The organism is Citrobacter sp. wls711 (assembly GCF_005281055.1).
Taxonomy (GTDB): domain Bacteria; phylum Pseudomonadota; class Gammaproteobacteria; order Enterobacterales; family Enterobacteriaceae; genus Citrobacter; species Citrobacter gillenii.
Genome location: NZ_SZXC01000072.1, coordinates 1 through 57671 on the forward strand (window position 1 = coordinate 1; position 57671 = coordinate 57671).

51 protein-coding genes and 4 pseudogenes (1 of these 55 running past the window's edge) are annotated in these 57671 nt (G+C 54.4%); 31 read left to right on the forward strand and 24 right to left on the reverse strand.

Translation table 11 applies throughout. The annotated features are described in order from the left end of the window. Positions 1–47: 47 nt before the first annotated feature. Positions 48–737 (reverse strand): uracil-DNA glycosylase, encoded by a 690-nt coding sequence (ung, locus tag FDW98_RS20390; protein WP_096756117.1) that lies wholly within the window; start codon positions 735–737, stop codon positions 48–50. A gap of 317 nt (positions 738–1054) precedes the next feature. Between ung and grcA the strand changes: the two genes are divergently transcribed. Beyond that, the gene (gene grcA / locus FDW98_RS20395; protein ID WP_096756118.1) at positions 1055–1438 is read left to right on the forward strand and encodes an autonomous glycyl radical cofactor GrcA; all 384 of its coding nucleotides are present in this window, start codon (positions 1055–1057) and stop codon (positions 1436–1438) included. Between the two features lie 123 nt (positions 1439–1561). Here grcA and srmB read toward each other — a convergent pair whose 3' ends face one another. After that, positions 1562–2890, reverse strand: a complete 1329-nt coding sequence (srmB, locus tag FDW98_RS20400) for an ATP-dependent RNA helicase SrmB (RefSeq protein WP_096756119.1) — start codon at positions 2888–2890, stop codon at positions 1562–1564. Between the two features lie 130 nt (positions 2891–3020). On the opposite strand from srmB, the gene trmN reads away from it, so the two are divergent. Next, a complete protein-coding gene (trmN, locus tag FDW98_RS20405) occupies positions 3021–3758 on the forward strand; it encodes a tRNA(1)(Val) (adenine(37)-N(6))-methyltransferase TrmN (RefSeq protein ID WP_096756120.1) in 738 nt (245 codons plus the stop codon). Here the strand turns inward: trmN and nadB are convergent. Then, positions 3743–5365 (reverse strand): L-aspartate oxidase, encoded by a 1623-nt coding sequence (gene nadB, locus FDW98_RS20410; protein WP_096756121.1) that lies wholly within the window; start codon positions 5363–5365, stop codon positions 3743–3745. The two genes, trmN and nadB, sit on opposite strands and share 16 nt — an antisense overlap. A 263-nt stretch (positions 5366–5628) precedes the next feature. On the opposite strand from nadB, the gene rseD reads away from it, so the two are divergent. The 12 genes and pseudogenes from rseD (at position 5629) to acpS (ending at position 15235) form a co-directional block, all read left to right on the forward strand. After that, the gene (gene rseD / locus FDW98_RS20415; protein WP_137398945.1) at positions 5629–5793 is read left to right on the forward strand and encodes a rpoE leader peptide RseD; all 165 of its coding nucleotides are present in this window, start codon (positions 5629–5631) and stop codon (positions 5791–5793) included. Then, positions 5790–6365 carry an RNA polymerase sigma factor RpoE gene (rpoE, locus tag FDW98_RS20420; protein WP_003037573.1) on the forward strand — a complete coding sequence of 192 codons (576 nt, stop codon included), beginning with the start codon at positions 5790–5792 and terminating at the stop codon, positions 6363–6365. The genes rseD and rpoE overlap by 4 nt, the downstream gene beginning before the upstream one ends. 31 nt (positions 6366–6396) lie before the next feature. Beyond that, on the forward strand, positions 6397–7050 hold the full coding sequence (gene rseA / locus FDW98_RS20425; protein ID WP_096756122.1) for an anti-sigma-E factor RseA: 654 nt from the start codon (positions 6397–6399) through the stop codon (positions 7048–7050). Next, entirely contained in the window at positions 7050–8006 is a 957-nt protein-coding gene (gene rseB / locus FDW98_RS20430; RefSeq protein WP_096756123.1) for a sigma-E factor regulatory protein RseB, read from the forward strand. The genes rseA and rseB overlap by 1 nt, the downstream gene beginning before the upstream one ends. Then, positions 8003–8467 (forward strand): SoxR-reducing system protein RseC, encoded by a 465-nt coding sequence (gene rseC / locus FDW98_RS20435; protein ID WP_096756124.1) that lies wholly within the window; start codon positions 8003–8005, stop codon positions 8465–8467. Before rseB ends, rseC begins: the two co-directional genes overlap by 4 nt. A 265-nt stretch (positions 8468–8732) precedes the next feature. Further along, complete coding sequence (lepA, locus tag FDW98_RS20440) at positions 8733–10532, forward strand: translation elongation factor 4 (protein ID WP_096756125.1); 1800 nt, start codon at positions 8733–8735, stop codon at positions 10530–10532. 15 nt (positions 10533–10547) lie between these two features. Then, a pseudogene (lepB, locus tag FDW98_RS20445) lies at positions 10548–11499 on the forward strand (signal peptidase I). A 270-nt stretch (positions 11500–11769) separates the two neighbouring features. Beyond that, positions 11770–12450, forward strand: coding sequence for a ribonuclease III (rnc, locus tag FDW98_RS20450; protein WP_003037579.1), 681 nt, complete (start codon positions 11770–11772; stop codon positions 12448–12450). Further along, a complete protein-coding gene (era, locus tag FDW98_RS20455; RefSeq protein WP_096756127.1) occupies positions 12447–13352 on the forward strand; it encodes a GTPase Era in 906 nt (301 codons plus the stop codon). The genes rnc and era overlap by 4 nt, the downstream gene beginning before the upstream one ends. A gap of 31 nt (positions 13353–13383) precedes the next feature. Beyond that, positions 13384–14112, forward strand: coding sequence for a DNA repair protein RecO (gene recO / locus FDW98_RS20460; protein WP_096759353.1), 729 nt, complete (start codon positions 13384–13386; stop codon positions 14110–14112). An 11-nt stretch (positions 14113–14123) separates the two neighbouring features. Next, entirely contained in the window at positions 14124–14855 is a 732-nt protein-coding gene (gene pdxJ, locus FDW98_RS20465) for a pyridoxine 5'-phosphate synthase (protein WP_096756128.1), read from the forward strand. Continuing rightward, positions 14855–15235 carry a holo-ACP synthase gene (gene acpS / locus FDW98_RS20470; RefSeq protein ID WP_096756129.1) on the forward strand — a complete coding sequence of 127 codons (381 nt, stop codon included), beginning with the start codon at positions 14855–14857 and terminating at the stop codon, positions 15233–15235. The genes pdxJ and acpS overlap by 1 nt, the downstream gene beginning before the upstream one ends. Here acpS and FDW98_RS20475 read toward each other — a convergent pair. Both FDW98_RS20475 and FDW98_RS20480 read right to left on the reverse strand, forming a co-directional pair. After that, positions 15232–15492, reverse strand: a complete 261-nt coding sequence (locus tag FDW98_RS20475) for a YfhL family 4Fe-4S dicluster ferredoxin (RefSeq protein WP_096756130.1) — start codon at positions 15490–15492, stop codon at positions 15232–15234. The two genes, acpS and FDW98_RS20475, sit on opposite strands and share 4 nt — an antisense overlap. A gap of 55 nt (positions 15493–15547) precedes the next feature. Then, a complete protein-coding gene (locus tag FDW98_RS20480) occupies positions 15548–16396 on the reverse strand; it encodes a MurR/RpiR family transcriptional regulator (protein WP_096756131.1) in 849 nt (282 codons plus the stop codon). Positions 16397–16512: 116 nt separating this feature from the next. Here FDW98_RS20480 and murQ point away from each other — a divergent pair, with 116 nt between their 5' ends. The 4 genes from murQ to tadA are packed head-to-tail and all read left to right on the forward strand — an operon-like array spanning position 16513 to position 19973. Beyond that, the gene (gene murQ / locus FDW98_RS20485) at positions 16513–17406 is read left to right on the forward strand and encodes an N-acetylmuramic acid 6-phosphate etherase (RefSeq protein WP_096756132.1); all 894 of its coding nucleotides are present in this window, start codon (positions 16513–16515) and stop codon (positions 17404–17406) included. 9 nt (positions 17407–17415) lie between these two features. Then, entirely contained in the window at positions 17416–18780 is a 1365-nt protein-coding gene (locus FDW98_RS20490; protein ID WP_096756133.1) for a PTS transporter subunit EIIC, read from the forward strand. Between the two features lie 3 nt (positions 18781–18783). Then, a complete protein-coding gene (gene yfhb / locus FDW98_RS20495) occupies positions 18784–19419 on the forward strand; it encodes a phosphatidylglycerophosphatase C (RefSeq protein WP_096756134.1) in 636 nt (211 codons plus the stop codon). A 17-nt stretch (positions 19420–19436) separates the two neighbouring features. Continuing rightward, entirely contained in the window at positions 19437–19973 is a 537-nt protein-coding gene (gene tadA, locus FDW98_RS20500) for a tRNA adenosine(34) deaminase TadA (RefSeq protein WP_096756135.1), read from the forward strand. Positions 19974–20027: 54 nt separating this feature from the next. On the opposite strand, the gene mltF is transcribed toward tadA, so the two are convergent. Continuing rightward, on the reverse strand, positions 20028–21578 hold the full coding sequence (gene mltF, locus FDW98_RS20505; RefSeq protein WP_096756136.1) for a membrane-bound lytic murein transglycosylase MltF: 1551 nt from the start codon (positions 21576–21578) through the stop codon (positions 20028–20030). 268 nt (positions 21579–21846) lie between these two features. Here mltF and purL point away from each other — a divergent pair, with 268 nt between their 5' ends. The 5 genes from purL to glnB all read left to right on the forward strand — a co-directional run bounded on the left by purL (position 21847) and on the right by glnB (position 30358). Further along, positions 21847–25734 (forward strand): phosphoribosylformylglycinamidine synthase, encoded by a 3888-nt coding sequence (gene purL, locus FDW98_RS20515; protein WP_137398946.1) that lies wholly within the window; start codon positions 21847–21849, stop codon positions 25732–25734. Between the two features lie 686 nt (positions 25735–26420). After that, positions 26421–27851, forward strand: a complete 1431-nt coding sequence (gene qseE / locus FDW98_RS20530) for a two component system sensor histidine kinase QseE/GlrK (RefSeq protein ID WP_137398949.1) — start codon at positions 26421–26423, stop codon at positions 27849–27851. A gap of 22 nt (positions 27852–27873) precedes the next feature. Next, positions 27874–28617 (forward strand): two-component system QseEF-associated lipoprotein QseG, encoded by a 744-nt coding sequence (qseG, locus tag FDW98_RS20535; RefSeq protein ID WP_096759355.1) that lies wholly within the window; start codon positions 27874–27876, stop codon positions 28615–28617. After that, positions 28617–29951: a two-component system response regulator GlrR gene (gene glrR / locus FDW98_RS20540; protein WP_304571763.1), complete on the forward strand. Its 1335-nt coding sequence runs from the start codon at positions 28617–28619 to the stop codon at positions 29949–29951. Before qseG ends, glrR begins: the two co-directional genes overlap by 1 nt. Before the next feature lie 68 nt (positions 29952–30019). Beyond that, a complete protein-coding gene (gene glnB / locus FDW98_RS20545) occupies positions 30020–30358 on the forward strand; it encodes a nitrogen regulatory protein P-II (protein WP_002438074.1) in 339 nt (112 codons plus the stop codon). A 96-nt stretch (positions 30359–30454) separates the two neighbouring features. Here glnB and hmpA read toward each other — a convergent pair whose 3' ends face one another. Then, positions 30455–31645: an NO-inducible flavohemoprotein gene (gene hmpA, locus FDW98_RS20550; protein WP_096756140.1), complete on the reverse strand. Its 1191-nt coding sequence runs from the start codon at positions 31643–31645 to the stop codon at positions 30455–30457. Between the two features lie 326 nt (positions 31646–31971). Between hmpA and glyA the strand changes: the two genes are divergently transcribed. After that, the gene (gene glyA / locus FDW98_RS20555) at positions 31972–33225 is read left to right on the forward strand and encodes a serine hydroxymethyltransferase (protein ID WP_096756142.1); all 1254 of its coding nucleotides are present in this window, start codon (positions 31972–31974) and stop codon (positions 33223–33225) included. Between the two features lie 92 nt (positions 33226–33317). Here glyA and hcaD read toward each other — a convergent pair whose 3' ends face one another. Genes hcaD through hcaE form a run of 5 tightly spaced genes read right to left on the reverse strand, consistent with a single transcriptional unit; the run spans position 33318 to position 37535 of the window. Continuing rightward, on the reverse strand, positions 33318–34520 hold the full coding sequence (gene hcaD / locus FDW98_RS20560; RefSeq protein ID WP_096756143.1) for a phenylpropionate dioxygenase ferredoxin reductase subunit: 1203 nt from the start codon (positions 34518–34520) through the stop codon (positions 33318–33320). A gap of 9 nt (positions 34521–34529) precedes the next feature. Next, a complete protein-coding gene (hcaB, locus tag FDW98_RS20565; RefSeq protein WP_096756144.1) occupies positions 34530–35342 on the reverse strand; it encodes a 3-phenylpropionate-dihydrodiol/cinnamic acid-dihydrodiol dehydrogenase in 813 nt (270 codons plus the stop codon). Next, positions 35342–35659, reverse strand: coding sequence for a 3-phenylpropionate/cinnamic acid dioxygenase ferredoxin subunit (gene hcaC, locus FDW98_RS20570; RefSeq protein ID WP_096756145.1), 318 nt, complete (start codon positions 35657–35659; stop codon positions 35342–35344). The genes hcaB and hcaC overlap by 1 nt, the downstream gene beginning before the upstream one ends. Beyond that, positions 35659–36177 (reverse strand): 3-phenylpropionate/cinnamic acid dioxygenase subunit beta, encoded by a 519-nt coding sequence (gene hcaF, locus FDW98_RS20575; RefSeq protein WP_096756146.1) that lies wholly within the window; start codon positions 36175–36177, stop codon positions 35659–35661. The genes hcaC and hcaF overlap by 1 nt, the downstream gene beginning before the upstream one ends. Next, the gene (gene hcaE, locus FDW98_RS20580) at positions 36174–37535 is read right to left on the reverse strand and encodes a 3-phenylpropionate/cinnamic acid dioxygenase subunit alpha (RefSeq protein ID WP_096756147.1); all 1362 of its coding nucleotides are present in this window, start codon (positions 37533–37535) and stop codon (positions 36174–36176) included. The genes hcaF and hcaE overlap by 4 nt, the downstream gene beginning before the upstream one ends. A 135-nt stretch (positions 37536–37670) precedes the next feature. On the opposite strand from hcaE, the gene hcaR reads away from it, so the two are divergent. After that, positions 37671–38552, forward strand: a complete 882-nt coding sequence (gene hcaR / locus FDW98_RS20585; protein ID WP_096756148.1) for a DNA-binding transcriptional regulator HcaR — start codon at positions 37671–37673, stop codon at positions 38550–38552. A 4-nt stretch (positions 38553–38556) separates the two neighbouring features. Here the strand turns inward: hcaR and FDW98_RS20590 are convergent, their stop codons facing one another. The 4 genes from FDW98_RS20590 to FDW98_RS20605 form a co-directional block, all read right to left on the reverse strand. Then, a complete protein-coding gene (locus FDW98_RS20590; RefSeq protein ID WP_226794610.1) occupies positions 38557–39636 on the reverse strand; it encodes a fimbrial protein in 1080 nt (359 codons plus the stop codon). A gap of 11 nt (positions 39637–39647) precedes the next feature. Continuing rightward, positions 39648–42143 carry a fimbria/pilus outer membrane usher protein gene (locus FDW98_RS20595; RefSeq protein WP_096756150.1) on the reverse strand — a complete coding sequence of 832 codons (2496 nt, stop codon included), beginning with the start codon at positions 42141–42143 and terminating at the stop codon, positions 39648–39650. A gap of 42 nt (positions 42144–42185) precedes the next feature. Beyond that, positions 42186–42875: a molecular chaperone gene (locus tag FDW98_RS20600; protein ID WP_096756151.1), complete on the reverse strand. Its 690-nt coding sequence runs from the start codon at positions 42873–42875 to the stop codon at positions 42186–42188. Positions 42876–42954: 79 nt separating this feature from the next. After that, the gene (locus FDW98_RS20605) at positions 42955–43527 is read right to left on the reverse strand and encodes a fimbrial protein (protein ID WP_096756152.1); all 573 of its coding nucleotides are present in this window, start codon (positions 43525–43527) and stop codon (positions 42955–42957) included. 234 nt (positions 43528–43761) lie between these two features. On the opposite strand from FDW98_RS20605, the pseudogene FDW98_RS20610 reads away from it, so the two are divergent. The 4 genes and pseudogenes from FDW98_RS20610 to FDW98_RS20625 form a co-directional block, all read left to right on the forward strand. After that, positions 43762–44121, forward strand: a pseudogene (locus FDW98_RS20610) (transposase); the annotation flags it as partial. A gap of 4 nt (positions 44122–44125) precedes the next feature. Continuing rightward, positions 44126–44731: pseudogene (locus tag FDW98_RS20615) on the forward strand (tetratricopeptide repeat protein); the annotation flags it as partial. Positions 44732–44786: 55 nt separating this feature from the next. Next, positions 44787–45602, forward strand: a pseudogene (locus tag FDW98_RS20620) (aldose 1-epimerase). A gap of 88 nt (positions 45603–45690) precedes the next feature. Continuing rightward, positions 45691–46839, forward strand: coding sequence for a 3-phenylpropionate MFS transporter (locus FDW98_RS20625; protein WP_096756153.1), 1149 nt, complete (start codon positions 45691–45693; stop codon positions 46837–46839). On the opposite strand, the gene csiE is transcribed toward FDW98_RS20625, so the two are convergent. The 7 genes from csiE to FDW98_RS20660 form a co-directional block, all read right to left on the reverse strand. After that, entirely contained in the window at positions 46834–48111 is a 1278-nt protein-coding gene (gene csiE, locus FDW98_RS20630) for a stationary phase inducible protein CsiE (RefSeq protein ID WP_096756154.1), read from the reverse strand. The genes FDW98_RS20625 and csiE overlap by 6 nt on opposite strands. A 236-nt stretch (positions 48112–48347) precedes the next feature. Then, positions 48348–48953 (reverse strand): SIS domain-containing protein, encoded by a 606-nt coding sequence (locus FDW98_RS20635; protein ID WP_096756155.1) that lies wholly within the window; start codon positions 48951–48953, stop codon positions 48348–48350. Then, entirely contained in the window at positions 48950–50587 is a 1638-nt protein-coding gene (locus FDW98_RS20640; protein WP_096756156.1) for an FGGY-family carbohydrate kinase, read from the reverse strand. The genes FDW98_RS20635 and FDW98_RS20640 overlap by 4 nt, the downstream gene beginning before the upstream one ends. Before the next feature lie 17 nt (positions 50588–50604). After that, the gene (locus FDW98_RS20645; RefSeq protein ID WP_096756157.1) at positions 50605–51558 is read right to left on the reverse strand and encodes an ABC transporter permease; all 954 of its coding nucleotides are present in this window, start codon (positions 51556–51558) and stop codon (positions 50605–50607) included. Between the two features lies 1 nt (position 51559). Next, entirely contained in the window at positions 51560–52549 is a 990-nt protein-coding gene (locus FDW98_RS20650) for an ABC transporter permease (RefSeq protein WP_096756158.1), read from the reverse strand. Next, positions 52542–54050: a sugar ABC transporter ATP-binding protein gene (locus FDW98_RS20655; RefSeq protein ID WP_096756159.1), complete on the reverse strand. Its 1509-nt coding sequence runs from the start codon at positions 54048–54050 to the stop codon at positions 52542–52544. Before FDW98_RS20655 ends, FDW98_RS20650 begins: the two co-directional genes overlap by 8 nt. Positions 54051–54153: 103 nt before the next feature. Beyond that, positions 54154–55137 (reverse strand): autoinducer 2 ABC transporter substrate-binding protein, encoded by a 984-nt coding sequence (locus tag FDW98_RS20660; RefSeq protein WP_096756160.1) that lies wholly within the window; start codon positions 55135–55137, stop codon positions 54154–54156. Positions 55138–55550: 413 nt separating this feature from the next. Between FDW98_RS20660 and FDW98_RS20665 the strand changes: the two genes are divergently transcribed. Together FDW98_RS20665 and FDW98_RS20670 are read left to right on the forward strand one after the other, a co-directional pair. After that, positions 55551–56189 carry a DUF1007 family protein gene (locus FDW98_RS20665; protein ID WP_096756161.1) on the forward strand — a complete coding sequence of 213 codons (639 nt, stop codon included), beginning with the start codon at positions 55551–55553 and terminating at the stop codon, positions 56187–56189. After that, positions 56180–57160: a nickel/cobalt transporter gene (locus FDW98_RS20670; protein ID WP_096756162.1), complete on the forward strand. Its 981-nt coding sequence runs from the start codon at positions 56180–56182 to the stop codon at positions 57158–57160. Before FDW98_RS20665 ends, FDW98_RS20670 begins: the two co-directional genes overlap by 10 nt. 73 nt (positions 57161–57233) lie before the next feature. On the opposite strand, the gene suhB is transcribed toward FDW98_RS20670, so the two are convergent. Next, positions 57234–57671 carry the 3' portion of an inositol-1-monophosphatase gene (gene suhB, locus FDW98_RS20675; protein WP_096756163.1) on the reverse strand. Its footprint extends 366 nt past the window's final position, so 438 of the gene's 804 nt are visible here — the last part of the coding sequence; its start codon lies beyond the right edge, outside the window; its stop codon occupies positions 57234–57236.

Genomic DNA, 57671 nt, shown 5'->3' on the forward strand with positions numbered 1-57671 from the left:
TCAGTTGCTTAACTGACTGGCATTACAGCGAATCGCTGGCATTTTGTTTACTCGCTCTCAGCCGGCAGCACCGGCATCCAGTCGATCGGTTTTTCACCGCGTTTTTCCAGCCACTCATTTGCCAGAACAAAGTGATTGCAGCCAAAGAATCCGCGGTGTGCCGAGAGCGGAGACGGATGCGGCGCTTTCAGAATATGGTGACGCTGCGCGTCAATAATGGCCCCTTTCTTCTGCGCGTGCGCGCCCCAGAGTAAAAACACCACGCCTTCACGGTGCTCGTTAATCAGGCTAATGACTTTATCCGTAAAGGTTTCCCAGCCCAGACTGGCATGCGAATGTGCCTGTCCTGCCCGGACGGTAAGGACGGTGTTCAGTAACAGTACCCCCTGACGTGCCCAGCTTTCCAGATACCCGTGCGTGGGGCGTGTAAAGCCCGGGACCGTCGCTTCGAGTTCTTTATACATATTCAGTAATGACGGTGGAGTGGCTACGCCTGGGCGCACAGAAAACGCGAGGCCATGTGCCTGGCCGGGACCGTGGTAAGGGTCCTGTCCCAGGATGACAACTTTCACATCGCCAAGCTCGGTAAAGCGAAATGCGTTAAACACATCTTTTTGCGGCGGGTAAATCGTCATGCCTGACTGGCGTTCACCGGCGACGGTATGCAAAGTGTTAACAAAATAGGGTTGCTGTTTTTCTTCGGTCAGCACATCGTGCCAGGTTAATTCGGTAGTCATCTCGCTCTCCTGCGAATTTCATTCCCCCTAGCTTAACTGCTTCTCTCTGGGGCGCAAAATTCTCTACGATTCTCAAGGGACTACCCCTTAAAGATAGTTGAAAATTTATGTAAAAATTTTATCTACATGCATAGCGTAAGTTGATGTAAAACAATAAAATCCACCCATCACCACTTTACGTGTGTGGTTTTTGTTGATTTAAATCAAGGAATCAAGGGTGTGCGAGGGGTATATATACACTCAAGCAACAATGGTTTTACCAATTGGCCGCGCGACGGCCAACCGAAATCAAATAATTTTGCCGGGGAGGCATCAACATGATTACAGGTATCCAGATTACTAAAGCTGCAAACGACGACCTGCTGAACTCTTTCTGGCTGCTGGACAGCGAAAAAGGCGAAGCACGCTGCATCGTTGCTAAAGCAGGTTTCTCTGCTGATGAAGTCGTTGCCGTCAGCAAACTGGGCGAAATCGAATACCGCGAAGTACCGGTAGACGTACAGCCAGAAGTTCGCGTAGAAGGTGGCCAGCACCTGAACGTTAACGTTCTGCGTCGTGAAACGCTGGAAGATGCGGTTAAGCATCCGGAAAAATACCCGCAGCTGACTATTCGTGTTTCTGGTTATGCGGTGCGTTTCAACTCACTGACTCCAGAACAGCAGCGCGACGTTATTGCCCGTACCTTTACTGAGAGCCTGTAAGGCTCGCGGGGTTATACCCCGGTAATCAGATAATAAAAAAGCGGAACATGCCAGTGCATGTTCCGCTTTTTTGTCGTTGAAAGAAGGTAAAAAAATGCCGGGTTCATTAACCCGGCATACCGTTTACTCTTTGTCAGACTGCGGCGCGGCAGCTGCGCTCGGCTTGCGACGCTTGCCGATATTTTTGGCATCGCGGTGACGTTTCTTCACGCGCGGCTTCTCTTTATCTTTCTCTTTTTTCTCGGCACGTTTCGCCAGCACTTTCTTGGATGGCTTACCGTTAGACTTCTCACTTGGCGCGCGCGTTGTTGGACGCAGTTCGTCAACCACGCGCGGCTTTAGCTGCTCGTCGACATAGCGACTCGCTTTGCCGAGCAGCAGGTGGTCGTGCGCTTCTACCAGAGAAATGGCGGTACCTTTACGGCCCGCACGACCGGTACGGCCAATACGGTGCAAATAGGCATCGCCACTGCGCGGCATGTCGTAGTTAAACACGTGGCTGACATCAGGAATGTCGATACCGCGTGCCGCAACGTCGGTGGCAACCAGCACATTCACACGACCATCGGTCAGGCGTTTGATCGCTTCGTTGCGCTTGCTTTGTACCATCTCGCCTTCGAGATAGCAGTTGTTGATCCCGGCCTGGCGCAGCCAGCCAGCCAGCTCGTGCACGCGCTCGCGTTTACGCACAAAGACGATAGAACGCGTTGCTTCAGGCTGTTTTAACAGGTGAATCAGCAACGCTGTTTTGTGTTCGATATCATCGGCACGATAGTACCACTGATGGATCTTCTTACGTTCGCGGGTGGATGGATCCGCAGAAACCTCAACCGGATCTTCCAGCAGGCGCTCGGCAAAATCTTTAACCGCATTGCCTTCCAGCGTGGCAGAGAACAGCATGGTCTGCTTACGCCAGCGGGTTTCACCGGCAATATGCTCGATATCCTGCGCGAAGCCCATATCCAGCATACGGTCGGCTTCATCGAGGATCAGCGTTTCAACCGCATGGCAGTCGAAGTTCTCTTCTTTAATGTATTGCAGCAGACGTCCGGTGGTCGCGACCACGATGTCCTGATTTTCGCTGAACACTTCCATATGGTTCATGTAGGCCACGCCGCCGGTGATGGTGGCGACATCCAGATGCGTATTCTTCGCCAGTTCACGGGCGTGATCGGCAACTTGCATTGCCAGTTCACGGGTCGGCGTCAGAATTAAAACGCGTGGTGGACCTGATTTTTTGCGCGGAAAGTCGAGCAGGTGCTGCAACACTGGCAGCAAATATGCCGCCGTTTTACCGGTGCCTGTCGGCGCAGAACCGAGTACATCACGGCCATCGAGCGCAGGTGGAATGGCGGCTGCCTGAATAGCTGTCGGGCGAGTGAAACCTTTTTCCTGGAGGGCATCCAGCAGGCTTTCATCGAGTTCAAGTTCGGAAAAAGTCGTTACAGTCATGTTCTACCTCTGTGTGGGGCGCTGATTATAGACGTTACGGCTGCAATCTTCATCTGTTTGTATGGATATACCTTCTCAGGTATTGTTTTTATCCTATGTTATCGTTTTTTTTCCAGGAAGGTTGTTTTTCATGCCTCAGTCTTCATCAGTACTTCGACGTAATGGGTTTACCTTTAAACAGTTTTTTGTGGCACACGATCGTTGTGCAATGAAAGTTGGGACTGACGGAATTTTATTGGGGGCCTGGGCCCCTGTTGCAGGCGTAAAGCGGATCCTTGATATCGGCACCGGGAGTGGTTTGTTAGCACTGATGCTGGCCCAGCGTACAGATAACAGCGTCCTGATTGATGCGGTGGAGCTGGATGTTGACGCCGCGCAACAGGCAGAGGAAAACATCACGCAATCTCTGTGGGGGGAGCGTATCCGGATCCATACTGAAGATGCTCAACGGTGGATACCTCGCCAGACCGTGCGCTTTGATCTGATTATCAGTAATCCCCCTTATTATGAGCAAGGCGTGGAGTGTGGTACGCCACAGCGCGAGCAGGCACGTTATACCACGACGCTCGATCATGCGGCGCTGATAACGCTGGCGGCGGACAGTATTACAGAAGAGGGCTTTTTTTGCGTGGTACTGCCGGAGCAGATTGGTAACGCTTTTACCCAGCAGGCATTAAACATGGGATGGTATCTGCGTCTGCGTACGGATGTGGCGGAAACCGAAGCCCGGCTGCCGCATCGGGTCCTGCTGGCTTTCTCCCCGCAGGCCGGGGAGTGCTTTAGCGACAGATTAGTGATCCGTGGGCCAGACCAGCGTTACTCAGAAGGTTACACCGCGCTGACCCAGGCATTTTATCTGTTTATGTGATGGCTAAGCGGCGAAAGAATAGAAGGGCCGGATTCAGGCAACTGCTCTGGATAATCCAGCGTGAAGTGCAGGCCCCGGCTCTCTTTACGCATCATTGCGCAGCGCACAATCAGCTCGGCAACCTGCACCAAATTGCGCAGCTCCAGTAAATTGTTCGACACGCGGAAATGGGCGTAATACTCGTCGATTTCCTGTTGCAGCATCGTGATACGCCGCAGGGCTCGCTCCAGACGTTTAGTGGTGCGTACAATGCCAACGTAATCCCACATAAATAGCCGCAGTTCATGCCAGTTATGCTGGATGACAACCAGCTCATCCGGATTTTCCACCCGGCTTTCATCCCAACCCGGAAGTGTGCTTACACTACGTGCGTAGGGCATTCTACGATCAATATCTTCAGCTGCAGACCAGCCGTAGACCAGGCACTCCAGCAGTGAGTTAGACGCCATACGATTTGCACCATGCAGCCCGGTGTAGCTCACTTCGCCGATGGCATACAGACCGTCGACGTCAGTCCGGCCATAATCATCGACCATCACGCCGCCGCAGGTATAGTGCGCGGCAGGCACGATCGGCACTGGCTCTTTTGTCAGGTCGATCCCAAGACCCAGCAGCTTTTCATAAATCATCGGGAAATGCTGGCGGACAAATTCTTCGGGTTTATGGCTAATGTCGAGGAACATACAGTCAGCACCCAGACGCTTCATTTCATGATCGATAGCACGTGCGACGATATCGCGCGGTGCCAGTTCTCCACGCTCATCAAAGTCGGGCATAAAGCGTGAGCCGTCCGGGCGCTTCAGGTGGGCACCTTCGCCACGCAGCGCTTCAGTCAGCAGAAAATTGCGTGCCTGAGGGTGATACAGCGCGGTGGGGTGAAACTGATTAAATTCAAGGTTGGCGACGCGACATCCAGCGCGCCAGGCCATCGCGATTCCATCACCTGAGGAGATATCCGGATTGGTGGTGTACTGATACACCTTCGATGCGCCTCCGGTGGCCAGCACGACCGATTTTGCATGGCAGGTTTCGACGGCTTCCTTATTACGGTTCCAGATCCATGCGCCAACCACCCGGCGCGTGCCCGGTAGGCCGATTTTATCGGAGATGATCAGGTCAACGGCGTTGCTACGCTCCAGAACCTGGATATTGGGATGGTTTTGCGCCTGGCTGACCAGCGTGGTTTCAACTTCTTTGCCGGTGGCATCTGCCGCATGCAGGATGCGTCGGTGGCTATGGCCGCCTTCGCGAGTCAAGTGATAGCTCTCTTCACCGTTGGGCTGAACCTGCGTATCAAACAAGACACCTTGATCAATGAGCCACTGGACACATGTTCGTGCATTGCTGGCGACGAACTCAACCGCATGGCGATCGCACAATCCCGCGCCTGCAATCAGCGTATCCTCGACGTGAGAATCGATACTGTCGGTTTCATCGAAAACGGCGGCAATGCCGCCCTGGGCATAGAATGTAGAGCCTTCACTCACAGGCCCCTTACTCAGGACAATAACCTGGTGTTTCTCAGCCAGGCGCAGAGCCAGTGAGAGTCCGGCAGCTCCGCTGCCAATAATCAGCACATCACAGGATAATTCAGGCGTCGTATTCATGATTTTTGTTTAATTTACTAAACAGTGTTTGGTCACCATAGCACCACAATGCGCGAAACTGCACGTTTTATTTTTGAATGTGTTGCAATGGCTAAACATAAAGAAAATTCATTGCGCGGGGTAAAATATGAAAAATATTTTGTGTAGCAGGCCGTTAGCGTCAGATTAGGAGATGAAATAAAGCGCCCGTTGGGTTACTCTGCAAGCGGTTTAATGGGCATTTCTGTACAGATAGTGCGTTGATCGGGTTATGTAGACTTATAATGAGAGATAAGACCTGTCTACATCATGACAAACAAAAACAAATGCGTAACGGAACTTTACGAAACTTGAGCACTCTAAGTCGTTGCTTGCTCATATTGCAGCTGATGGAGTGGCGTTTCGAAAGCGCGTGGAAATTTGGTTTGGGGAGACTTTACCTCGGATGAGCGAGCAGTTAACGGACCAGGTCCTGGTAGAACGGGTCCAGAAGGGAGATCAGAAAGCCTTTAATTTACTGGTAGTTCGCTATCAGCATAAGGTGGCGAGTCTGGTTTCCCGCTATGTACCGTCGGGCGATGTTCCCGACGTCGTACAAGAAGCATTTATCAAGGCCTATCGTGCGCTGGACTCGTTCCGGGGAGATAGTGCTTTTTATACTTGGCTGTATCGTATCGCAGTCAATACAGCGAAGAATTACCTGGTCGCTCAGGGGCGTCGTCCACCTTCCAGTGATATAGATGCAATTGAAGCAGAAAATTACGAAAGTGGCGGTGCGCTGAAAGAAATTTCGAACCCTGAGAACTTAATGTTGTCAGAAGAACTGAGACAGATAGTTTTCCGAACTATTGAGTCCCTCCCGGAAGATTTACGCATGGCAATAACCTTGCGGGAGCTGGATGGCCTGAGCTATGAAGAGATAGCCGCTATCATGGATTGTCCGGTGGGTACGGTGCGTTCTCGTATCTTCCGAGCGAGGGAAGCTATTGATAATAAAGTTCAACCGCTTATCAGGCGTTGACGGTAGCGGGATACTGGAAAAGGTATTAGGCATGCAGAAAGAAAAACTTTCCGCTTTAATGGATGGCGAAACGCTGGATACTGAGTTACTCAAAGAGCTGACTCACGACCCGGAAATGCAAAAAACCTGGGAGAGTTATCACCTGATTCGTGATTCCATGCGAGGTGATACTGCCGACGTTCTCCATTTCGATATTTCCGACCGCGTAATGGCAGCTATCGCAGATGAGCCAGTACGTCAGACGGCGCCACTGATTCCTGAGGCCCAGCCAGCACCGCATCAGTGGCAGAAAATGCCATTCTTGAAGAAAATGCGTCCGTGGGCTGCTCAGCTCACTCAAATGGGTGTGGCTGCGTGCGTATCGCTTGCAGTTATTGTTGGTGTCCAGCACTATAATGGGCAATCTGAAACGTCCCAGCAGCCCGAAACGCCGGTATTTAATACATTACCGATGATGGGTAAAGCCAGTCCGGTGAGCTTGGGTGTACCTTCTGATGCGACGGCCAGCAGTGGCGGTCAGCAACAGCAGGTGCAGGAGCAGCGTCGTCGTATCAATGCTATGTTGCAGGATTACGAACTGCAGCGCCGACTGCACTCCGAACAGCTTCAGTTTGAGCAGGCACAAACACAGCAAGCAGCTGTACAGGTGCCAGGAATTCAAACTTTAGGAACGCAATCGCAGTAATGAAGCAACTTTGGTTTGCCATGTCACTTGTGGCTGGTAGCCTGTTCTTCTCTGTCAACGCCTCGGCCACACCTGCGTCCGGGGCGTTATTGCAGCAGATGAATCTGGCCAGCCAGTCGCTCACCTATGAGCTGTCATTCGTCAGCATCAATAAACAGGGTGTTGAATCCCTACGTTATCGCCATGCTCGCCTGGATAACCGCCCGCTTGCGCAACTGTTGCAATTGGATGGACCACGCCGGGAAGTCGTACAACGTGGAAATGAAATCAGCTATTTTGAGCCTGGGCTTGAGCCGTTCACGTTGAACGGTGATTACATCGTTGATTCTCTGCCATCCCTGATTTACACCGACTTCAAACGTCTTACACCCTACTATGATTTTATCTCGGTAGGCCGGACCCGTATTGCCGACAGGCTTTGTGAAGTGATCCGCGTCGTGGCGCGTGACGGTACCCGTTACAGCTATATCGTCTGGATGGATACCGAAACCAAGTTGCCGATGCGCGTCGATCTTCTCGACCGGGATGGTGAAACGCTGGAACAGTTCCGCGTGATCGCTTTTACCGTGAATAGCAGTGTCGGCGACAGCATGCAGACGCTGGCAAAAGCCAACCTGCCGCCGTTACTGTCCGTTCCTGTGGGTGAGAAAACCAACTTCAACTGGAGTCCATCGTGGTTGCCACAAGGATTCAGTGAAGTTTCCAGCAGCCGTCGTCCTCTGCCGACGATGGACAATATGCCGATTGAATCACGTCTTTATTCTGATGGTTTGTTCAGCTTCTCTGTGAATGTGAACCGCGCACAGCAAAACAGTGCCGATCAGCTCCTGCGTACCGGACGCCGCACGGTCAGTACCAGTGTGAGAGATAATGCCGAAATCACTATCGTCGGTGAACTTCCGCCGCAAACGGCGAAGCGCATCGCGGATAATATCAAGTTCAGGGCTGCACAATGATCAAAGAGTGGGCAACAGTTGTTTCCTGGCAAAATGGCCTGGCGACGGTCAGCTGTGACGTCAAAGCGTCGTGCAGCAGCTGTGCCTCAAGGGCAGGATGCGGAAGCCGCGTACTGAATAAACTGGGGCCGCAGACAACGCACACTATCGTGGTTCCCAGCGTTGAACCGCTGACTCCCGGCCAGAAAGTTGAATTAGGTATTGCCGAAGGCAGTCTGTTGGGCTCCGCAATGCTGGTTTATATGTCTCCGCTGGCGGGATTATTTGTTTTTGCTGCCTTATTCCAGGTGCTGTTTGGCAGCGATATCGCTGCGTTAAGCGGTGCGATACTGGGCGGTGTGGGTGGATTCCTGATTGCTCGCGGTTATTCGCGCAAACTGGCTGAACGTGAAGCCTGGCAGCCGGTGATTCTCAACGTAGCTCTCCCGCCTGACCTTCTTCGCGTCGAAACACACCAGTGATATACATGCCTGATGGCGCTGCGCTTATCAGGCCTACATGACAGTTACTACGTAGGCCAGATAAGGCACTTACGCCGTACTTCGGTAAAAGTTTCACTGACTTTGCTAAGTTGTTTCCAGTTCCCGCTATCCTTGCTCTATGAACATTTCCTCGCCTCCGCGTTGTAGTGTAGAATGCGGCGTTTCACTTAAACCGACGTTAAGCTCAGAACAGCGACTTCTCAAAGCCTGCCCAGGCAGGCGTAAGGCACAATAATTACACTATATGAAGAACATACGTAACTTTTCAATCATAGCTCACATCGACCACGGTAAATCAACGCTGTCTGACCGTATTATCCAGATCTGCGGTGGCCTGTCTGACCGTGAAATGGAAGCGCAGGTTCTCGACTCGATGGATCTTGAGCGTGAGCGCGGTATTACTATCAAAGCGCAGAGCGTGACGCTCGATTTCAAATCATCTGATGGTGAAACCTACCAGCTTAACTTTATCGACACGCCGGGCCACGTTGACTTCTCGTATGAAGTTTCGCGCTCGCTTGCCGCCTGTGAAGGCGCTCTGCTGGTGGTTGACGCCGGACAGGGTGTTGAAGCGCAAACGCTGGCTAACTGCTATACCGCCCTGGAAATGGATCTCGAGGTGGTGCCGGTACTGAACAAAATTGACCTGCCGGCTGCCGATCCTGAGCGTGTAGCGGAAGAGATCGAAGATATCGTCGGTATCGATGCGACAGATGCGGTTCGCTGCTCGGCGAAAACCGGCGTCGGCGTGACCGACGTTCTGGAACGTCTGGTGCGCGAAATTCCGCCGCCGGAAGGTGACCCGGAAGGCCCGCTGCAGGCGCTGATCATCGACTCCTGGTTCGATAACTATCTGGGTGTGGTCTCGCTGGTACGTATTAAAAACGGCACCATGCGCAAAGGCGACAAAATCAAAGTGATGAGCACCGGGCAGGTGTATAACGCTGACCGTCTGGGGATCTTCACGCCTAAGCAGGTTGACCGTACCGAACTGAAGTGCGGCGAAGTGGGTTGGCTGGTTTGTGCGATTAAAGATATTCTCGGCGCCCCGGTCGGCGATACGCTGACTCAGGCACGTAATCCGGCAGATAAAGCGCTGCCAGGATTTAAAAAGGTGAAACCGCAGGTTTACGCCGGTCTGTTCCCGGTCAGCTCTGACGATTATGAAAACTTCCGTGATGCGTTAGGTAAGCTGAGCCTGAACGATGCCTCCCTGTTCTATGAACCGGAAAGCTCTACCGCGCTGGGCTTCGGCTTCCGCTGTGGCTTCCTTGGTTTGCTGCACATGGAGATCATTCAGGAACGTCTGGAACGTGAATACGATCTGGACCTGATCACCACTGCACCTACCGTTGTTTACGAAGTTGAAACCACGGGTAAAGAGACTATCTATGTCGATAGCCCGTCCAAACTGCCGCCGCTGAACAACATCTATGAGCTGCGCGAGCCGATCGCTGAGTGTCATATGCTGCTGCCTCAGGCATATCTCGGCAACGTTATCACGCTGTGTATCGAGAAGCGTGGCGTACAGACCAACATGGTTTACCACGGTAACCAGGTGGCGCTGACCTATGAAATCCCGATGGCAGAAGTGGTGCTCGACTTCTTCGACCGCCTGAAGTCAACGTCTCGTGGCTATGCGTCACTGGACTATAACTTCAAACGCTTCCAGGCCTCTGACATGGTGCGCGTTGATGTTCTGATCAACAACGAGCGTGTTGATGCGCTGGCGCTCATTACCCACCGTGATAACTCACAGAGCCGCGGCCGTGAGCTGGTGGAAAAGATGAAAGAACTGATCCCACGCCAGCAGTTTGATATCGCGATTCAGGCAGCCATTGGTACGCACATCATTGCGCGTTCAACGGTTAAACAATTGCGTAAAAACGTTCTGGCTAAGTGCTATGGCGGTGATATTAGCCGTAAGAAAAAGCTGCTGCAGAAACAGAAAGAAGGTAAAAAACGCATGAAGCAGATCGGTAACGTCGAGCTGCCTCAGGAAGCGTTCCTCGCCATTCTGCATGTCGGTAAAGACAGCAAATAATCCTAAGGAGTTGGCATGGCGAATATGTTTGCCCTGATTCTGGTGATTGCCACACTGGTGACGGGCATTTTATGGTGCGTAGATAAATTTATCTTTGCGCCAAAACGCCGGGAGCGTCAGGCAGCGGCACAAGCACGCAACGCTGAAAAAAGTCTCCCCGAAGCCGGGCTGGCTGGAAACCGGAGCATCCGTGTTCCCGGTACTGGCGATTGTACTGGTGGTGCGTTCATTTATTTATGAGCCGTTCCAGATCCCATCGGGTTCGATGATGCCGACGCTGTTAATTGGTGATTTTATTCTGGTGGAGAAATTTGCCTACGGAATTAAAGATCCGATTTATCAGAAAACACTGATCGAAACGGGCCATCCGAAACGCGGTGATGTCGTGGTGTTTAAATACCCGGAGGATCCGCGCCTGGACTACATCAAACGCGCTGTCGGTTTACCGGGAGACAAAGTGACGTACGATCCAGTGGCGAAAGAGGTCACGATCCAGCCAGGATGCCGCTCCGGTCAGGCGTGTCAAAACGCATTGCCGGTCACGTACTCTGACGTTCAGCCGAGTGATTTCGTGCAGACGTTTGCACGTCGTAACGGTGGCGAAGCGACCAGTGGTTTCTTCGAACTTCCGCTGAGCGAAACGAAAGATAACGGTATTCGCCTGACCGAACGTAAAGAGACGCTGGGCGAGGTGACGCACCGCATTCTGACCGTGCCAATCGCGCAGGATCAGGTGGGGATGTATTACCGCCAACCGGGTCAGCAACTGGCGACCTGGATTGTTCCACCGGGACACTACTTCATGATGGGTGATAACCGCGACAACAGCGCGGACAGCCGTTACTGGGGATTTGTACCGGAAGCGAATCTGGTGGGTAAAGCGACGGGCATCTGGATGAGTTTCGACAAGCAAGAAGGTGAATGGCCGACCGGTGTTCGTTTAAGCCGTATTGGTGGTATTCATTAATTGCTGATAATCGTTCACGTTGTCGTCATAATGGCGGCAACGTGAATTATTTCTCGGATAAATTCCCGCAGACTAACGACATCCCTTGTCGTTGTGTATAGAATATTCCCCCGTAGTTTTAGGTTGGCACCGTCAGGTTGCCACGGCACACGAAACAGCGTTGATTCGTATACAAGCGCATTCAGGCGACGCCGAAACGGCTAACCGAGTGATGTATATCAGGTCTGTTTCGTGTGCTGGATTGTTGACGCATTCATTTATTGGTATCGCATGAACCCCATCGTAATTAATCGGCTTCAACGGAAGCTGGGCTACACTTTTAATCATCAGGAACTGTTGCAGCAGGCATTAACTCATCGCAGTGCCAGCAGCAAACATAACGAGCGTTTAGAATTTTTAGGCGACTCTATTTTGAGCTTTGTTATTGCCAATGCGTTGTATCATCGTTTTCCGCGTGTGGACGAAGGTGATATGAGTCGCATGCGCGCCACGCTGGTGCGCGGTAATACGCTGGCTGAATTAGCCCGTGAGTTTGATCTCGGCGAATGTTTACGTTTGGGGCCGGGCGAACTGAAAAGCGGCGGCTTCCGTCGTGAATCTATTCTGGCTGATACCGTCGAAGCACTGATCGGCGGCGTCTTCCTCGACAGTGATATTCAGACTGTTGAACAACTGATCCTTAACTGGTATCAAACCCGTCTGGATGAAATTAGTCCGGGCGACAAACAAAAAGATCCGAAAACGCGTTTGCAGGAATACTTGCAGGGTCGCCACCTGCCGCTGCCGTCTTATCTGGTAGTACAGGTCCGTGGCGAAGCGCACGATCAAGAATTTACTATCCACTGCCAGGTTAGCGGCCTGAGTGAACCGGTGGTTGGCACAGGTTCGAGCCGTCGTAAGGCTGAGCAGGCTGCCGCCGAACAGGCGTTGAAAAAACTGGAGCTGGAATGAGCGAAGAAAAAACCTATTGCGGATTTATTGCCATCGTCGGTCGCCCGAACGTTGGTAAATCCACCCTGTTGAATAATCTGCTTGGGCAGAAGATTTCCATTACCTCCCGTAAGGCGCAGACGACCCGTCACCGCATTGTCGGTATTCATACCGAAGGCGCGTATCAGGCTATTTATGTTGATACCCCGGGCCTGCACATGGAAGAAAAGCGTGCCATCAACCGCCTGATGAACAAAGCGGCCAGCAGTTCTATTGGTGACGTTGAATTGATTATTTTCGTCGTAGAGGGCACGCGCTGGACGCCGGACGACGAAATGGTGCTGAACAAACTTCGTGACGGTAAAGCTCCGGTTATCCTGGCGGTCAACAAAGTGGATAACGTCCAGGAAAAAGCCGATCTGCTGCCGCACCTGCAGTTCCTGGCAAGCCAGATGAACTTCCTCGACATCGTACCGATGTCTGCCGAAACCGGCATGAATGTCGATACCGTTGCGGGCATCGTGCGTAAGCATCTGCCGGAAGCGATTCATCACTTCCCGGAAGATTACATCACCGACCGCTCGCAGCGCTTTATGGCCTCTGAAATCATCCGTGAAAAGCTGATGCGTTTCCTCGGTGCTGAACTGCCGTATTCTGTGACCGTTGAGATTGAGCGCTTTATCCCTAACGAACGTGGCGGCTACGATATCAACGGCCTGATCCTTGTCGAACGCGAAGGGCAGAAGAAGATGGTAATTGGCAACAAAGGGGCCAAAATTAAAACCATCGGTATTGAAGCACGTAAAGACATGCAGGAAATGTTCGAAGCGCCTGTGCACCTTGAACTGTGGGTGAAAGTGAAATCTGGCTGGGCCGATGACGAACGCGCGCTGCGCAGTCTCGGTTACGGCGACGACGTCTAAACCCTTCCTCTGAAAGACGACGAGTATTATGATGGATGGATGGCAACGCGCATTTGTCCTGCATAGTCGCCCCTGGAGCGAAACCAGTTTAGTGCTGGACGTTTTCACGGAAGAGTCGGGTCGCGTGCGCCTTGTGGCTAAAGGCGCACGTTCCAAACGTTCCAATCTGAAAGGCGCACTCCAGCCTTTTACCCCATTATTACTTCGCTTTGGTGGACGTGGTGAGGTCAAAACCCTACGTAGCGCTGAAGCCGTATCTCTGGCACTCCCGCTTAGCGGAATCACGCTGTACAGCGGTCTGTATATCAACGAACTCATTTCTCGCGTGCTTGAGTACGAGACCCGCTTTTCTGAACTCTTTTTCGATTACCTGAACTGTATCCAGGCGTTGGCAGGCACATCCGGTTCACCAGAGCCCGCCCTGCGTCGCTTTGAGCTGGCGTTGCTCGGTCATCTGGGCTACGGCGTGGATTTTGCCCACTGTGCGGGCAGCGGTGAGCCGGTGGACGACACCATGACCTATCGCTATCGGGAAGAAAAAGGGTTTATCGCCAGCATCGTTATTGATAACAACACCTTTACCGGACGCCATCTCAAAGCACTTGCATCGCGTGAATTTCCGGATGCCGATACGTTACGTGCCGCGAAACGCTTTACCCGCATGGCGTTAAAGCCGTATCTTGGTGGTAAGCCGTTAAAAAGCCGGGAACTGTTCCGGCAATTTTTGCCAAAACGCGCAGTAAAAACAAATAATGATTAACGAGGATTGTCATGGCCGAATTACTGTTAGGCGTCAACATTGACCACATTGCCACTTTACGTAACGCACGCGGCACCGCATACCCGGACCCGGTTCAGGCGGCATTTATCGTTGAGCAAGCGGGGGCGGATGGGATCACCGTTCATCTGCGTGAAGACCGTCGTCATATTACTGACAGAGACGTGCGAATTCTGCGTCAAACGCTGGATACACGTATGAATCTGGAAATGGCGGTGACGGAAGAGATGCTGGCCATCGCGGTTGAAACCAAGCCGCATTTCTGCTGCCTGGTGCCGGAAAAACGTCAGGAAGTCACCACTGAAGGCGGCTTGGATGTGGCGGGTCAACGCGACAAAATGCGTGATGCCTGCAAGCGTCTGGCGGATGCGGGGATCCTGGTCTCGCTGTTTATCGATGCCGATGAAGAACAAATTAAAGCGGCTGCTGATGTTGGCGCGCCGTATATTGAAATTCACACCGGCTGCTATGCTGATGCGAAAACCGATGCTGAACAGGCCAGCGAACTGGCACGTATCGCCAAAGCTGCGACCTTTGCTGCCAGCCTGGGTCTGAAGGTGAACGCCGGTCACGGCCTGACTTACCATAACGTCAAAGCTATTGCGCGGATCCCGGAAATGCACGAGCTGAACATTGGTCATGCGATCATCGGACGTGCGGTGATGAGCGGTCTGAAAGACGCCGTAGTGGAAATGAAACGTCTAATGCTGGAAGCGCGTGGCTAATGGCGATTCTGGGATTAGGCACGGACATCGTGGAGATTGCGCGCATTGAAGCGGTGATCTCCCGTTCCGGCGATCGGCTGGCCAGACGCGTCCTCAGCGACAACGAATGGACCATTTGGGAAACGCATCAGCAGCCGGTGCGTTTTCTGGCGAAGCGTTTTGCGGCAAAAGAGGCGGCGGCAAAAGCCTTTGGCACCGGCATTCGTAACGGGCTGGCATTTAATCAGTTCGAAGTGTTCAACGATGAACTCGGCAAGCCGCGTTTGCGGTTATGGGGAGAGGCGTTAAAACTGGCGGAGAAGCTCGGTGTTATGCATATGCACGTGACGCTGGCCGATGAACGTCACTATGCCTGCGCCACGGTCATTATTGAGAGTTAAAGCTTGTCTGCGTGATGCATTAACACAAACTTATCCCACAGCTGTTCTTCTGTTTCGATATGTGCCGGATCTTTCAAAATAGTATTGGGGATCGGGCACACCTTTTGACAGGTTGGCGTGTCGTAATGACCTACGCATTCCGTACACTTGTCGCTGTTAATCTCGTAAATGCTGTCACCCATTGAAATGGCCTCATTCGGGCATTCGGGTTCGCACATATCGCAATTGATACACTTTTTAGTGATTAACAGGGCCATCAGGAAACTCTCAAAACATCACAAATCGGGCGGGCATTATACGCGCATTCTTTGCTCAAACCAGTTTTTTTACCAGCGCTTCGCTGTGGCGGATCCGCTCCGGGGCATGTTCGAGATCTTGCTGCACCAGCGCCATAAACAGTAAATCAGTCAACATCATTTGCGCATGCGTTGATGAAATTGCGGCACTGCGCGTGGCCTGTTCTTCGGCAATGGTGTACAGGCAACGGGTGGCTCGCTGCTGCAGGGCATTGGGAGTAAAGCCAGTGATGGCGAGGATTTTTGCCCCGGTGCGTAATGTTTCATCCGCGGCCAGATTGAGTTCACGTCGCTCTCCGCTATACGAAATGGCCAGCAGGAGATCGTTTGAATCCAGCGCCTGTACGGTCGCCAGCAGGGCATGCATATCGCGTTCAACGACCGCATTAAATCCTATCTTCAATAGCTTCCAGGCAAAATTTTGCGCCACCAGGCCCGAGGCGCCAATGCCGGTGAGGATAATGCGTCGGGCTGTGCGCAGCATCGTGACGCTTTCCATCAGTTTGTCTTCGCTATTGACGTCCAGCGTGGCATGCATCGCTGCCACGTTCTCCTTAATTAGCTTCTCACCTACCAGTCGCATAGGATCGTCACCGCGGATCTGATTGTGCACCGGAACCGAATGCGGATTGGGATTGCTGGCCAGCGCTTCGCTGATCGCCAATTTGAGGGCCGGGAAGCCTTTAAAGCCCATTTTCTGCGCGAACTTCACGACGCTGGACTGGCTAACGCCCGCTTCAAAAGCTAGCTGCTGAGAGCTGAGATGACGCACATTATCTGGTTGCGTAAGAAGATAATCCGCAAGCTTTTTATCGCTTTGTGCGAGGTCAGGGTAACGCTGACGAATGCGAATCAAACAGTTCATGCTGTCTCCTGGCGAAAACGTGATGGCGATTACAAAACAACATTTCACTCGCCTGAGTGAATATAATATTCCATTATGACGGATTATTATGAATTAAAAATTCCTAAGGAACAAAAATGAATCTCGGTGCGTTAGTGTCAGAAACCCGCAATCCACAAACGATGGATCTCGATGCGGTATCCACGCTTGAGCTGGTACATCGTTTTAATCAACAGGATACGCTGGTAGCGGAAGCAGTAAAAGCGGCACTGTCTGAAGTTGCGCATGCGGTTGATGCGGCTGCGCAGGCACTTAAAGCAGGCGGGCGGATTATTTACATGGGGGCAGGGACCAGCGGACGTCTCGGCGTGCTGGATGCCTCAGAATGTCCGCCGACTTTTGGTGTACCGCACGGATTAGTGGTCGGGCTGATTGCCGGTGGGCTAGGGGCTTTATTAAAAGCGGTTGAAGGCGCAGAAGATAACTCGCAGCTTGGGGAAGATGACCTGCGGGCGCTGAATCTGACCGCGCAGGATCTGGTTGTCGGTCTGGCGGCATCGGGTCGGACACCGTATGTGATTGGCGGCCTGAAATATGCGCATGCGGTGGGCTGTACGACGGTCGCGATTTCCTGTAATCCGGACTCACCTATTGCCCGTGAAGCGGATATCGCCATCTCCGTGGTGGTTGGTCCGGAGGCGCTGACCGGTTCAACCCGTCTGAAGTCGGGCACCGCGCAGAAACTGGTGCTAAATATGATTTCCACCGGTGCGATGGTGAAGTTTGGCAAGGTGTATCAGAACCTGATGGTGGATATGAAAGCGACCAACGCCAAGCTGGTCGATCGGGCCTGCCGGATGGTGGTGGAAGCCACCGGCATTTCGCGCGAAGACGCTGAAACGTTACTGAAGCAGACCGATTTTGACGTTAAGCCCGCCATTCTGATGGCGCTGACCGGGCTGGACGCGACGGCAGCCAGGGCAAAACTCTCCGCTCACCAGGGTTTTTTACGCGCGGCGTTAGAACACTAAGAGGTACATATGGACAAAACGGCGGCGCTTGCCAGCGATATTCTGCTGGGGGTTGGCGGAGAAAAAAATATTCTGCGCCTGGAAAACTGTATGACCCGCGTCAGGGTAGAAGTCCAGGATGACGACCAACTGGATATTCCCCGGCTGAAGCAGCTGCCCGGCGTCAGCGGCTATGTGAAGCAGGGGGCGCAGCATCAGATTATTGTCGGTCCCGGTAAGGCCGCCAAAGTGGTGGATGCCATGCGTTCTCTGATTGCCGATGACGGCGAACGTCCGCATGCACACGACATTGAACGCACAAAATCTCAGGTGAAAGCGAAGTACAAAGCGCCAATGAGCGATGCGCTGCGTAAACTGGCAAACGTCTTTATTCCGCTGATCCCGGCGTTTATCGCCTCCGGTTTGATTACCGGTATTATCAACATCCTCAAGCGCCCTGATATTGTGGGCGACTTTGCCACCCATTATCCCAATATGCTGGGGCTGTTAGGTATTTTCGGCAGCGCCGTTTTTGCCATCATGAATATTCTGGTGGGGGTGAATACGGCCAAAGTGTTTGGGGGTTCGCTGGCAATGGGCGGCGTAATGGCCGGCATTCTCTCCAGCCCACAGCTAGCGCAAATTACCCTGTTTGGCGAGGCGCTACAGCCCGGGCGTGGCGGGGTGATTGCGGTGCTGCTGGTGGTGGCGTTAATGTGCTGGATAGAGCGCAAATTCCGCGAGGTGTTGCCGGAATCGCTGGAGTTAATCCTTAATCCGTTGCTGACCACCCTGATTACCGGGACGGTTGCGATTGTGGCGCTACAACCGCTCGGTGGCTGGATCTCCGAGTCCATTGCCCACGGCGCCTCCTGGGCGATTGATCGCGGCGGTTTCCTGGTCGGCGCGGTGCTGGCGGGAACGTTTCTGCCGCTGGTGCTCACCGGACTCCATCAGGGGCTGGTGCCGATTCACGTGGAACTGGTGCAGGCGCATGGCTATAACGCGCTATTTCCCATCCTGGCGATGGCCGGGGTCGGTCAGATTGGCGCCGCAATTGCTGTTCTGATGAAAACCCGTAACGCACGACTGAAAAAAGTGATCAAAGGCGCGCTGCCGGTCGGGTTACTGGGCATTGGCGAGCCGTTGATTTTTGGCGTAACTCTGCCGCTGGGTAAACCGTTTATCGGCGCTTGCCTCGGTGGTGCGGTCGGTGGGGCGCTGATCAGCTACTGGAAAGTGGCGACGGTTATCACCTTTGGTATCTCGGGATTACCGCTGGCGCTGACGATTGTTGCCGGAAAAGTGATGTTCTATCTGTTAGGCTATCTGGTAGCGGTTATCGCCGGGTTCTTGTTTACCTGGCTATTGGGGTTCAACGATCCAGAGGACTAAGGTTTGACCAATCACGAGCGTCGCGTTGTTTTTTTTGATTTGGACGGTACGTTACACCAGCAGGATATGTTCGGTAGTTTTCTGCGTTATCTGCTGCGCCGCCAACCGTTGAATGCGCTGCTTGTACTGCCGCTGTTACCGATTATCGCGGTGGCGATGTTGATCAAAGGGCGCGCCGCCCGTTGGCCAATGAGTTTGCTCCTGTGGGGATGCACTTTTGGTCGGCGAGAAGCACGCCTTAAAGCCCACCAAGCTGATTTTGTGCGTTGGTTTCGCCACCACGTGACGGCGTTTCCGCTGGTGCAGCAGCGTCTGACCACCTATCTGTTAAGCTCTGATGCGGATATTTGGCTGATCACCGGTTCCCCGCAGTCGCTGGTCGAGCAGGTTTACTTCGACACCCCGTGGCTGCCTCGGGTGAATCTTATCGCCAGTCAAATGGCGCGCGGTTACGGTGGCTGGGTGCTGCCTTTACGCTGCCTCGGCCATGAGAAAGTCACCCAACTGGAACGCCAGATTGGCGCCCCGCTGGCGCTGTATAGCGGCTACAGCGACAGTAAGCAGGACAATCCGCTGCTCTCGTTCTGCCAGCATCGTTGGCGCGTCACGCCGCGTGGAGAGCTGCAGCAACTCGAATAGAGTAAACGATAGCGTCTGTGTATAATGCGCCCGCTTTGATTACTGGAGTTCTGCCTTTGTCTGATGTTGAATTTAGCCACGAATACTGGATGCGTCATGCGTTAACGCTAGCAAAGCGCGCCTGGGATGAGCGTGAGGTTCCGGTGGGCGCGGTTCTGGTGCATAACAATCGTGTGATTGGCGAAGGCTGGAATCGGCCGATTGGTCATCACGATCCCACCGCTCATGCTGAAATCATGGCGCTGCGTCAGGGCGGGCTGGTCCTGCAAAATTACCGTTTACTGGATGCCACACTGTACGTCACCCTTGAGCCATGCGTAATGTGTGCGGGTGCAATGGTACACAGCCGTATCGGTCGGGTGGTATTTGGTGCGCGTGATGCGAAAACGGGGGCCGCAGGTTCGTTAATGGATGTACTGCATCATCCGGGCATGAATCACCGGGTTGAGGTGACAGAAGGCATATTGCGTGATGAATGCGCCACGCTGCTCAGTGACTTCTTCCGTATGCGTCGTCAGGAAATTAAAGCCCTGAAAAAGTCCGCCACGGAGTGATGCAGCGGTAGGCCGGATAAGGCTTTTAAGCCGCCATCCGGCATGGGTATGCTACTACTTTTCCTCCTTCTTCTGCGGGGAAAACAGCAGTGAAGGGGTGTGCGTCAGATAGTTCGACGAGGTTTGCGAGAGAAACGCTGAGAGCGGAAATTTCTCTTTCCCTAACAACTCTGCGGGCGAAACCGCCGGATAATCCTGCGCCAGTTGCTGCGTTTCGAACGCCTGCTTTTCTTTCTCCTGCAGATATCCCACCAGACTTATCTGATACTTACGGATATTCTCTACGTAGGCATAGGCTTCGTGGCCGCGTGCATAGCCATAGGTCAGTTTTTTGTACCAGGGTTTTTGGCTGAGCAGCGGCAAGCGCTGTTTTACGTCGGCCCAACTGTCCGGGTTACCTTTGGTTTTTACCGTCAGCGCGCGGGCATCCAGCATATGCGCATACCCCATATTATAGGCGGCAAGCGCAAACCAGATCCGTTCGCCCTCGGGGACGGTATCCGGAACTTTACTCATCATATCTTGCAGATAGCGAGCGCCCCCGCTGATGCTTTGCTCGGCGTCGGTTCGGTCCGTTAATCCCAGACTCTGGGCAGTATTTTTGGTCAGCATCATCAGACCACGTACGCCGGTCGGCGAGGTGGCCTGTGCATCCCAGTGCGATTCCTGATAAGAGATGGCCGCCAGCAATCGCCAGTCTATCTCTTGCGCATATTTCTCAAACAGCGGTTTGAGATCCGGCAATACGCTATCGACCGCCCGTAAGAACGTACGGGTATCGACATAGTCAAAATCATTGCCATGCCCGAGATATTTTTCTTCCAGCCGCGCCAGTAACCCGTCTTCATTGATGGTGTTAAAGAAATCCAGCAGGGCGGCGGAAAGTGTATTGTCATCGTCCAGCGGGCTAAACCAGGTCACAGGTTGTTCGTCAGAGACATCCAGTGCGACGGCCAGTTCAGGGTGTACGCGCTGATACAGACTGATCGCTACGGAATCGGCAATGGTGTAGTCCAGCTTGCCGTTGATGACATCATCGAGGAGTTCCGTGGTGCCCTTTTTATCATCGACTTTCCAGCTCAGCTCAGGAAATTTTGTTTCTTTCAGGTGTTGCAGGTCATTCACCACCACGTGCCCGGGGGCGATAGTCAACTGTTTATCTGTCACGCTGGCCAGGGTGCGTGGACGATATTGCCCGACCCGATACACCAGTTGCTGGGAAACCGAGTAGTAGGTGGGGCCTGGCTGGTAATTTTTGACCCGTTCGCTGTTATAGACCAGACCGGCTGCGAGCAGATCGGCCTTGCCGTTGTCGAGGTCGTCAAAAAGCTGGCTGATGTTCTGGCGCACGGTGATTTTTAACTTCACGCCTAAATAGCGGGCAAACTGTTGGGTCAGCTCATAATCCAGCCCGAAGCGTTTCCCGGTAAGGGTGGAATGCGTTAACGGAGAGTCAATAGTACTGACGCGCAGCTCTCCCCGCGATTGAATGGCGGCGATACGATTGTCGGCTTTACCGAACCAGGGAATGGATGGCCACAAGGCCGCTGCCAGCAGCAACGTCAAAATGCCGATAAACAGATAATTAATCTTTAATTTTTTCAATTAGTTAATTCTCTGAACCGTGCGTTGTTTCAGTCTGCTATGGTCGTGATTAGGAAGTGAATTCATCATCAATGAGCGGCATTTTGCTTAAACTTGCGTCAGTTGGCAACTCCTTCAGCAGGGGAGCAGCATTTGAGGATAACTGACGGTTGTGATTTTATTTCGACGCAAACGGTTTCGTCGGCGCGGCAGATTCTTTATAATGACGCCCGTTTCCCCCCTTGCGCACACTTATAAGCGCCTCAGGCGCTTCGAAGACGAGAGACTTATGATGGAAATTCTGCGTGGTTCGCCTGCACTGTCTGCATTCCGTATTAACAAATTGCTGGCGCGTTTTCAGGCGGCCAATCTTCAGGTTCACACTATTTACGCCGAGTATGTCCATTTTGCTGACCTGAATGCCCCGTTAAACGAGGATGAGCATGCGCAACTTGCACGCTTGTTGCAATACGGTCCGAGTCTCAGCAGCCACGTCCCTGAGGGCAAGCTGCTGCTGGTTACGCCTCGCCCGGGAACCATCTCCCCCTGGTCTTCTAAAGCGACTGATATTGCCCATAACTGTGGCTTGCAACAGATTAGCCGTCTGGAACGTGGTGTTGCCTGGTATGTTGAAGCCTCCACGCTGAGCGCAGAACAATGGCAGGAAGTGGCTGCCGCGCTGCACGACCGCATGATGGAAACGGTTTTCTCTGCGCTGGACGATGCACAAGTGTTGTTTGCTCATCACCAGCCGGCGCCGGTTTCCAGCGTTGACCTGCTGGGTGCAGGTCGCCAGGCGCTGATCGACGCGAACCTGCGTTTGGGTCTGGCGCTGGCAGACGATGAAATCGACTATTTACAGGATGCGTTTATCAAACTGGGACGCAACCCGAACGACATCGAGCTGTACATGTTTGCGCAGGCCAACTCTGAGCACTGCCGCCATAAAATTTTTAACGCCGACTGGGTAATCGACGGTAAACCGCAGCCGAAGTCGCTGTTCAAGATGATTAAAAACACCTTCGAAACCACGCCGGATCACGTCTTGTCTGCCTATAAAGACAACGCGGCAGTGATGGAAGGCTCTGAGGTCGGGCGCTACTTCGCCGATCATCAAACCGGTCGTTATGATTTCCATCAGGAGCCTGCGCATATCCTGATGAAGGTCGAAACCCACAACCACCCGACCGCTATCTCTCCATGGCCGGGCGCAGCAACTGGCTCCGGCGGTGAAATCCGCGACGAGGGTGCGACCGGGCGTGGCGCGAAGCCGAAAGCTGGGCTGGTGGGTTTCTCCGTGTCCAACCTGCGTATTCCGGGCTTTGAACAGCCGTGGGAAGAAGATTTCGGCAAGCCGGATCGGATCGTTACCGCACTGGATATCATGACCGACGGCCCGCTGGGCGGCGCGGCGTTTAATAACGAATTCGGTCGCCCGGCGTTGACCGGCTATTTCCGTACCTATGAAGAAAAAGTGAATAGCCACAACGGCGAAGAGCTGCGCGGCTATCACAAACCCATCATGCTGGTCGGTGGGATCGGCAACATTCGCGCCGATCACGTGCAGAAAGGCGAGATCGTCGTCGGTGCGAAACTGATCGTCCTCGGCGGTCCGGCAATGAACATCGGGCTTGGCGGCGGGGCGGCGTCTTCAATGGCCTCCGGCCAGTCCGATGCCGATCTGGATTTTGCTTCCGTACAGCGCGACAACCCAGAAATGGAACGTCGTTGCCAGGAAGTGATCGACCGCTGCTGGCAGATGGGGGATGCGAACCCGATTCTGTTCATCCACGACGTGGGTGCGGGCGGTCTGTCTAATGCGATGCCTGAGCTGGTCAGTGACGGCGGACGCGGCGGTAAGTTTGAGCTGCGCGATATCTTAAGTGATGAGCCAGGCATGAGCCCGCTGGAGATCTGGTGTAACGAATCTCAGGAGCGTTACGTCCTGGCGGTTGCTGCAGATCAGTTGCCCCTGTTTGACGAACTGTGTAAGCGCGAGCGCGCACCGTACGCGGTAATCGGTGAGGCCACCGAAGAGCAACATCTTTCGATGAATGACCGTCATTTCGATAATCAGCCGATCGACCTGCCGCTCGATGTGCTGCTGGGCAAAACACCAAAAATGACCCGCGATGTGCAAACGCTGAAAGCGAAGGGCGATCAGCTTGCGCGTGAGCAGATTACGCTGGCCGATGCGGTCAACCGCGTGCTGCACCTGCCTGCCGTCGCAGAAAAAACGTTCCTCGTAACCATCGGCGACCGTACCGTCACCGGCATGGTAGCGCGCGACCAAATGGTCGGGCCGTGGCAGATCCCGGTGGCGAACTGCGCAGTGACCACCGCCAGCCTGGATAGCTATTATGGTGAAGCGATGTCTCTCGGTGAGCGTGCGCCGGTTGCGCTGCTGGACTTCTCTGCCTCTGCCCGTCTGGCAGTGGGTGAAGCGCTGACCAACATTGCGGCGACGCAGATTGGCGATATCAAGCGTATCAAGCTTTCCGCAAACTGGATGGCGGCAGCCGGCCACCCTGGCGAAGATGCCGGGTTGTACGAAGCGGTCAAAGCGGTAGGGGAAGAGCTATGCCCGGCGCTTGGCCTGACTATCCCGGTGGGTAAAGACTCCATGTCGATGAAAACCCGCTGGCAGGAAGGCAACGAACAGCGCGAAATGACCTCGCCGCTGTCGCTGGTGATCACCGCGTTTGCCCGTGTGGAAGATGTTCGTCACACCATCACCCCTGAACTCTCAACCGAAGACAACGCCCTGCTGCTGATTGACCTCGGTCTGGGTCATAACGCGTTGGGTGCGACTGCCCTGGCGCAGGTCTATCGCCAACTGGGCGACAAACCGGCGGATGTCCGCAACGTTGCGCAGTTGAAAGGCTTTTATGATGCCATGCAGGCGCTGGTTGCTGCACGTAAGCTGTTGGCCTACCACGACCGTTCTGACGGTGGTCTGCTGGTGACGCTGGCGGAAATGGCCTTTACCGGTCACTGCGGTATTCAGGCGGATATCAGCACGCTCGGCGATGACCGCCTGGCGGCACTGTTTAACGAAGAGTTAGGCGCGGTGATTCAGGTTCGCGCTGCGGATCGTGAGGCGGTAGAAGCGCTGCTGGCACAGCATGGCCTCGGCGACTGCGTTCACTATGTTGGCCAGGCTGAAGCCAGCGACCGTTTTGTGATTACAGCCAACGGTCAGACGGTGTTCAGCGAAAGCCGCTCCACGTTGCGTATGTGGTGGGCAGAAACCACCTGGCAGATGCAGCGTCTGCGCGACAACCCGGAATGTGCCGATCAGGAGCATGACGCCAAAGCCAACGATGCCGATCCTGGTCTTAACGTAAAACTGTCGTTTGATATCAACGAAGACGTTGCAGCCCCGTACATCGCCACCGGCGCACGCCCCAAAGTGGCCGTGCTGCGCGAGCAGGGTGTTAACTCTCACGTTGAAATGGCTGCGGCATTCCACCGTGCGGGCTTTGACGCCATTGACGTTCACATGAGCGATCTGCTGGGCGGGCGCATTGGTCTGGGGAATTTCCAGGCGCTGGTAGCCTGTGGCGGCTTCTCTTACGGTGACGTATTAGGTGCCGGTGAAGGTTGGGCGAAATCCATTCTGTTCAACAACCGCGTGCGTGATGAGTTTGAAACTTTCTTCCATCGCCCGCAGACGCTGGCGCTCGGGGTGTGTAACGGCTGTCAGATGATGTCTAATCTGCGTGAACTGATCCCGGGTAGCGACCTGTGGCCACGTTTTGTGCGTAACCACTCCGATCGCTTTGAAGCGCGCTTTAGCCTGGTAGAAGTAACGCAAAGCCCGTCGCTGCTGCTGCAGGGTATGGTGGGTTCCATGATGCCGATTGCCGTTTCTCACGGTGAAGGGCGTGTGGAAGTCCGTGATGATGCGCATTTGGCGGCACTGGAAAGCAAAGGTTTGGTGGCGCTACGTTTCGTCGACAACTTTGGTAAAGTCACCGAAACCTATCCGGCTAACCCGAACGGTTCGCCAAACGGGATCACGGCGGTGACCACCGAAAATGGCCGCGTAACGATCATGATGCCGCATCCGGAACGTGTGTTCCGCACGGTGAGCAACTCCTGGCACCCGGAAAACTGGGGCGAGGACAGCCCGTGGATGCGCATCTTCCGTAACGCGCGTAAACAACTCGGCTAACGCGACCGTGTGATGTTCCAGGCCCCTCCACGTGAGGGGCTTTTTTATGTTGTAGGCTGGATAAGGCGTTTACGCCGCCATCCGGCAATGTGCGCGATACTGCCTGATGGCGCTGCGCTTATCAGGCCTACGGGGAAGAGCGGTTGTAGGCCGGATAAGGCGTTTACGCCGTCATCCGGCAATAAACTCAGTGCTTGCGCCGCAAAAGTAAAGTGTCGGGTAATCCCGACATCGAAGGTAGGGTGGTGTCGTCAAAAAGAGACATTTAATTATTTGATTTATAAGATGTTTGTTTTTGAGTGCTATAGGTGTTGCTGATTGGCGACACATGGCGCAAAAAGCAGCCAATACCATTCATCGAACAAATTAGTATATTTTGTATATTTATCATTGTGTTAATATAATGTTTTGAATATTGGCACGCTTGCTGCATAATACTAAGCAGTGGCTCATTCACCTTCTTATGTCAGCCCCTTCGGGACGCGCTACATAAACTTCGAATGACGCACAACAAGGTGCCTGCCGTCCAACTTCTGATATTTGCCTTGTGCATATCAAACTCCGGGCGAAACGTCGAGTTAGGCACCGCCTTATTCCATAACAAAGCCGGGTCATTCCCGGCTTTGTTGTATCTGGCGTTCCCCTCAGTTAGCATCGTCCTATCCCTTTTCGTTGAGAGTAACGCCTTGAAGCGCTGGTCTGTTTTCCCCCGGTCTTTACGTCAGTTGGTTACGCTGGCATTTTTGCTGATCCTGCTGCCTCTGTTAGTTCTGGCCTGGCAGGCATGGCAAAGTCTGAATGCCCTAAGCGCCCAGGCGGCGCTAACCAACCGCACCACGCTGATTGATGCCAGGCGGAGTGAGGCGATGACTAACGCGGCACTGGAGATGGAACGCAGCTATCGGCAATACTGCGTGCTGGATGACCCGACACTGGCGAAGGTTTATCAGGGGCAGCGTGAACGTTACAGCGATATGCTGGATGCCCATGCGGGTGTGTTGCCTGACATCAAACTCTATCAGGCGCTTCGCCAGGATCTGAACGATCTCGCGCAGTTGCAGTGTCAAAACAGCGGCCCCGACAGTGTGGCGGCTGAACGTCTTGAGGCTTTTGCCAATGCCAATACCGAGATGGTGCAGGCCACGCGAACCGTGGTCTTCTCGCGTGGCCAGCAGCTGCAACAAGAAATTGCTGAACGTGGTCAGTTCTTTGGTTGGCAGGCGCTGGTACTGTTTCTCGTTAGCCTGGCGATGGTGCTGCTGTTCACGCGGATGATCATCGGTCCGGTAAAATCCATTGAACGAATGATCAACCGTCTGGGGGAAGGCCGCTCGCTGGGCGATACCGTATCGTTTACCGGTCCGCGAGAGCTGCGATCGGTGGGTCAGCGTATTATCTGGCTGAGTGAGCGCCTGTCGTGGCTTGAATCTCAGCGGCATCAATTTTTACGCCATCTTTCACATGAACTCAAAACGCCGCTGGCGAGCATGCGTGAGGGAACCGAACTGCTGGCCGATCAGGTCGTTGGCCCGCTGACGCCGGAACAAAAAGAAGTTGTCGGAATTTTGGATGACAGCAGCCGCAATCTACAAAAACTGATTGAGCAACTGCTTGATTACAACCGCAAGCTGGCCGATGACGCGATTCAACTGGAAAGGGTTGAAATCGCACCGCTCGTGGAGAGAGTGGTTTCTGCACATAGTCTGCCCGCGCGCGCCAAAATGATACATACTGATGTGGCGCTGGCAGAAAGCGCCTGTCTGGCAGAGCCGGTGCTGTTAACGAGCGTGCTGGACAATCTTTATTCCAATGCGGTGCACTATGGTGCTGAATCCGGTACCATTTGCATCCGCAGCAGCTTGCATGGTGCGACGGTGTACATTGACGTAATGAATACCGGCGATCCGATTCCGCCAGCAGAAAAGACCATGATCTTCGAGCCTTTTTTCCAGGGAAGCCATCAGCGAAAAGGGGCGGTAAAAGGAAGCGGATTAGGACTCAGTATCGCCAGAGATTGCATCCGCCGTATGCGGGGGGAGCTGTACCTGGTCGACGATTATGCGCAAGGCGTTTGTTTTCGCATCGAACTGCCGCTATCTGTGATGAAAAACCATTAAAATGAATCTAAGTCTGGTGAGTATGCCACACGTTGTTGTCCGAATGCTTAAACGACATTTTTTCCGCCGCGCATTATTGCTGAGCTTGCCGTGCCTGGCGCTGGTGGGGTGTGTGCCGAACGCGGTGGATCATATTATCGGCGATCCTTCACAGGAGAAAATTCCGCCCCATCAGTTGGCGGATTACCTTTCAACCGAGTGCGCAGATATCTGGTCACTGCAGGGGCAGTCTACGGATAGCAATCCGTTGTACTGGCTGCGCGCCATGGACTGCGCTGACCGCCTGATGCCGGTTCAGGCCCGTAGCGAAGCCAGTACCCAGCTCACTGACACCTGGCAGGGCGCGTTTAAGCGCGGGATCCTGCTCGCCAGTGCCAATATCACACCGCCGGAAAGACGAGATGTGGTGACGCGACTTGATGCGCTCAGTCCGCAAATTCCGGCGCAGGTACGGCCGCTGTATCAGGTCTGGTTTAGCGGCCAAACTCTGCAGTTACAGTTGGCCGAAGAGCGCATGCGCTACAGCAAACTTCAACAGTCGTCAGACAGCGATCTTGATACGCTGCGTCAGCAGCAACAGCATTTGCAGACGCAGCTCGATCTCACTACCCGCAAACTGGAAAATCTGACCGATATTGAGCGTCAGCTTTCCACGCGCAAGCCTGCCGGCAGTTACAATCCTGATGCGCTGCATGGGAATGAAAAACTCTCCACACCTGACGATGCCGGGGGCACCGGGTCCTCGAGCGAGGAGGTAACGCCATGATAAGCCGTAAACCCGCACATTTGCTGCTGGTCGATGACGATCCGGGATTGTTGAAATTACTCGGCATGCGTTTAACCAGTGAAGGCTACAGCGTCGTGACGGCGGAAAGCGGGCAGGAAGGGTTACGGGTGCTTAACCGTGAAAAGGTGGATCTGGTCATCAGCGATCTGCGCATGGATGAAATGGACGGCATGCAGTTGTTTACCGAAATCCAGAAAGTCCAGCCGGGTATGCCGGTTATTATCCTGACCGCGCATGGTTCAATTCCGGATGCGGTAGCTGCAACTCAGCAGGGCGTGTTTAGTTTTCTGACCAAACCGGTCGATAAAGACGCGTTATACAACGCCATTGACGGGGCGCTGGAACAATCTGCCCCGGCGACCGATGACGGCTGGCGCGAATCGGTTGTCACCCGCAGCCCGTTGATGCTGCGTCTGTTAGAGCAGGCGCGTATGGTGGCGCAATCGGACGTCAGCGTGCTGATTAACGGCCAAAGCGGTACCGGCAAAGAAATTTTTGCCCAGGCTATCCATAACGCCAGCCCGCGCGGCAGCAAACCTTTTATTGCGATTAACTGCGGCGCGTTGCCGGAACAATTGCTCGAGTCCGAGCTGTTTGGTCATGCGCGTGGCGCGTTTACCGGGGCGGTGAGCAATCGTGAGGGGCTATTTCAGGCCGCCGAGGGCGGGACGCTGTTTCTGGATGAGATAGGCGATATGCCCGCGCCATTGCAGGTGAAATTGCTGCGTGTGTTGCAGGAGCGTAAAGTTCGCCCCCTTGGCAGCAACCGTGATATCGACATTGACGTGCGGATTGTCTCCGCAACGCACCGCGACTTACCCAAAGCGATGGCGCGGGGCGAATTCCGTGAGGATCTCTACTACCGCCTTAACGTGGTGAGCCTGAAGATCCCGCCGCTGGCTGAACGTACGGAAGACATTCCCTTGCTGGCGAACCATCTGCTGCGTCAGTCCGCCGAACGGCACAAACCGTTTGTGCGCGCATTCTCGACTGATGCCATGAAGCGTTTAATGACCGCCAGCTGGCCGGGCAACGTGCGTCAACTGGTCAACGTGATCGAACAATGCGTGGCGCTCACTTCATCGCCAGTGATCAGTGACGCGCTGGTGGAGCAGGCGCTGGAAGGTGAAAATACCGCCTTGCCAACCTTTGTTGAAGCGCGTAACCAGTTTGAACTGAACTACCTGCGTAAGCTGCTGCAAATAACCAAAGGCAACGTGACCCACGCAGCGCGAATGGCGGGGCGCAACCGCACCGAATTCTATAAATTGCTTTCTCGACACGAGCTGGATGCAAACGACTTTAAAGAGTAGCACCGTAAATACGACTGATTTATGATACGGTGAGCAGCCGGTTACGCGATAAAAACGACAGGAAAACCATGAAAAAGATTGATGCGATTATTAAACCCTTCAAGCTCGACGACGTCCGCGAAGCGCTGGCAGAAGTGGGCATTACCGGTATGACCGTAACGGAAGTGAAAGGCTTTGGCCGTCAGAAGGGCCATACCGAGCTGTACCGTGGTGCGGAGTACATGGTGGATTTTCTGCCGAAGGTAAAAATTGAAATTGTGGTTACCGACGACATCGTGGATACCTGTGTCGATACCATTATTCGCACGGCTCAAACGGGTAAAATTGGCGACGGTAAGATTTTTGTCTTTGACGTGGCACGCGTGGTGCGTATCCGTACTGGCGAAGAAGACGACGCAGCAATTTAAGCCGCGCCGTGCTTGTCGGATGGCGGTGTAAACACCTTATCAGGCCTACAAAATCCCGTAGGCCTGATAAGCGCAGCGCCATCAGGCATGACGTAATTACAGGACTTTATGCGGACCGAAGCATTCGTAATGAATATTCTCGTTCTTCACGCCCAGACCGATCAGCTGCTTCGCGGCAAACTGCATAAAGCCGACCGGACCGCACAGATAAAACTGCATCGCCGGGTCGCTGATTGCACCTTCCAGTTTATTCAGATCCATCAGGCCCACGCTGTCATACGCGCCTTTTTCACGGTCTGCTTCATTCGGTTCACGATACCAGGTGTGGGCACTAAAGCGCGGCAGTGTGTTGCCCAGCTCCTTCACTTCATCAGCAAAGGCATGCACATCGCCGTTTTCTGCCGCGTGGAACCAGTTTACCAGCGCCGTGTGTCCAGCTTTCGCCAGTGTATCCAGCATTGCCAGCATCGGGGTCTGACCAACGCCTGCGGAAATCAGCGACACCGGAGTATCGGTGGCGACATCCATAAAGAAATCGCCTGCCGGTGCGGCTAAATGAACGATGTCACCGACTTTCGCATGATTATGCAGCCAGCTTGAAACCTGACCGCCGTCTTCACGCTTAACTGCAATGCGGTAGCCCTTGCCATCTGGTTTGCGGGTCAGAGAGTACTGACGAATTTCCTGATGCGGGAAACCTTCCGGCTTAAGCCAGACGCCCAGATACTGGCCCGGATGGTATTCAGCCACCGCACCGCCGTCGACGGGTTCAAATTCAAAGCTGGTAATTAATGCGCTACGCGGCGTTTTTGCCACAATGCGGAAGGGACGAGTCCCTTCCCAGCCGCCATTTTTGTTGGCGTTCTCACTGTAAATCTGCGCTTCGCGGTTGATGAAGACGTTAGCCAGCACGCCATACGCTTTACCCCACGCGTCCAGCACTTCTTGCCCTGGGCTGAACATCTCGTCCAGCGTTGCCAGCAGGTGACCGCCCACGATGTTGTACTGCTCAGGCTGAATCTGGAAGCTGGTATGCTTCTGGGCAATTTTTTCGACCGCAGGCAACAGTGCCGCCAGGTTGTCGATATTGCTGGCGTAAGCGGCGATAGCGTTAAACAACGCTTCACGCTGATCGCCATTACGCTGGTTACTCATGTTGAAAATTTCTTTGAGTTCCGGGTTATGCGTAAACATGCGATCGTAGAAATGGGCGGTCAGTTTCGGGCCGGTTTCGACCAGCAGGGGAATAGTGGCTTTCACTGTAGCGATGGTTTGTGCGTCAAGCATACGGTCTTCCTTTATCTGAGGCTTTAATGATGTATGTCAAATACATCTTATAAAAAATACCCCTGCATTGTAAATGGTTCTTTGTAACTTTGCGTTGTAAAGGTTACAACTTGAAAAATCTGCATCACAAACCTGAAAAGAAATCCGTTGAAATTTGCCATGTCATTATTCTCCAAAGCCTTGTGTGCTGTGAAGGTAATCGTTTGCGTAAAATCCTTTGTCAAGACCTGTTATCGAAGATTGATTCGGTTATACTGTTGACCGTCGTCCAACAGGACTGCCTTTTTAGGCCGAAATTCTATTGTTAGCTGAGTCAGGAGATGCGGATGTTAAAGCGTGAAATGAACATTGCCGATTATGATGCCGAACTGTGGCAGGCTATGGAGCAGGAAAAAGTACGTCAGGAAGAGCACATCGAACTGATCGCCTCCGAAAACTACACCAGCCCGCGTGTCATGCAGGCGCAGGGTTCTCAGCTGACCAACAAATACGCTGAAGGTTATCCGGGCAAGCGCTACTACGGCGGTTGCGAGTATGTGGATATCGTTGAACAACTGGCGATTGACCGCGCGAAAGAGCTATTTGGTGCCGACTACGCTAACGTCCAACCGCACTCCGGTTCTCAGGCTAACTTCGCGGTCTATACTGCGCTGCTGCAGCCGGGCGATACCGTTCTGGGTATGAACCTGGCGCAAGGCGGTCACCTGACTCACGGTTCCCCGGTTAACTTCTCCGGCAAGCTGTACAACATCGTTCCTTACGGCATCGATGAATCCGGCAAGATTGACTACGAAGACATGGCTAAGCAGGCTCAGGCCCACAAACCGAAGATGATTATCGGTGGCTTCTCTGCGTACTCCGGTGTGGTTGACTGGGCAAAAATGCGTGAAATCGCTGACAGCATCGGTGCATACCTGTTCGTCGACATGGCGCACGTTGCCGGTCTGATTGCCGCAGGCGTTTACCCGAACCCGGTTCCACACGCTCACGTTGTGACCACCACGACCCACAAAACCCTGGCGGGTCCGCGCGGCGGCCTGATCCTGGCAAAAGACGGCAGCGAAGAGCTGTACAAAAAACTGAACTCCGCAGTGTTCCCAAGCGCACAGGGCGGCCCGCTGATGCACGTGATCGCGGCAAAAGCTGTGGCGCTGAAAGAAGCGATGGAGCCAGAGTTCAAAGTTTACCAGCAGCAGGTTGCGAAAAACGCCAAAGCGATGGTTGAAGTGTTCCTGAACCGCGGCTACAAAGTGGTTTCTGGCGGCACTGAAAACCACCTGTTCCTGCTGGATCTGGTCGACAAAAACTTGACCGGTAAAGAAGCCGATGCGGCGCTGGGCCGTGCGAACATCACGGTTAACAAAAACAGCGTACCGAACGATCCGAAGAGCCCGTTTGTGACTTCCGGCGTGCGTATCGGTTCTCCGGCGGTAACGCGTCGCGGCTTCAAAGAAGCAGAAGTGAAAGAACTGGCTGGCTGGATGTGTGACATTCTGGACAACATCAATGATGAAGCCACTATCGAACGCGTGAAAGCAAAAGTGCTGGATATCTGCGCTCGCTTCCCGGTTTACGCATAAGTCATACGGATTGCCGGATGGCGGTGTAAACACCTTATCCGGCCTACATATGAGTAACTTGTAGGCCGGATAAACGCAGTGCCATCCGGCAGTTATATCGACTTAAGCGTCACCGACTCATCAAGTAAAGCCGCTAACAGCGGCTTTTTCTTTGCCTGAATCCATTTGCGCAGCTGCCGCATTTCTCGTCCCTGGTTGAGCGTTACTGCGCCGACTATCACCTCGTTTTGAAGGTTAAACCAGATAGCCTTGCCGTCATCTGGACTGCCGCGCACGACCCAGCTATCACCGCGCATATCGCCAATAAACTGCAGGTTGTCGCTGAACTGATCGGTCCAGAACCAGGGCGGAGGTAGCGTCGGGAGTGTCAGCCCCAGCATGGCTGCCGCGGCAGTTTGCGCCTGATTATTGGCGTTTTCCCAGCTTTCGCAACGTTGCAGCGTACCGTCTGGCGAACGCTGTACTGCCACATCTCCGGCGGCAAAAATGTTCGGATCGACGGTTCTGCACGACGCATCGATGATAATGCCGTTTGCCACATCAAGACCCGCATCACGGGCAAGCCCGTCGTTGGCGACAATCCCGATACCGTAGATCACGCTATTAACCTGAAGCTGTTCGCCACGTTGCAGCGTGAGGGCGATGCGTTCCCCGCCCGCCACCTGTTCAATCGCATTATTCAGCAGCAAATGTACGCCAGCCTGCTGGTGGCGGGCGGTCAGATAACGTTGTATCGGCGGTGGCGCGTTGCGGCCCATCACCGTGGCAGCCAGTTCAATGACGGTGACCTGACAACCGCGCTGCGTAGCGCTGGCAGCCAGCTCAAGTCCGATGGTTCCGGCTCCAACAATGGCGATCGACTGCCCGGGGCTGAGCGCGTCTCGCAGACGCGCTGCATCTCCGGCGTGGCGCAGCGTGAAGCTGCGGTCACCGAGCATATCCAGTAATGGGAACGGGCGTGCCGCTGCACCTGTGGCAATCAGTAATTGATCCCACGGGTAGGTCTGTCCGTCAGCCAGTACCAGCGTTTGCGTTTCTCGCCCGAGCGTTTGAACGGTGACGCCCAGATGCAGCTGAACATTATTATCCCGCCACCAGTCTGCGTTCAGCACCGGCTGCAGCTGCGGCGCGTCGTCCAACAGCATGGTTTTGGAAAGTGGAGGGCGTTCGTAGGGCAGATGCGGTTCATCGGAAAACAGATGGATCTCGCCGTCAAACCCCTGTTGACGCAGTGCGGCTGCCGCCATTGCCGCGGCCTGTCCGCCGCCGACAATGGCGATGCTATTGTGGTACATAATGCCTCCTCAGAGATCCAGTCCGGCGGCAACGTGACGAATACCACGAATGCCCAGCCCGGCGTCGGCATTGATCATCACGCCGCTTAGCGTGCGGTTATTGCGCCGTGACGCCAGCATCACATACGGGCCGGTAAAATCTTCCGGCTCCGGGAAAAACTGCAGCGGCAAAATGGCGGCAATTTTTTCCGGCGTTAGCGACTGCATAATCGATGTATCGCTCTGACCCAGCGCCTGCGGGCCGCGCAGGTCGGTCGCCATACCGCATGGCCCCACGCCGTTGACGCGAACTTTGGGTGCCAGCTCGTAGGCTAACTGGCGAATCAGACCGGTTGCTGCATGCTTGCTGGCGGTATACAGCGGACCGCCGCCGCTGGGGTACCATGCCGCGTTGGACAGGGTAAAAATGATGCTGCCTTCGCTGGCGATAAGCGCGGGGGCGCAGGCTTTGGCCCCCAACAGATAACCCAGCACGTTGACATTGAATAACTCGTGAAAACCGGTCTCCAGCGCCTCGGCTGAGGTGTTCACCAGCGAGGCGTTATGATCCCATATCCCTGCGTTGCCGATAAAGCAATCGAGCGTACCGTACCGCGTGAGAATGTTATCCACCGCGTGCTGATAGTCGTCGTAGCAGGTGACATTCCCCTCCACCGCCAGCACATGCTCACCAAAACGCTGGCGCAGGTAGGCGACTTTGGCGGCGGAGAGCTCCAGCGTTGCGACCCGCGCACCTTCTTCAATAAAGCGCTCGACCAGCGCCAGGCCAAGACCGGAACCGCCGCCGGTAATAAAGACGACGTTATCGCGTAAATCGCTCATCAGGCCCCCTCAGGCATATCAATAAATACCTCGCCGCCTTCCACGTGCACCGCATAAGTGGTCAGCGGATCGGTGGCGGGCAGGCACAGCGCTTTGCCGGTTTTCAGGCAGAAACTGGCGGCGTGCAGTGGGCACTCCACGGTGGCATCGTCTTCCAGATACCCTTCCGACATCGAGGCATTACCGTGGCTGCAGCGGTCGTTAATGGCATAAAACGCACCGCCAACGTTAAACAACGCGATGACCGGCGAGGTGTCGAGCCGCAGCGCTTCACCCTCCGGCAAATCCCCTACGGGGCAGGCAAATACACGATTCATCAGAACAGTACACTCAGGTTATGGGAGGAGATCACCGCCTGATCCAGCACGATCTCACGCTCCAGTAAACGCCACTCATCGCCCGGCAAGCGGCGTACTTTGTCTACGCGCATGCCAACGTATAAGGTTTCATCCCGCTCTTTTTGCGCGCGAGACAGCAGGTAGTTCAGCCGGACGCGAAACACATCGGGAACGTCGGTTTCACTGACCTGACAGTTAGTGATCAGATGCCGGGTGCGCGACGGCGGCTCTTCCGCCCAGGCCATGCCGGTTTCCAGACGTGCAATGCGGCGCTCGAGCTGATCTTTGTTGTCGTTGAAAATCCAGGTGGTCGGCGGCTGCACCCCTTTGCGGCGGTCGCGAGTCTGGGCATTCACCGTCGTACGCATGGTGTAACGGATCTCGTCGTCAAGCTGCGCCAGCCAGTCGCGAAACTTCCAGTCATCCAGCAAGCTGGCTTCGTGGTAGAGAAACTGGGTAATGCGATGATGCAGTTCCAGAGAAACTAACGCGCTCATTTCATTACCTCCTGCTGGTAAGCGGTGGTTTTTTCCTGCACTTCCTGCCAGCTTTCGCTGCTTAGCAAATCGGCCCAACGCTGGTACATGCCGCGTGCGGCGGTTTCCGAGAAGATGTAGTTGGTGATCCCCGGAATGCCGTCTTCACGACGTTTTTCCTGACCTAAGCCCATTTCCAGACACAGCTGGCTGTTCCGCGCGCGGTGGCCTTTGAGCAGCTTCTGGATCTCGCACCAGTTTTCTGAATCATCTTGTTCAAGAAAACCGGCCGGGCCGAAGGCGCGCGTGGCGCTGTTTTCAAAGGCCGCTTTAACCTCATCGGAAGCGGCTTTGTCCGCGATACAGAACGCCCATACTTCAACCTGGTCCGGCCCGCGAGGGTGCCAGATACGCAGCGTGGCGGTACCGTTGAGCCAGGACAGCGTCGGGAAAATGTTGTTATGACCTGCCAGACGCAGGGCGCGAACCTTGCCCAGTCGCTGCTCGGCTTCGGCGTAGGTGTCGCGATAGTAGCTGGAGACGTCGCCGTCGACCCAGACGTTGGCATCGGGATTTTCAGTAAAGAAAAATCCGCTGCCGTGCCCATCCTGACCGAACTGCAGTGCATCTTTGGCGGTTTCCCACACCGGACGTGCGGTTTGCCCGTCGCCGAGGCGTTTGTCGCTGCCGTCATCTTTGGCGCCGAGCACCTGCACGGCAGAAGCGTGGCTGAACAACGCGTGATACTGGTCGCTGGCGAACTGCTCAGCGGGGAATTTCCAGTTGCAGTCGATCACCCATTTCTGTACGCCGCCAACGATTTCAGTGCCGCCTTCGCGGCGATCCAGCACGCCGTCCAGGTACCAGGCGATGTCGCCGAGATAATCACGCAGCGCAGGCGCGGTGGTGTCCCAGTTGCCGAAGATTAGCCCCTTGTAGCTCTCGACGCCGGGCACTTCGTTCAGCCCCCAATGGGACTTGCACAGACCTTGCGGGTAGGCGCGTGGCTCCAGCGGCACGTCAATCAGCTCGCCGTTAATGCCGTAAGACCAACCGTGGTACGGACAGGTAAAAGCGCGGGTATTGCCGCAGTCAGCGTAGCTGACACGCATGGCGCGGTGTCGGCACTGATTGAGAAAGGCTTTGATGCTGCCGTCTTTTTGTCGCACGACCACCACCGCATCCTCGCCCATCCAGGTATTGAAAAAGTCACCCGGCTTCGGGATCTGACTTTCATGAGCGAGAAACAGCCAGCAGCGTCCGAAGATGCGTTCCAGTTCCAGTTGGTAAATGTCAGGGTCGGTATAAATCCGTGGGGTTACGCGACCATTTTGCGTGTCGATCAGTGAGTAGATGTCTAAATTTGAGGGTGTGGTCATATTTTTTAATCCCGAAAGCTAAGATGTATTGACCTTCTTTTTTTGTACCTCAAGGATGTTGCTGGTTAGTTATCAATCTGTGAAATAGTAAATATCTACCAGCTGAGACGTTTTTTCGATAACAAGGAGCAGGGTATGGAACTGAGGCACTTACGCTATTTCGTCGCGGTGGCGCAGGCGCTGAATTTCACCCGTGCGGCAGAGAAGTTGCATACCTCTCAGCCGTCGTTAAGCAGCCAGATCCGCGATCTGGAAGCCTGCATCGGGGTGACGCTGCTGGTGCGGGATAAACGCAAAGTCGCGCTGACTGCAGCAGGGGAATGCTTTTTGCAGGATGCGCTGGCGATCCTTGAACAGGCAGAAAATGCCAAAATTCGCGCCCGTAAGGCGGTGCAGGAAGACTGTCATTTCTCGATTGGGTTTGTCCCTTCCGCGGAGGTGAATCTGCTGCCGAAGGTGCTGCCGCTGTTTCGTTTAAAACAACCGGACACACATATTGAACTGGTGAGCCTGATAACCACTGAGCAGGAAGAGAAAATTCTGCGCGGCGAGCTGGATGTTGGCTTAATGCGCCATCCGATTTACAGCTCGGAACTCGACTATCTGGAACTGATTCATGAGCCGCTGGTCGTGGTACTGCCGGTTAACCACCCGTTAGCCAGCGAGAAAACGATTTCAGCCCAGCAGCTGAACGGCGTGAACTTTGTCAGTACCGATCCGGCCTATTCCGGCGCGTTGGCGAAGATTGTCAGAGCGTGGTTTCAACAGCAGGAAAGCCAACCCAATATTGTGCAGGTCGCCACCAATATTCTGGTGACTATGAACCTGGTTGGTATGGGGTTGGGGGTGACTTTGATACCCGGTTATATGAATAATTTTAATACCGGCCAGGTGGTTTTTCGCCCTATTGCCGGTGATGTACCGACCATCGCGTTGCTGATGGCATGGAAAAAGGGCGAACTGAAGCCCGCCCTGCGAGATTTTATCGAGCTGGCGCAGCGCCAGCCGATGGTTTGAGATGCTACTTCACAACAACGGTGATGGTCGCGGTACCGCTAAATTTTCCTGGTGCGGGTGTTCCGCCGAGCAGATTAACCGGCCAGGCTTTCAGGTTGACGGCACCCCGACCGGAAGCATCGATACTGATCAACCCATTTGTGAACGGGATATCGATATTACTGCTGCCGCCATCGATACGGGCCATTCTCACACCGATGTCAGGGACGTTATCGCCCTCCCGGCGGCGGGCGACTAACGTGTATTGATTAACCACATCGTCGCCATCAATTCTTATTTCCATGTCATTTTTGATATCTGAGGTATCGCCACAGTCATAGCGGATGTCAAAACTGACCGGCGTATAGCCGTCCGGCATCATGTTTTTGGTGGTGAAGCGTTGGGCATTGATAAAACCGAGATCGACATGAATCTTGTCGCCCTGGTTGATTTTACAGTCCTGAGGCACGGTAATGCTCCCCTGGATATGCAGTTCAGCGATATCCTCCATAATACTCATCGACTGAAAGCTAGACGTCGTACTCCATCCGGCCTGAACCGCTGCGACCACTGTGTCCGGGATCACCAGTTCCCCCAGAAAGGATTTGGTGACGTACAACGTAAAACGGGTATTCGCGCCGATCGTCACGGGGGCGGCGCGAATGTCAGTCGGATCCGCCGTACACACACTGCCTTTGCTGCTGCTGGGGCTGTAAGAGCCACTTTCCTGGATGGGTTTCGTGTTCAGTGGCGTGACGGCTGTTGCGCCGGGAATATCGTCAACTTCGGTTTTTATATCCAGATTATCATTGAGCCGGTAATAGTTGTTGAGTTTACCTTTTTGCGATAGCGCGCTGTTGACCGTGTAGAACAGGCCCACTCTTGTCCCTGCATCACAACTGCAATCTATTTGATAGGCGCTTCCCGTGAGTGGTGTTGGCAATTCCTGCGTCGTATCGGCGACGTTCTCTGCTTGTGTCCAGTCTTTGGTTACATTTGCGCTATAACTGCCTTTTGCGGAGCAAGCTCCGGAGATCGCGTAGGCCGGGGTCGTCAATAGCGCCAGTAGCATGGCAATAATGGTGGTTGGCATCCTGTTTTTCATCGACTGCTTCCTTATTGACATAGTGCACTCCCATTCTGTATGGCGGCGCTGCTATCGGTATTTTCCGGCAGGCTGAAGGTGAATTGGCACTGTTGATCCGGCTGGTTGCCCCAGCGAACGGACCAGTTCTGCGGCTGGCTGTTCACTCCGGTGATGTACAGCACGCCGCCTTCATCGACGATACTTTGCTGCGCCTGACTGCTGGCCACGGCGCCAAAGGGCAGCGCTTTCCCGCGGGCGTCGGTAAGCTTCAGCAGCACGCGGTAGCCGGTTTGGGCGATAAAATGCGCTGTAACGGCGGCACCCCGGTTAGGCACCACGGTGCGTACGGTTTCGGTGACATCGACGTTATCTGGCATTTGCGTGGTGTCGAGAGCGATGGCGTTTTCCTGATACGCTGTCAGGTAAGGGATAACGGCATAGCCAAAATAGTCGGTGGCGATACCGGGATAGTTTTTCACCCGGATCCCGGCCGCGCCGTTGGCGTCAATCAGCGCAAAGGCATTGCCCAGCGGCTGCGACAGCGTCACGCCATGGCGATGGGCGACGACACCGCCGGACAGACCGTAGCTTAGTTGACGGTTATCGCTGCTGTAGTCATAGCCCGCATTCACGGTGCCGTAGGCGGAACGGTAGCTGCCGTACAGGCTGCTGCTGTCTGCATCGTCGCCCTGGCTCTGCCGCTGCTTCAGGTTGTAGCTCAGTCGATTATCTTCCAACAGCGAGCCGTTAATACCCACCTCGTGCTGGGTGGCGCGATTGCGCTGGTCGGTGGTGCGCCAGGTTGCCTGGGCGTGCGACAGCCAGCGATCAAGCGGCACGCTCAGGCTGAGCGACAGCGTGCGATCGTCATCCCGATCCTGCGAATCGGTAAACTGACCGCTGAGGTTATAGCTCACGCCCCACAGATTGCCGTTCAGGCCAATGGACAGATTTTTATCCTGCCGTCCGCGATCCCAGTACTCCTGCTGTGAGCCGGAGGCGTAGAAGCTGATGCCGGCTAATAGCGACTGGTTAATGCTGAACTGGGCTTCGTTGCGCAGGCGGTCGTCGGCGCTGATATCCTTCTGGTTGGCATCGGAGAAGTTGAAAAAGCCGCTGCTGGTGTAGCGGTAGTAGCTTAGCGATACGCTGGTACCGCTTTCTGGTATCTCTTTGATGTACTGAGTACGCCAGCTGTAGCCGTGATAATTTTCATCGTTATTAAGTTCGGTATCCGCGCGGCTGACGTCCATTGATACGGCCCCCAGCATACCCAACGTAGAGCCGAGCCCCAGCGCCAGTGCGCGATAGTCTTGCGAGGCGTTGAGGCCACTGTAGAGCGTTAAAAAATTGTTCAGACCATAACTGGCGGTGCTTTCAAGGAATTCCGGTTCGTTGCTGTCCTGTGCACTGGCGGCGCGAAAGCGCCCGGTGGTGACGCTGTATTTTAGATAGCCTGGTCTTTGCATCTGCGGCAGCGCGGAGAACGGCTGGACGAAGTGTCGCACGCTGCCGTCGGCCTCTTCGATCGTGATGTCTAAATCGCCGCTGAACGAAGAAGGGTAGAGGTCGTTGATTTCAAAAGCGCCGGCTGGAACAGCGCTTTGGTACAACGTGTAGCCGTTTTGTTGTACCGTGACGATGGCGCTGGAGTTGGCGATGCCGCGAATGGTCGGCGCAAAGCCGCGCTGGCTGTTCGGCAACATGGTTTCATCGGAGTACAGCCGCATACCGGTAAACTGATAGCTGGTGAATACCGTGCCTTCTGTTGCGCTTTCGCCGATCACCAACTGCGATTTCAGGCTTTTGATATCCCGCTGCAGCCAGCTATTAATGCTATCCCAATGCGTGTCGTTATCACTGTGCGTCCAGGTTGAGTAGTTGCGCAGTCGCCAGGGGCCGATGTTGGCGCCATTTTGCATATTCAGGTACTGGCGTTGGTTACTGTCGTTGTCGTACTGGTTTTGCGAACCGCTAAAGTTGTAGTTGGTGAACAGAACCGGCATCCCGTCGTCCCAGCGCGCAGGATCAACATAGCCTCGGGCGTCTCGATAAAGGGCAATCTGCGGTACGCTGAGATTTAGCCGACTATGGTTGATATCAAACTGCGAGACACTGCCGGGAATCGCCTGCGCCAGATTGGCAATTATCGTGCCGTTGTCTTGCTCCGCCAGTTGCGGATAATCGTCGATTTTAAAGCCCAGTTCACGCAGTTGCCCGAGGGTAAACTGAGGAATTAGCTGGTGGTCTTTACCCGCGATAAACGGTAACTTACGCTGGGTGGTTTTCTTTTTATTAATATAAATATCAACGATATAATCGCCAGGGAGTTGAGCGTCATTCTGAGAAAATACTGTCAGATCCACTGCCTGTTGACCGCTTTTCTCTGTTTCCAGTAGGGTTGGGTCAAAGTAGAAGTCACCGGCCCAGGCATGAACCGATGTCAGGCATCCGCTGACGATTGCGCAATGCAGCCAGAATGCGAGCGGCTTCATGGTTGATAAATGCGGCGTTCTTAGCACCATATTGCTTGTCATTCCCTGAAAGCTATCATTGTGAAGCGCGGCTTATTGCAGCGTCCGGGTTTCCGTTTTGGTGGTACCGCCGTAGTCGTTGATGGCGGCCCACTGTACGGTTTTCCCTGCGGCAGCGGAGACCGCCAGCCGTTTATGTTCGCCGGGAGCGATATAGTCGATTTTATTGGTGAGATCGGTTTTCCCTAGCGCAAGACCGGCGAATACGACGTGATAAGCGGATGGGTTATATATATTCAACTCATTGTTTTCATATTTATATTCGAGAGATTTATAAGCATCGTACGGCTTGCCGACTAAATTTTCCGGGCGATAAAATAGTTTGATTCGTGTTTTAAAGACCAACGTCAGCGTATTATTCTCATCGTCAGATTGACTTTTGGCGGGAATGGCGCGAACGTTAATAAAGAAAAGCGACTCTTTATTATTGGCAATATTACCAGATGATTTAATTATTCTTAATGATGAGTCACTACCTGCGTCCAGACGAAAAAGTGGTGGTGTAATAATAAACTGACCGCGCGCCGTTCCCTGCACATTATCGACCCATGACTGCAATAAATAGGGCAGGTTCTCGCTGCGATTTGCCACCGGCAATGCTGCCTCTTTTTTCCCGGCATCGTAGATGACGCGGGTTCTCTCCAGCACAATGCCACCGGCGATGCACTGGCTAATCCAACTGCTCAGCAGTAGTGTCAAAATGAGCAAGGTGTTTTTTTTCATCGCAGTTATCCTTAACCTGGCGTTAGAAAGTATCTCTTTCCCTGCCTATGAAAAGAGGGAAAGAGACGGTGAATGAGGATTAGCGATAGTCGATGGTGACATCAACAGTGGCGTTGGCTTCCCCTGGAGTGATCTGCGCTGAGTCGATGGTGGATACGTAGTAGGCTTGCAGCCCCACGGTTGTGGTGCCGTCAGTTTCAGGAGTAAAACTGACTTCGGGGGTGGTGAGCTTATTGAGCGACATCTGCGTGCCGTCGCTGGCTCTGTCAATACGGATACCGACACCCGTCGCGGCGGTATCTATGCTGCTTACGGCGACCAGATCGTCGTGGTCGGCCACGGTGCCGCCAGCGCGGGTTTCCAGCCACAGTTGGAACGAGTTGTCCGTTGTACCGTCAACGTGCAACCATTCTGCGGTTGGGCAGTTCTTTAGTGGAATATCAACCGGAATGGCTGGAGAACGATCGCCGACGGTTTTAAACTGCGCGGCGGCGTAGTGGCCCAGTTCTACGTTGATAGTATCGCCATTGGCGAATTCACAGGTGCCGGTTAAAATCTCACCCGTAAATTCAATAGTACCGTCCGTTGCCCATGCACTTCCTGCTGAAAGCGCCAGCAGACTGACCGCTATCGATTTTGCAATTTTGTTCATCAAAGTACCTCACTCTTCCATGTAAAATATAAATGAATAGATGATTAATGTTTATTTAGATTATACAAAATAATATTAATTTTTGAGGGGATAGTATTACATATGTGCTTTCTGTGTATTTGTTGTGAGCCCTTTTTCGGATTTTATTTATGCCAGAAATTACGCTGGTGTTTACTGTTATTAATATATACCCGTGATCATTGAAGATGCTTGATTTTTCAGCAACAGGAGATCATGCTGTCCACCATGAAAATATTCATCACTGACCAACAAAAAGCTGAACTTGAGCGCCTTCATGATTCCAGTCGTGATAAGCGTGTTTGTGATCGTATTAAAGCCATTCTTCTGGCTTCCGAAGGCTGGAGTTCGGCCATGATCGCTCAGGCTTTGCGCCTGCATCAGACAACCGTTGACCACCATATCAGCGAATTTCTGAACAAAGGGAAGCTGAAACCCGAAAATGGCGGCTCGGACAGCAAACTCAGTGCTGAACAAACGGCCTTTTTAATCAGCCAGCTATCCAATAATTTGTTTCACCATACCCGCGATGTTATTGCGTTTGTCACCCGGACATGGAACATCATTTTCAGCATTACTTAGCAACAATTCGCCGTCTTATCTGCAAAGTGCGCAGCGCTGTTTTGCCAACCGTGTGCGTTTCCCTAACACCCTCGACGAAGTAGTGATGTTGCAATCTCTGCAACAGGATGCTTTTGCTTGTTATTTGCTTGGCTGCTTCTGGTACAGCAAGCGTCGGTATGATGAGGCTATCGCCTGCTGGCAGCAGACGCTGGTACTTTAGCCAGATTTTGCGCCGGCACACCGCCTGCTGGGGATTTACGCCTGGAATAAACAGCATAATGCCCAACTGGCGAGCCAGTATTTACAACAAGCGGTGGCGCTGGAGCCGGAAAATGCGCGTTTCCTGTTTGAACTGGATTACCTGCAAAAACAGCAGGGGGACTCCGGCCTGAGCGCGGGACGTTACTACAACGATCAGCCCGCTGACTATCTGTTCTGGTAAGGAATAGCGATGAGGAAGAGCGGTGAGCATCAGCAGGCAGATGCCCATTTCCAGGGCTACCTTGGACTGGGCAAGCGTTATGCCTGTCAGAATGCCTTGACGCTACTGCTGACGCTGAACCCGGCCCATGATAAAGCGCTGCTGATAAGCCATGCGTTGGTAAGCGGTCTCTTTGACTAACCTGGCTGCCGGGCGGGAAACCGTCCGGCACTCACGAGACGTAGCAATGACGTGAATACGATTACAGAATGCGGCGCTTGAGGCTGAAATTGATGCGCAAGGCGCAAAGGTGGAGCGGCTTATCTTTCGCTCTCATCAGTCGCCGGTACTTCATGAAAACCCGGCGGGCGCAATGTTCCCCATGTTACCGCTGGCTAACCGGGTGGCAGGTAATCGCTTTCTGCTGCGGGGGGAAGAGGTGGTTTTGCCGCAGCATGAGGCGGACGATAAATTCTTCTTACACGGTGACGGCTGGCTGCGGCGCTGGGACGTGGTTAATGCGACTCAAAGCGGCTGTTTGCTGCGCTTACGCGGCTGGCATCCGTGCGGTTACGACTATACGGCGTAGCTGTGCTATCAACTGGAAGCGACCAGCCTGCATGCCTCGTTGACCCTCACCCACAGCGGTGAACGACCGATGTTGTACGGCTGTGGCTTCCATCCGTTTTTTGCCTTTGATGCGCGCAGTACGGCGCAGTTTTCGGCCAGCGGCTACTGGCCGGAGGGGGAGCAACACCTGCCGTTACCCTGGCAGCACGATATCCCACCCGCGGCTGATTTCACTCGCGCACAGTATGGCGAGGACGCCTGGCTGAACGTGGGGTATTCCGGCTGGGGTGGGCAGGCGGTCATTCAACGTGATGTGATGAAGCTCACGATTTTAGCGCAAACTCCGTGGCTTATGCTGTTCAGAATGTCGGGTGAGGAGTTCATTTGCCTCGAACCGCAGACGCATCCGGTGAATGCCCACCACATGCCGGGCCAGCCGGGGTTACGCCTTTTAGCACAGGGCGAACAGTGCCATTTTGCGCTGCAAATTCGCGTAGAATAGGGCAATTATCATGTTATCTGCCTGTTAATACTCACTTGCGCCAGCCGGGGTTTATCGCCAGACTATCGCCTCCAAACGGGAGGGAATCATGGTTTTGCACTCCACGCGCTGGCTGGCGCTCGGTTATTTTACCTACTTTTTTAGCTACGGTATTTTTTTACCTTTCTGGAGCGTCTGGCTCGAAGGGTTGGGGCTGACGCCTGAAACCATCGGCCTGCTGTTGGGTGCGGGGCTGATTGCGCGTTTTCTCGGCAGTTTGTTGATTGCGCCGCGCGTGAGCGATCCCTCTCGTCTGATTTCCGCTTTACGCATTTTAGCGCTGTTGACGCTGGTATTTGCGCTGGCCTTCTGGGCGGGGACGCACGTGGCGTGGCTGATGGTGGTGATGGTCGGGTTTAACCTGTTCTTCTCGCCGCTGGTGCCGCTGACGGATGCGCTGGCGAATACCTGGCAAAAGCAAATCACCATGGACTATGGCCGGGTGCGGTTGTGGGGGTCTGTGGCCTTTGTGATTGGCTCGGCGCTGACCGGTAAGCTGGTGACCCTGTATGACTATCGGGTGATCCTGGTGCTGCTGTCACTGGCGTTGGCGTCAATGCTGCTGGGTATGATGATCCGCCCGAGCGTACAGCCTGCGGGAGAAGTTCGCCAGCAGGAGAGTACCGGATGGCCAGCATGGCGTCAGCTGGTTATGCAGAGCTGGCGCTTTCTTGCCTGCGTGAGCCTGCTGCAAGGGGCGCACGCCGCCTATTATGGTTTCAGCGCTATTTACTGGCAGTCTGCCGGATATTCGGCGTCAGCGGTGGGCTATTTATGGTCACTGGGTGTGGTCGCGGAAGTGATTATCTTCGCACTCAGCCACAAGCTGTTCCGCCGCTTTAGCGCCCGCGATCTGTTGCTGCTCTCCGCCGTGTGTGGCGTGGTGCGCTGGGGTTTGATGGGCTGGAGCACCGAACTGCCGTGGCTTATCGTGGTGCAGATCCTGCATTGCGGTACGTTTACCGTGTGTCACCTGGCGGCCATGCGCTACATTGCCGCACGCCAGAGCAGCGAAGTGATTCGTTTGCAGGCGGTCTATTCCGCCATTGCGATGGGCGGCAGTATTGCCATCATGACTGTGTTCGCTGGTTACCTGTACCAGAATATGGGCAGCGGTGTATTCTGGGTTATGGCGCTGGTGGCGCTGCCCGCCATCGTCTTGCGGCCTAAAGTGACGGCGCAATCACCGGTGTTATGATTCGAGGATTTTGCGGATCTGCTGCTGCTGATGCAGTGTAAGCGACAGATCCGCATGAATCAACGGCGGTGAAAACAGCGGTAGCGGCGTGGTGTACGGGGTAATAATCAGCGCCACGCCACGCGGCGAGCCCTGTTTCTGAAAGTCCTGCATTGGCATATGTTTTACGTTCAGCGGCAGCAGGGTCAGCTCACGCAATTGCTGCTCGATATGCGTCTCCAGTCGTTCATTATTGCCCGTCAGCAGAATGATTTGCTTCTCGTGCAGATCTTTTTCCTGCATCAGCCATGCGCCAAAAATGACGGCGACCAGCCCCGCTTCTTCTTCAGAAAAATGCACCTCGTATTCCGCTTCAAATCCCTTGAGCGCTTCTCGCGTGGTGCGCACCAGCCGGGGATAGAGCCGACTGAACTCCTCCGGCAGGGTGTTATCAATGCCAATCGCGAACACGCTACGGTTCAACGCCTGAGCAAGATGCACGTACAACTGGTCGTTCAATCCTTGTTCGTCGCTGAAGCGGACGTTGCCGCTCTCGCGAAAACGTAGCACCAGTCGGGCAATGGCCAGACGCAGGCGGCGGTCCTGCTGATGGTTATCGCGAATGGGATCGGGGATGCGGATCATCGAGAACAGCAGCGCCATAAACAGCGACTCGCCCGGTGGCGCACTTTGCATCACACGGCGCTGCCAGTGACGACCGATTTCTTCGGCGAGCGCATACTCGGCGCAGGATTGCGCCCAGCGCTGTTGTAGCGGGTTAAACTCCGGGTGGAGTCCGGCGTGATGTTGCAGCAGGCTGTACTGTAAAAACAGGCGCAGAAACTGGACATCCCGGCATTCAAACGGCTTTTGCAGTCGCCGGGAACAGAGGTTGATGAGTGCATGCAGATTGGTGTCGTCATACAGCGTGCGGGCGATGCCGCGTTTTTTGAGCTGCATTTTTAACGCTGGTGTGAACTGCCCGGTGATAAAGCCCGGGCACAGCCGCAGGCCGCGTCGTAGCCAGTGCAGAAAGCACAATCGTTGATTGAGTGCTGATCCTTCGATCTGGTAGCCACCATTCTGCGTGGCAATGATAGTAAGACGATGATAACGCTGGATTTCAATCCCCGCGCCGATGATATCCTCGCGGACCACATCGTCTTCGACGCCATTGAGGGCGCTAAATGTCTGGGTGGTCGCGATTTGCCCCGGCTGGAACAGCGTCAGCAGCACATGGCAGCGGCGCTGGGGAGCAGAAAGTACAGATGGCGGGGCAAGCGTTGTCATCATCTGTAGAGTCTCCCGAAAGTATGTTTGGTAAGAATAGCTAAAGTTTGCTCATAGAAATGAAGAATGGAATCCTTTCCGCCAGGAATGCTGGAGACCGTCACAGAATTTTTAACGTGAGGAATCGTGCATGGAAGTTAAACGCAGCGCGTTATCACCCTTTCTCGTGGTTTTATCTGCTGGTCAACGTAAAAACCCCGCCAGCAGGTGACGGGGGGAGGGAAGCGCAATGTCGGGGGCTAACGTGTGTGTTGCTGGCTCAGCGTTAATCCCACATCGCCGCCAGGATGCACGGCTAACAGCGTTTCCTTAGAGTAGCCACTCTCGCTCATCAGACAGGCGCAGGCGGCATCAAATATCGCCAGGACCAGAATAATGGAGGTGGTCGCCAGCATGTCCAGCGGATCGGCCTCGCGCTGTACGCCGGTGGAAATCACCAGCCGTGAGGCGCTGGCGATGGCGGAGTTTGGGTTTTCCGTCACGCTAATTATCGGCACGTTCCTCGCAGCCAGTCCCGGCAGCAGTCGGGTAAGCTCATCTGAATTCCCTCCGCGCGACAACATAATTACCCGATCGTCTGCGCGTAAAAAACCCAGGTCGCCATGAGCGGCGTCGGTGGCATTGAGGTAAATTGCCGGGCGTTCGACACAGGCCAGCATATGCGCCACTTTACGTGCGGCAATGCCGGACGTACCGACGCCAGTGACGACAATTTTTCCTGTGCAGTCGCGCAGTTCGGTCATTAAAGACTGCCAGGTCTGCTCTGTCAGATGCTGGCCCAATCCCGCCAGAGCCTCACTGTAGAGCTGCCATACGCCGGTTGCCTGGGACCATGAATCACTCATGCGTCCTCCTGCATTAACTGGCGGTATTTCATATGGTCCTGGTACATCTCGTGGAAAACCCGGTATTTGCGATCGTAGTACTGCTTAATACGGTTGGTTTGCGGGGTGACCGTTTTACCAATGCGGCTCATCGCTGACATCGCTTCCGGGAAGGTATCGAACACACCTGCGGCGAGAGTTCCCATCATGGCGCTGCCCAGCAGCATGGCTTCACTTTCTTCCGGTAGCAGCATCGCACAGCCGGTGGCGTTGGCATGTTCCTGCACGAAAATTGGGTTTTTCGTGCCGCCGCCGCTGGCCATAATGGTATCGATGGTATACCCGCTTTGGTTCATCGTTTCGATAATATGCCGCGTCCCCAGCGCAATGGCCTGAATGGTCGCCAGATACTGCAGCGCCATATCTTCCGGCGTCCGGGACAGCTTCAAGCCGGTAATTGCACCGGTGAGCGTAGGGTTGGCGCGCGGGGAACGGTTACCGTGGAAATAGGGCAGAATGTGCATATCGCGGGTCAGAAACGCGATATCTTCCGGTTCGCCGGCCATTTTACGCAGCAGCGCATTCAGCACTTCGTAAATGGTCTGCCCCTGTGATTTTGCCTGCGCCAGCAACGTGTCGTAGCACGGGTGTGACTGAATAACGTGATCGATTAACGCGCCGGTGGCCGACTGTCCGCCTTCGTTGAGCCAGTATTGCGGCAGGACGGCGGAGTAGTAAGGACCCCAGACGCCGCTGATAAAGCGCGGCTCTTTAGAAATTGCCATATGACCGGTGGACGTGCCGCCAATCAGCGCGACGCGGCGGTCAAAATCAGCCACTTCGCCGGTCACACCGCTGGCGCCGAGGGTGCCCAGCGTTCCGGCGTGGGCATCAATAATCGACACGCTGACCGCGGTCCCTGGGATCAGACCCATTTCGCTGGCGGCCCGTGCAGAAAGGCCATGACCGAGCGGTTCCCCCATCGTTTTCACGTCGCGGCCAATTTTAGCGGCATCGTGCTCCAGCAAGTCTTCCAGCCCAATCTGGCGGAAATAGCTGGCATCCCATTTGTCCTCATGACCCATATAGGTCCATTTACACACCGTCGAGCACAGCGAGCGCGTGTCGTCGCCGGTCGCGCGCCAGGTGAGGAAATCCGGCAGGTCAAAGTAGTAGCCCGCATTGGCCCAGGTGTTGGGCATATGCTGTTTCAGCCACAGCAGTTTTGGCGTTTGCATTTCCGGCGAGATAATCCCGCCGACGTAGTCCAGCACTCGATGATGCAGGGCGTTAATGCGCTCGGCTTGAGTAATGGCGCGGTGGTCCATCCACACAATAATGTTTTGCTCGCTGCGCCCGGAAGGGCTGATGGTCAGCGGTTTACCTTCTTTATCGAGCACCACCAGCGAGCAGGTGGCGTCGAAGCCCAGACCTTTCACCTGAATCGGGTTGATATCTGACTGGTTAATCGCATCACGAACCGCGTTACACACTGCCTGCCAGATGTTATCTGAGGATTGCTCAACGAAATCGGCCTGCGGACGGTAAATCTCAATCGCCCGGCTGGCCTGACCGACCATTCTGCCGTTGAGATCAAACACGCCTGCACGGGCGCTACCGGTTCCGACATCTACACCAATAAAGTAACTTGCCATAATTTTTTCTCCTGGAATCAGGCTTTACGATTCTGTAATGCGATAAAGAGGATCAGCACCGCGCCCCACAGCGCCATCGTCAGATAGCTACTGACCCCCAGCAAGTTAAGGCCGCTTTCCAGCATTTGCAGCACAATGAGCGCCAGCACCAGGCCGATAATACGCCCGAAGCCGCCATCCGGGTTGATGCCACCCAGCACCGAGGCGAGGATGGTGACCAGCAGATAGGATTCGCCGTATCCGGCTTTTGCCGAGTTAAATTTCGCCATCATCAGGATGGCGGCTACCCAGCCGAGCAGGGCCGAAATGACGTACACGGAGATCTGTACCCGTACCGTATTCACGCCGCTGTAGCGGGTTGCCTGTTCGTTGGACCCGACGAGATACAGGCTGCGCCCAAGTGTGGTGTGTTCCAGCAATACCCACAGCAGGATGGCCACGAGGAAAAAGAGCAGTAGCGCCACGGGGATACCGGCAATCGTGCCGTTACCCAGGTATTGAATAGCGGTCGGGAAGCCGGAAATGACCGTGCCGTTAGAGAGCAGAATATTCAGCCCGGAGATAAGCGTCATGGTGCCGAGCGTGGCGAGGATCGGCGACACGCCGACCCAGGCGATCAGCGCGCCGTTCAGCGTACCAATGGCTACCGCCACGGCAGCTCCCGCCAGCAGGGCGATGACCAGGAACAGAGGGTTATCCGGATGGGCGACAATGATTGCCGCCATTACCAGTGAGCAGGCGTTAGCCCCGGCAATAATGGACAGGTTAATGCCGCCGGTCAGCATGGTCATGCCCATTCCCAGCGCCAGCATGCCGAGGATCGGTAGCTGTGAGCTGATGGACTGGAAGTTAGCCACGCTGAAAAAACGGCTGCCAAGCAGGGCCGAGAAGACCAGCGCGACGACCACAATAATGATGCATTGCAGACGAATAATGGCATCACCGGGTAAAAATCTGGCGATTGTTTTCATCTCAAAGCTCCCTTGCCAGTTTGCGTTTTTCGTTCCAGGCCGTGGCGCTAATGCTGACCAGGATAATGGCGCCGCTGAACACGGTGTGCCAGTAAGAGGAGACGCTCAGCAGCGTCAGGCCGTTTTGTAAGAAGGCCAGCAGGACAACGCCGAGCAGCGTTCCGGTCAGGGTACCGCGTCCACCGCTCATGCTGGTTCCCCCGAGCACGACCGCCGCCAGTACCGTCAACTCAAAACCGAGCAGGGAGTTGGGCGCGACGGATTGGGTAATTTGCGCCTGCACCACGGCGGCAACGCCTGCCAGAATCCCCATGTAGCCGTACACATAGAAATGCAGCTTCAGCAAATTCAGACCCAGGCGCGACGCCGCGTCGCGGTTGCCGCCCATGGCGTAAACCTGGCGGCCGAGGCGGGTATAGTTCATCAGTACGGCAGTCACAATAATCACCGCCGCCAGACACAGCAGGGGCAGGGTCAGTCCGTAGTCGTAGCCGTCCGCTGCGGTGAACGAGAACCAGTTGATGCCGTTCATGAACCAATCCGGGAAGCCATACAGCCAGGTACCTTTAGTGGCGTACACCAGCAGGCCGTAGTAGACGTTCAGCGTGGCGATGGTAATGATGATCGCCGGTACGCGCAGCCAGTAGACCAGAAAGCCGTTAATAAGCCCGAGCAGCAGTCCGACGGCAATGGCAATAACCAGCGCCAGCGCAAAGTTGCCGCCGTGGTCAATCACCCAACTGGCCATCGCGTACTGGGCAATGGCGGTCATCGCCGGGAATGAAATGTCGATCCCGCCGGAAATTAGCACCACAAACAGGCCGCAGGCCAGAATGCCGAGAATGGCGTAGCTGGTGGCGACGTCCGTCAGGTTCCCCAGTGACAGGAACTCATCGGTACTGACGCTTAGTCCTACGGCGAGTGCCACCACCAGCAGACCCAGCCAGAATTCATGTTGCCCGAGCAAACGGGAGAAATGCAGACTATTCATTGATGACCTCGACCACTTCAGCAATCTCCTCTTCACGACACTGATGAGGATTAAATTCCGCCACCAGTTTGCCGCGACGCATCACCAGCACGCGGTGGCTGTTGTAATAGGCTTCCGGGATCTCATCGCAGATCATCAGCACCGCCATTCCCTGCTCGGCCAGATCGCGGGCAATCTGGTAAATGCCCTCTTTGTTGGCAATGTCGACGCCAACGGTGGGGGAATCGAGGATCAGGATGCGCGGATGGGTCGCGACCCATTTGGCAATGGCGATACGCTGGGCGTTGCCGCCGGAGAGCGTTTTGACCGGCAGGTGCGGATCGGACACTTTGATGTTCAGCTCGCGGATCAGATCAGCGACCAGCTTCTGTGCTTTAGCATGGTCGAGCAGGCCGCTGCGGGTATGCAGTTGATCGAAGACCGTGACGATAGTGTTGTCGTAGATCGACTGCTCCATGATCAGTCCCTGCGTCAGGCGATCTTCTGAGACGTAGCCGATCCCGTGCTGAATGGCATCGTGGTTATTACGCAGCCGGACCGGCTGACCGTTAATGCGCATTTCACCGCTCTCTGGGTGGGTCATGCCAAACAGGCTCAGACACAGCTCGGTGCGCCCGGCGCCCAGCAGGCCGACAATCGAGACAATCTCACCACCGTGCAGCGACAAATTAATATTCTGGTATTTTCCGCGACGGCTCAGGTTGCGCAGTTCCAGCAACGGTTCGTGGGAGTCGAATGACTTCTCCGGCAGCGGGCTGTAATGGAAGCGTTGCCCGGTCATCAGGAAGGCCAGTTCGTGGCTGTCCAGTTCGCTGGCAGGATACGTGCCGACCAGTTTCCCGTCGCGCATCACGCTGATCCGGTCAGCCACCTCCATCACTTCATCAAGACGATGGCTGACAAATACCACGCAAATGCCGGCGGCTTTCAGTTCGTTAACCACCCGCAGCAGGCCGTTGACTTCCTGACGGGTTAACGAGGCGGTGGGTTCATCCATGATGACCAGCCGTGCGTCGGCGGCAATCGCCCGGCAAATCGCCACCAGTTGGCGGTCGGCGATGGAGAGTTTCTCGACCTTTTTGTCCGGATCGAGGGTTACGCCAATGCGCTTCATGGCTGCCAGCGCTTGTTGTTTCATGGCGCCGCGACGTACCCAGATATCACCGCCGGGCAGGTAGCGGTTAACCGCAATGTTTTCCGCGACGCTAAAATTGGGGAACAGCGACAAATCCTGATAAATAACCTGGATGCCGTAGTGCGAAGAAAGCTGCGGCGTCAGGTGATGGAACAGCTTGCCATCGAGTAAAATCTGCGCCCCTTTTTCAGGGTGATAGACCCCGGAGATCACTTTAATGATGGTGCTCTTCCCACAGCCGTTTTGACCCGCCAGACAGTGAACTTCGCCTTTTTTCAGCGTCAGATTCACGTTATCCAGCGCCAGCACGCCCGGGAATTGTTTGCTGATATTCTCAAGAGTGATAAATGCGGTGGTGTCTGCCATGGACAATACCCCTGCGAGCGTCCTGACGGACGCTGAGTGTGAGTGTGGTGGATAGCGCCGACCAGGCGGTCGGCGTTAAGGTTCCCTGGTGTTGGCTAAAGCCTTAGAAACCGAGTGATTGCGCGTTGTCTTTGGTGACTTCGAGGATCTTGTTAAAACGGATCACTTTCTTCTCCATGTCGATATCGGCTTTCCCTAAACCATCGATACTCAGATCGGTATTGACCTCTTTGCCTTGCAGCAGTTGGTCAGCAACCGTCACCAGTGCGTAGCCCGCATCTTTCGGGTCCCACAACAGTGCTTTTTTGATATCTCCACGCATCAGGTAAGGTGCGGCCTGGGCTGGCATGGCGATACCGACGACGGCAATTTTATCCTTGGCGCGTTTTTTCTGTACGGCCTGGCCTGCCCCAATTGGACCCAGTGAACCGAAGCCGATAATCCCTTTCATTTGCGGATAGGTTTTCATCAGATCCAGCGTCGTGGAATAGGACTTATCAATACTTTCCGCTACCGGCAGACGCGAGGTCACTTCGAACATCTCCGGGTATTTTTCTTTCTGATACTTAATCGCGTAGTCGGCCCATGCGTTATGCAACGGCACGGTCAGCGAACCGACATAGATGGCATAACCCCCTTTGCCGCCCATACTTTTCGCCAGCTCATCAACGTTGGCCTGCGCATATTTTTCACTGTCGATGGTTTCGATATCCCACTGGCCGATTTGCTCGTCCGGGGATTCGTGCGTCAGGACCACAATGCCTTTCTCGCGCGCTTTTTTCAGTACCGGCTCAAGGACCTTGGCATCGTTTGGCACTACGATTATCGCATTCACGTTTTTGGCGATCAGATCTTCAATCACTTTCACCTGCTGAGCCGGGTCTGGCGTAGACGGACCGGTCTGGTAAGCGTTCACATCCAGTTTTTTTGCTGCTTCGTTAACGCCGGTCTCCATACGGTTAAACCAGGGAATACCAGTGACTTTGGCAACCACAGCAATTTCATATTTTTCCGCCGCAAAGGACGTACCGGACAACATGCATGCAGAAACCAGGGTTGCACTGAGTAATGCGAGTTTGAATTTCATAGTTGTACCTTTAGTAGGGGGCAGGGCATGTCACGGCGTGAGGTTAACAACGAAGGGAAGAGGGAATGAATCATAAATCCTGTTAATGTGATCTATGCCCATTTTTGTAAAATACAGGATCTATTTGAGTTAATTTTTAGTTAAATGTGAGGGCTTTTGCGTGTGTGAAGTCAAATTTATTGTTATCAAACAATTGAAATGAAACTAAACATTAACATGTTGTTATCATTTGCATTAAGGGGATACGGTAAATCCTCTTTTTTTCCGTTGCCGGCGATGAACAAATTTTCGAAATTGAGAACTGAATCGATACCGGAAAAGGGGCCCAATATTTTATCGTTCAATGCTATCCTCAGCGTATTCTCGCCAACGACGTCCTTTTGATGGCGGGCTGGATTTATTGTGGAGAAATTATGCCGCGCGTTAAACGCATCATTGTCACGTTATTTCTGGTCGTCCTGTCTTTTGGCGCGGGCGCGCATCCCCATAGTTTTATTCATCTGAAAACCGAACTGGTGAGTGAAAATAACCAGTTTGTGGCGTTGAAAATGCGCTGGACGATGGATGAAATCACCTCCGCTGACCTGCTGTACGATGCGGGCAATGCCAAACCGGGGGATGAGATCTGGAAAAAACTGGCTGCGGAAGTGATGGCCAATGTCCTCGGACAGCACTATTTCACCGAAGTGTGGCACAACGGGCAAAAGGTAAAATTTAAAAATCGCCCGACGGAATATGGCATGGAGCGCGAGGAACATCAGGCGGTGCTGACGTTAGTACTGCCGTTGGCCCAACCACAGCCGCTTGCCGGACAGACTTATAGTATTTCCACGTTTGATCCCACCTACTACGTGGATATGAGTTACGACCAGGACCGCGATGCCGCGCTGGCGCCGGGCTTCAGCAAGCAATGCCGGATTAGCGTGCATACCCCGACGCCTAATGAACAAACGCTGAGCTTTGCGCAGTCGCTGGATAAAGAAGACGCGCCGCCGGAGGATATGGAGTTGGGTAAACAATTTGCGCAGACGGTAACGCTACAATGTCAGTAGTTTATCAACAACGCGTAGCCAGACGCCGCTGGCTCATGCTATGGCCACTGGCGCTCTTTTTGCTGCTGGCGATCGGTGGCGCGCTGTGGTTATGGCAGGTCTGGCCGCAGGTGATGGTGCAAAGTATTCTCTGGCAACGGGACGTTAACCAGCAGATGAGCGGCTTGCTGAAAGCGGTGGCCGCCAATCCCACCCGTGCGGGCGGATCGCTGCTGCTGTTTAGCTTTATTTATGGGGTATTGCACGCGCTGGGTCCGGGGCACGGAAAAATCGTCATCACTACCTGGCTGGCGACGCATCCCTCGAAGCTGAGGTCGAGCATCGGGCTGACGCTGGCCTCGTCCTTATTACAGGGGCTGGTGGCGATCGGTCTGGTCGTTGTGGTGCTCACGGTACTGCAACTGCCCGCCCGGCAACTGCATATGAGCAGTTTCTGGCTGGAGAAAGCCAGCTATGCGCTGGTCGGCGTGTTGGGGGTTTTACTGTGTTGGCGGGCGTTAAAAAAAATACGCGCGCTGCTGCGTCGCCCGACATTTACCGCTTTCACACCGCATCATGTGCATGATGAACGCTGTGGTTGCGGGCATCAGCATGTGCCCAACCCGGAACAGCTGCAAAGCGGCGATGACTGGCGCGCCCGGCTGATGATTATTCTCTCGATGGGAATGCGCCCTTGTTCCGGCGCCATAATGGTGCTGCTGTTTAGTAAAGTGGTGGGCGTCTTTGGCTGGGGCATGGCGTCGGCGCTGGCGATGGCAGCGGGAACCTCTCTGACCATTACTTCTCTGGCATTACTGGTACACAGTTTTCGGACGATGGCGCTGAAACTCAGCGGCAATAAAGCGCCGGTATTGTGGCGACAGATGGCCTGGATCACGCTGGCACTGGCCGGTGGTGCGATTTTAGTGGTTGCTGCGGTGGTGATGTGGGTGAGTGCGGTGCCGGTGGGAAGGGGATTACGACCGTTTTAGGTTAGTAAGCGGTATGAGTATGAAATGTAGGCCGGATAAGACGCGTCAGCGTCGCATCCGGCACCACAACCGATTAACGCTTCAGCGCGTCGCTCAGTTCATCACGCATGTTCGCCAGCATGGCTTTCACTACGCGCGGGTTACCTGCAACGATGTTGCCGGTTGACATGTAGTTATGACCGCCGGTGAAGTCGCATACCAGTGCGCCTGCTTCACGAGCAATCAGTTCACCTGCGGCAAAATCCCACGGCTTCAGGCCGATTTCGAAGTAACCATCAACGCGTGCGGCGGCAACATAGGCCAGATCCAGCGCAGCAGAACCGGTGCGGCGGAAGTCAGCGCATTCGGTGTACATTTTGCCAAGGATCTTCATATAAGAAGGCGCGTGCTGTTTGGCTTTGAACGGGAACCCGGTGGCGATGATGGTGCCATCCAGATCGCGAGCGGTGCTGCCACGCAGACGGTAGCCGTTCAGCTGTGCGCCCTGACCGCGCGTTGCGGTGAACAGTTC

Excerpts from the sequence above, each read along its gene's own strand:
- FDW98_RS20660 (WP_096756160.1), bottom strand. The coding sequence starts at position 55,137 with ATGAAATTCAAACTCGCATTACTCAGTGCAACCCTGGTTTCTGCATGC.
- trmN (WP_096756120.1), top strand. The coding sequence starts at position 3,021 with ATGCCTCAGTCTTCATCAGTACTTCGACGTAATGGGTTTACCTTTAAA.
- qseG (WP_096759355.1), top strand. The coding sequence starts at position 27,874 with ATGCCACACGTTGTTGTCCGAATGCTTAAACGACATTTTTTCCGCCGC.
- rnc (WP_003037579.1), top strand. The coding sequence starts at position 11,770 with ATGAACCCCATCGTAATTAATCGGCTTCAACGGAAGCTGGGCTACACT.
- csiE (WP_096756154.1), bottom strand. The coding sequence starts at position 48,111 with ATGATGACAACGCTTGCCCCGCCATCTGTACTTTCTGCTCCCCAGCGC.
- rseD (WP_137398945.1), top strand. The coding sequence starts at position 5,629 with ATGAGAGATAAGACCTGTCTACATCATGACAAACAAAAACAAATGCGT.
- FDW98_RS20625 (WP_096756153.1), top strand. The coding sequence starts at position 45,691 with ATGGTTTTGCACTCCACGCGCTGGCTGGCGCTCGGTTATTTTACCTAC.
- FDW98_RS20635 (WP_096756155.1), bottom strand. The coding sequence starts at position 48,953 with ATGAGTGATTCATGGTCCCAGGCAACCGGCGTATGGCAGCTCTACAGT.
- pdxJ (WP_096756128.1), top strand. The coding sequence starts at position 14,124 with ATGGCCGAATTACTGTTAGGCGTCAACATTGACCACATTGCCACTTTA.
- purL (WP_137398946.1), top strand. The coding sequence starts at position 21,847 with ATGATGGAAATTCTGCGTGGTTCGCCTGCACTGTCTGCATTCCGTATT.
- FDW98_RS20475 (WP_096756130.1), bottom strand. The coding sequence starts at position 15,492 with ATGGCCCTGTTAATCACTAAAAAGTGTATCAATTGCGATATGTGCGAA.
- glyA (WP_096756142.1), top strand. The coding sequence starts at position 31,972 with ATGTTAAAGCGTGAAATGAACATTGCCGATTATGATGCCGAACTGTGG.
- lepA (WP_096756125.1), top strand. The coding sequence starts at position 8,733 with ATGAAGAACATACGTAACTTTTCAATCATAGCTCACATCGACCACGGT.
- recO (WP_096759353.1), top strand. The coding sequence starts at position 13,384 with ATGGATGGATGGCAACGCGCATTTGTCCTGCATAGTCGCCCCTGGAGC.
- FDW98_RS20590 (WP_226794610.1), bottom strand. The coding sequence starts at position 39,636 with ATGAAAAACAGGATGCCAACCACCATTATTGCCATGCTACTGGCGCTA.
- FDW98_RS20480 (WP_096756131.1), bottom strand. The coding sequence starts at position 16,396 with ATGAACTGTTTGATTCGCATTCGTCAGCGTTACCCTGACCTCGCACAA.
- FDW98_RS20600 (WP_096756151.1), bottom strand. The coding sequence starts at position 42,875 with ATGAAAAAAAACACCTTGCTCATTTTGACACTACTGCTGAGCAGTTGG.
- FDW98_RS20655 (WP_096756159.1), bottom strand. The coding sequence starts at position 54,050 with ATGGCAGACACCACCGCATTTATCACTCTTGAGAATATCAGCAAACAA.
- rseA (WP_096756122.1), top strand. The coding sequence starts at position 6,397 with ATGCAGAAAGAAAAACTTTCCGCTTTAATGGATGGCGAAACGCTGGAT.
- FDW98_RS20670 (WP_096756162.1), top strand. The coding sequence starts at position 56,180 with ATGTCAGTAGTTTATCAACAACGCGTAGCCAGACGCCGCTGGCTCATG.
- grcA (WP_096756118.1), top strand. The coding sequence starts at position 1,055 with ATGATTACAGGTATCCAGATTACTAAAGCTGCAAACGACGACCTGCTG.
- hmpA (WP_096756140.1), bottom strand. The coding sequence starts at position 31,645 with ATGCTTGACGCACAAACCATCGCTACAGTGAAAGCCACTATTCCCCTG.
- ung (WP_096756117.1), bottom strand. The coding sequence starts at position 737 with ATGACTACCGAATTAACCTGGCACGATGTGCTGACCGAAGAAAAACAG.
- glnB (WP_002438074.1), top strand. The coding sequence starts at position 30,020 with ATGAAAAAGATTGATGCGATTATTAAACCCTTCAAGCTCGACGACGTC.
- srmB (WP_096756119.1), bottom strand. The coding sequence starts at position 2,890 with ATGACTGTAACGACTTTTTCCGAACTTGAACTCGATGAAAGCCTGCTG.
- nadB (WP_096756121.1), bottom strand. The coding sequence starts at position 5,365 with ATGAATACGACGCCTGAATTATCCTGTGATGTGCTGATTATTGGCAGC.
- hcaD (WP_096756143.1), bottom strand. The coding sequence starts at position 34,520 with ATGTACCACAATAGCATCGCCATTGTCGGCGGCGGACAGGCCGCGGCA.
- murQ (WP_096756132.1), top strand. The coding sequence starts at position 16,513 with ATGAATCTCGGTGCGTTAGTGTCAGAAACCCGCAATCCACAAACGATG.
- rseB (WP_096756123.1), top strand. The coding sequence starts at position 7,050 with ATGAAGCAACTTTGGTTTGCCATGTCACTTGTGGCTGGTAGCCTGTTC.
- FDW98_RS20650 (WP_096756158.1), bottom strand. The coding sequence starts at position 52,549 with ATGAATAGTCTGCATTTCTCCCGTTTGCTCGGGCAACATGAATTCTGG.
- FDW98_RS20665 (WP_096756161.1), top strand. The coding sequence starts at position 55,551 with ATGCCGCGCGTTAAACGCATCATTGTCACGTTATTTCTGGTCGTCCTG.
- hcaB (WP_096756144.1), bottom strand. The coding sequence starts at position 35,342 with ATGAGCGATTTACGCGATAACGTCGTCTTTATTACCGGCGGCGGTTCC.
- era (WP_096756127.1), top strand. The coding sequence starts at position 12,447 with ATGAGCGAAGAAAAAACCTATTGCGGATTTATTGCCATCGTCGGTCGC.
- hcaE (WP_096756147.1), bottom strand. The coding sequence starts at position 37,535 with ATGACCACACCCTCAAATTTAGACATCTACTCACTGATCGACACGCAA.
- acpS (WP_096756129.1), top strand. The coding sequence starts at position 14,855 with ATGGCGATTCTGGGATTAGGCACGGACATCGTGGAGATTGCGCGCATT.
- FDW98_RS20605 (WP_096756152.1), bottom strand. The coding sequence starts at position 43,527 with ATGAACAAAATTGCAAAATCGATAGCGGTCAGTCTGCTGGCGCTTTCA.
- FDW98_RS20640 (WP_096756156.1), bottom strand. The coding sequence starts at position 50,587 with ATGGCAAGTTACTTTATTGGTGTAGATGTCGGAACCGGTAGCGCCCGT.
- FDW98_RS20645 (WP_096756157.1), bottom strand. The coding sequence starts at position 51,558 with ATGAAAACAATCGCCAGATTTTTACCCGGTGATGCCATTATTCGTCTG.
- rpoE (WP_003037573.1), top strand. The coding sequence starts at position 5,790 with ATGAGCGAGCAGTTAACGGACCAGGTCCTGGTAGAACGGGTCCAGAAG.
- hcaR (WP_096756148.1), top strand. The coding sequence starts at position 37,671 with ATGGAACTGAGGCACTTACGCTATTTCGTCGCGGTGGCGCAGGCGCTG.
- FDW98_RS20490 (WP_096756133.1), top strand. The coding sequence starts at position 17,416 with ATGGACAAAACGGCGGCGCTTGCCAGCGATATTCTGCTGGGGGTTGGC.
- FDW98_RS20595 (WP_096756150.1), bottom strand. The coding sequence starts at position 42,143 with ATGGTGCTAAGAACGCCGCATTTATCAACCATGAAGCCGCTCGCATTC.
- rseC (WP_096756124.1), top strand. The coding sequence starts at position 8,003 with ATGATCAAAGAGTGGGCAACAGTTGTTTCCTGGCAAAATGGCCTGGCG.
- hcaF (WP_096756146.1), bottom strand. The coding sequence starts at position 36,177 with ATGAGCGCGTTAGTTTCTCTGGAACTGCATCATCGCATTACCCAGTTT.
- hcaC (WP_096756145.1), bottom strand. The coding sequence starts at position 35,659 with ATGAATCGTGTATTTGCCTGCCCCGTAGGGGATTTGCCGGAGGGTGAA.